39 protein-coding genes and 1 tRNA gene are annotated in these 41,671 nt (G+C 66.7%); 20 read left to right on the top strand and 20 right to left on the bottom strand.

The window, feature by feature from the left end; all coding sequences use genetic code 11:
- Nucleotides 1–9 precede the first annotated feature (9 nt).
- The 3 genes from ACP690_RS16965 to ACP690_RS16955 form a co-directional block, all read right to left on the bottom strand.
- Complete coding sequence (locus ACP690_RS16965; RefSeq protein WP_426261736.1) at nucleotides 10–522, bottom strand: DUF6538 domain-containing protein; 513 nt, start codon at nucleotides 520–522, stop codon at nucleotides 10–12.
- 70 nt (nucleotides 523–592) lie between these two features.
- Nucleotides 593–668 (bottom strand) — tRNA-Glu (locus ACP690_RS16960).
- An 83-nt stretch (nucleotides 669–751) separates the two neighbouring features.
- A complete protein-coding gene (locus ACP690_RS16955) occupies nucleotides 752–2,125 on the bottom strand; it encodes a class II 3-deoxy-7-phosphoheptulonate synthase (RefSeq protein WP_295563640.1) in 1,374 nt (457 codons plus the stop codon).
- 131 nt (nucleotides 2,126–2,256) lie between these two features.
- Between ACP690_RS16955 and ACP690_RS16950 the strand changes: the two genes are divergently transcribed.
- Nucleotides 2,257–3,300: a hypothetical protein gene (locus tag ACP690_RS16950; RefSeq protein ID WP_426261737.1), complete on the top strand. Its 1,044-nt coding sequence runs from the start codon at nucleotides 2,257–2,259 to the stop codon at nucleotides 3,298–3,300.
- A gap of 72 nt (nucleotides 3,301–3,372) precedes the next feature.
- Entirely contained in the window at nucleotides 3,373–4,362 is a 990-nt protein-coding gene (locus ACP690_RS16945) for a M48 family metalloprotease (protein WP_426261738.1), read from the top strand.
- Here the strand turns inward: ACP690_RS16945 and ACP690_RS16940 are convergent.
- The 3 genes from ACP690_RS16940 to ACP690_RS16930 are packed head-to-tail and all read right to left on the bottom strand — an operon-like array spanning nucleotide 4,356 to nucleotide 8,258.
- A complete protein-coding gene (locus tag ACP690_RS16940) occupies nucleotides 4,356–5,294 on the bottom strand; it encodes a D-2-hydroxyacid dehydrogenase (RefSeq protein ID WP_426261739.1) in 939 nt (312 codons plus the stop codon). The two genes, ACP690_RS16945 and ACP690_RS16940, sit on opposite strands and share 7 nt — an antisense overlap.
- A complete protein-coding gene (gene cysS, locus ACP690_RS16935; protein ID WP_426261740.1) occupies nucleotides 5,291–6,718 on the bottom strand; it encodes a cysteine--tRNA ligase in 1,428 nt (475 codons plus the stop codon). The genes ACP690_RS16940 and cysS overlap by 4 nt, the downstream gene beginning before the upstream one ends.
- 55 nt (nucleotides 6,719–6,773) lie before the next feature.
- Nucleotides 6,774–8,258 carry a hypothetical protein gene (locus ACP690_RS16930; protein ID WP_426261741.1) on the bottom strand — a complete coding sequence of 495 codons (1,485 nt, stop codon included), beginning with the start codon at nucleotides 8,256–8,258 and terminating at the stop codon, nucleotides 6,774–6,776.
- Between the two features lie 155 nt (nucleotides 8,259–8,413).
- Here ACP690_RS16930 and ACP690_RS16925 point away from each other — a divergent pair, with 155 nt between their 5' ends.
- From ACP690_RS16925 to ACP690_RS16905, 5 genes are all read left to right on the top strand, one after another.
- Nucleotides 8,414–9,346: a glycosyltransferase family 2 protein gene (locus ACP690_RS16925; protein ID WP_426261742.1), complete on the top strand. Its 933-nt coding sequence runs from the start codon at nucleotides 8,414–8,416 to the stop codon at nucleotides 9,344–9,346.
- Nucleotides 9,306–10,124 (top strand): ChbG/HpnK family deacetylase, encoded by an 819-nt coding sequence (locus ACP690_RS16920; protein ID WP_426261743.1) that lies wholly within the window; start codon nucleotides 9,306–9,308, stop codon nucleotides 10,122–10,124. The genes ACP690_RS16925 and ACP690_RS16920 overlap by 41 nt, the downstream gene beginning before the upstream one ends.
- Nucleotides 10,125–10,205: 81 nt before the next feature.
- Nucleotides 10,206–10,697 (top strand): RNA polymerase sigma factor, encoded by a 492-nt coding sequence (locus ACP690_RS16915; protein ID WP_426261758.1) that lies wholly within the window; start codon nucleotides 10,206–10,208, stop codon nucleotides 10,695–10,697.
- An 8-nt stretch (nucleotides 10,698–10,705) separates the two neighbouring features.
- Nucleotides 10,706–11,653, top strand: coding sequence for a FecR family protein (locus ACP690_RS16910; RefSeq protein WP_426261744.1), 948 nt, complete (start codon nucleotides 10,706–10,708; stop codon nucleotides 11,651–11,653).
- 112 nt (nucleotides 11,654–11,765) lie between these two features.
- Nucleotides 11,766–14,027, top strand: a complete 2,262-nt coding sequence (locus ACP690_RS16905) for a TonB-dependent receptor domain-containing protein (protein WP_426261745.1) — start codon at nucleotides 11,766–11,768, stop codon at nucleotides 14,025–14,027.
- Between the two features lies 1 nt (nucleotide 14,028).
- On the opposite strand, the gene ACP690_RS16900 is transcribed toward ACP690_RS16905, so the two are convergent.
- From ACP690_RS16900 to ACP690_RS16890, 3 genes are all read right to left on the bottom strand, one after another.
- Nucleotides 14,029–15,207 (bottom strand): vWA domain-containing protein, encoded by a 1,179-nt coding sequence (locus ACP690_RS16900; RefSeq protein WP_043059576.1) that lies wholly within the window; start codon nucleotides 15,205–15,207, stop codon nucleotides 14,029–14,031.
- Between the two features lie 199 nt (nucleotides 15,208–15,406).
- Nucleotides 15,407–15,967 carry a CHAP domain-containing protein gene (locus ACP690_RS16895; RefSeq protein WP_043059575.1) on the bottom strand — a complete coding sequence of 187 codons (561 nt, stop codon included), beginning with the start codon at nucleotides 15,965–15,967 and terminating at the stop codon, nucleotides 15,407–15,409.
- A 563-nt stretch (nucleotides 15,968–16,530) separates the two neighbouring features.
- A complete protein-coding gene (locus ACP690_RS16890) occupies nucleotides 16,531–17,379 on the bottom strand; it encodes an AAA family ATPase (protein ID WP_426261746.1) in 849 nt (282 codons plus the stop codon).
- Nucleotides 17,380–17,526: 147 nt separating this feature from the next.
- On the opposite strand from ACP690_RS16890, the gene ACP690_RS16885 reads away from it, so the two are divergent.
- Entirely contained in the window at nucleotides 17,527–17,892 is a 366-nt protein-coding gene (locus tag ACP690_RS16885; RefSeq protein ID WP_063688821.1) for a hypothetical protein, read from the top strand.
- 5 nt (nucleotides 17,893–17,897) lie between these two features.
- Here ACP690_RS16885 and ACP690_RS16880 read toward each other — a convergent pair whose 3' ends face one another.
- A complete protein-coding gene (locus tag ACP690_RS16880; protein ID WP_145957868.1) occupies nucleotides 17,898–18,512 on the bottom strand; it encodes a DUF6975 family protein in 615 nt (204 codons plus the stop codon).
- Between the two features lie 228 nt (nucleotides 18,513–18,740).
- On the opposite strand from ACP690_RS16880, the gene ACP690_RS16875 reads away from it, so the two are divergent.
- The 5 genes from ACP690_RS16875 to ACP690_RS16855 all read left to right on the top strand — a co-directional run bounded on the left by ACP690_RS16875 (nucleotide 18,741) and on the right by ACP690_RS16855 (nucleotide 23,673).
- Nucleotides 18,741–20,987 (top strand): S9 family peptidase, encoded by a 2,247-nt coding sequence (locus ACP690_RS16875; protein WP_426261747.1) that lies wholly within the window; start codon nucleotides 18,741–18,743, stop codon nucleotides 20,985–20,987.
- A 196-nt stretch (nucleotides 20,988–21,183) separates the two neighbouring features.
- A complete protein-coding gene (locus ACP690_RS16870; RefSeq protein ID WP_017978599.1) occupies nucleotides 21,184–21,900 on the top strand; it encodes an MgtC/SapB family protein in 717 nt (238 codons plus the stop codon).
- Between the two features lie 62 nt (nucleotides 21,901–21,962).
- Nucleotides 21,963–22,991, top strand: coding sequence for an aspartate-semialdehyde dehydrogenase (locus ACP690_RS16865; protein ID WP_063688823.1), 1,029 nt, complete (start codon nucleotides 21,963–21,965; stop codon nucleotides 22,989–22,991).
- A 32-nt stretch (nucleotides 22,992–23,023) separates the two neighbouring features.
- A complete protein-coding gene (locus ACP690_RS16860) occupies nucleotides 23,024–23,269 on the top strand; it encodes a FitA-like ribbon-helix-helix domain-containing protein (RefSeq protein WP_426254818.1) in 246 nt (81 codons plus the stop codon).
- Nucleotides 23,266–23,673 (top strand): type II toxin-antitoxin system VapC family toxin, encoded by a 408-nt coding sequence (locus ACP690_RS16855; RefSeq protein WP_426254817.1) that lies wholly within the window; start codon nucleotides 23,266–23,268, stop codon nucleotides 23,671–23,673. The genes ACP690_RS16860 and ACP690_RS16855 overlap by 4 nt, the downstream gene beginning before the upstream one ends.
- A 14-nt stretch (nucleotides 23,674–23,687) precedes the next feature.
- On the opposite strand, the gene ACP690_RS16850 is transcribed toward ACP690_RS16855, so the two are convergent.
- Nucleotides 23,688–23,948, bottom strand: a complete 261-nt coding sequence (locus tag ACP690_RS16850) for a hypothetical protein (protein WP_426261748.1) — start codon at nucleotides 23,946–23,948, stop codon at nucleotides 23,688–23,690.
- Nucleotides 23,949–24,253: 305 nt separating this feature from the next.
- Here ACP690_RS16850 and ACP690_RS16845 point away from each other — a divergent pair, with 305 nt between their 5' ends.
- Both ACP690_RS16845 and ACP690_RS16840 read left to right on the top strand, forming a co-directional pair.
- Nucleotides 24,254–25,015, top strand: coding sequence for an alpha/beta fold hydrolase (locus ACP690_RS16845; RefSeq protein WP_043059570.1), 762 nt, complete (start codon nucleotides 24,254–24,256; stop codon nucleotides 25,013–25,015).
- 77 nt (nucleotides 25,016–25,092) lie between these two features.
- The gene (locus ACP690_RS16840; RefSeq protein ID WP_043059569.1) at nucleotides 25,093–26,925 is read left to right on the top strand and encodes a M2 family metallopeptidase; all 1,833 of its coding nucleotides are present in this window, start codon (nucleotides 25,093–25,095) and stop codon (nucleotides 26,923–26,925) included.
- Nucleotides 26,926–27,110: 185 nt separating this feature from the next.
- On the opposite strand, the gene ACP690_RS16835 is transcribed toward ACP690_RS16840, so the two are convergent.
- A complete protein-coding gene (locus ACP690_RS16835) occupies nucleotides 27,111–27,590 on the bottom strand; it encodes a peroxiredoxin (RefSeq protein WP_043059590.1) in 480 nt (159 codons plus the stop codon).
- A 102-nt stretch (nucleotides 27,591–27,692) separates the two neighbouring features.
- On the opposite strand from ACP690_RS16835, the gene ACP690_RS16830 reads away from it, so the two are divergent.
- Complete coding sequence (locus ACP690_RS16830) at nucleotides 27,693–28,253, top strand: YqgE/AlgH family protein (RefSeq protein WP_426261749.1); 561 nt, start codon at nucleotides 27,693–27,695, stop codon at nucleotides 28,251–28,253.
- Between the two features lie 88 nt (nucleotides 28,254–28,341).
- Nucleotides 28,342–29,769 carry an adenosylhomocysteinase gene (ahcY, locus tag ACP690_RS16825; protein WP_017978608.1) on the top strand — a complete coding sequence of 476 codons (1,428 nt, stop codon included), beginning with the start codon at nucleotides 28,342–28,344 and terminating at the stop codon, nucleotides 29,767–29,769.
- 422 nt (nucleotides 29,770–30,191) lie between these two features.
- Here the strand turns inward: ahcY and ACP690_RS16820 are convergent, their stop codons facing one another.
- From ACP690_RS16820 to yaaA, 6 genes are all read right to left on the bottom strand, one after another.
- Complete coding sequence (locus tag ACP690_RS16820) at nucleotides 30,192–30,776, bottom strand: hypothetical protein (RefSeq protein WP_426261750.1); 585 nt, start codon at nucleotides 30,774–30,776, stop codon at nucleotides 30,192–30,194.
- A 96-nt stretch (nucleotides 30,777–30,872) separates the two neighbouring features.
- Nucleotides 30,873–31,226: a DUF952 domain-containing protein gene (locus ACP690_RS16815; protein WP_426261751.1), complete on the bottom strand. Its 354-nt coding sequence runs from the start codon at nucleotides 31,224–31,226 to the stop codon at nucleotides 30,873–30,875.
- Nucleotides 31,223–34,045 carry a DNA gyrase subunit A gene (gene gyrA / locus ACP690_RS16810; protein WP_426261752.1) on the bottom strand — a complete coding sequence of 941 codons (2,823 nt, stop codon included), beginning with the start codon at nucleotides 34,043–34,045 and terminating at the stop codon, nucleotides 31,223–31,225. Before gyrA ends, ACP690_RS16815 begins: the two co-directional genes overlap by 4 nt.
- A gap of 109 nt (nucleotides 34,046–34,154) precedes the next feature.
- On the bottom strand, nucleotides 34,155–34,454 hold the full coding sequence (locus tag ACP690_RS16805; protein ID WP_147036171.1) for a hypothetical protein: 300 nt from the start codon (nucleotides 34,452–34,454) through the stop codon (nucleotides 34,155–34,157).
- Nucleotides 34,455–34,694: 240 nt separating this feature from the next.
- Complete coding sequence (locus tag ACP690_RS16800; protein ID WP_426261753.1) at nucleotides 34,695–35,396, bottom strand: SDR family NAD(P)-dependent oxidoreductase; 702 nt, start codon at nucleotides 35,394–35,396, stop codon at nucleotides 34,695–34,697.
- Nucleotides 35,393–36,133, bottom strand: a complete 741-nt coding sequence (gene yaaA, locus ACP690_RS16795; protein ID WP_426261754.1) for a peroxide stress protein YaaA — start codon at nucleotides 36,131–36,133, stop codon at nucleotides 35,393–35,395. Before yaaA ends, ACP690_RS16800 begins: the two co-directional genes overlap by 4 nt.
- A 165-nt stretch (nucleotides 36,134–36,298) precedes the next feature.
- On the opposite strand from yaaA, the gene ACP690_RS16790 reads away from it, so the two are divergent.
- Nucleotides 36,299–37,603 (top strand): tetratricopeptide repeat family protein, encoded by a 1,305-nt coding sequence (locus ACP690_RS16790; RefSeq protein ID WP_043059562.1) that lies wholly within the window; start codon nucleotides 36,299–36,301, stop codon nucleotides 37,601–37,603.
- Between the two features lie 236 nt (nucleotides 37,604–37,839).
- Here the strand turns inward: ACP690_RS16790 and ACP690_RS16785 are convergent, their stop codons facing one another.
- On the bottom strand, nucleotides 37,840–38,307 hold the full coding sequence (locus ACP690_RS16785; protein WP_017978616.1) for an Lrp/AsnC family transcriptional regulator: 468 nt from the start codon (nucleotides 38,305–38,307) through the stop codon (nucleotides 37,840–37,842).
- 196 nt (nucleotides 38,308–38,503) lie between these two features.
- Here ACP690_RS16785 and ACP690_RS16780 point away from each other — a divergent pair, with 196 nt between their 5' ends.
- Both ACP690_RS16780 and ACP690_RS16775 read left to right on the top strand, forming a co-directional pair.
- Nucleotides 38,504–40,273, top strand: coding sequence for a histidine kinase dimerization/phospho-acceptor domain-containing protein (locus ACP690_RS16780; protein WP_426261755.1), 1,770 nt, complete (start codon nucleotides 38,504–38,506; stop codon nucleotides 40,271–40,273).
- A 3-nt stretch (nucleotides 40,274–40,276) separates the two neighbouring features.
- Nucleotides 40,277–41,287 (top strand): polysaccharide deacetylase family protein, encoded by a 1,011-nt coding sequence (locus tag ACP690_RS16775; RefSeq protein WP_426261756.1) that lies wholly within the window; start codon nucleotides 40,277–40,279, stop codon nucleotides 41,285–41,287.
- 172 nt (nucleotides 41,288–41,459) lie between these two features.
- Here ACP690_RS16775 and ACP690_RS16770 read toward each other — a convergent pair.
- Nucleotides 41,460–41,671 (bottom strand): hypothetical protein (locus ACP690_RS16770; RefSeq protein ID WP_426261757.1); only part of this gene is annotated, 212 nt, incomplete at its 5' end.

The following is a 41,671-nucleotide window of genomic DNA, read 5'->3' as shown; positions in this document are numbered from 1 at the left end:
ACGCCCGCCCTACGCCGCAACCAGCACGAACAGTGCGCCCGTCATACCCGTTACGCTGCTCGACGAAGGGGGTCCCTTTTGCACGCCGATAGGGGGTCCTTTTTGGACGCCGATTGACATCATGCAGTGGGGCAGGGGAGCTGCATCCGGTCGGGGTTGCGTTCCACAGCCCCCGATCGAGTTCCAGCCTGGCCAGTAGCAGCCGCTCTTCACCATCAGTCCGCCAGTCTTGAATTCGGGCCCCTGGAAATAGGCGAATACCATTTCGTCGGCACGGTCGCGCGCGGAAGGGCAGGGGCTGCCCGTCGCTTTCAGCCGGGTCCGCGCCTCTTCAAACCGTTGTTCGAGGGCGGCGTTGGCCTGGAGGAAGAGCACCGTTGCGTCGCTGCCATTCTTGGTGCCCAGCGATACCTTCCACAGCGCCTTGCCGTCGAATGCGGGGCGCAGCTTCTCGGGAATCTGTCGGCGCAGGTAATAAACGCCGGTCGAAGGGTGTTTCCAGGGTGTCGCCATGAGGGCCATTCAGTGCTCGCTGTACCTGCGAGCGGCAAAGAATGGCGTAATCGCGCGATTCTGCGCTCTTGAGCGCAGATGGTGACCCCTACGGGACTCGAACCCGTGTTTTCGCCGTGAGAGGGCGACGTCCTAGACCGCTAGACGAAGGGGCCGTGTGCGGTGGAGGGGCGCGTCTAGGCTTGGGGGCGGGGGGCGTCAAGCGGGTTTGTTGACGCCTCCCCGCACAAACCCTCGTTCAGGCGGCGGCCTTGCGGCGTTCGGCCATTTCCGTGTTCAGCATTTCGGCGAGCAGGAAGGCGAGTTCCAGGCTCTGGCCGGCGTTGAGGCGCGGGTCGCAGTGGGTGTGGTAGCGATCCGCCAGGCTCTGTTCGGTCACGTCGATCGCGCCGCCGGTGCATTCGGTGACGTTCTGGCCGGTCATCTCCGCATGGATGCCGCCGGCATGCGTGCCTTCGGCGCGGTGAACGTCGAAGAAGCCGCGCACCTCCGCCAGGATGCGGTCGAAGGGGCGGGTCTTGTAGCCGGTCGCGGCCTTCACCGTATTGCCGTGCATCGGGTCGCACGACCAGATGACGGGATGGCCTTCGCGCGTCACGGCGCGGACGAGTTTGGGCAGATGCGCCTCGATCTTGTCGTAACCATAGCGGGTGATGAGCGTCATGCGACCGGGCACACGACCCGGGTTGAGCGTGTCGAGCATGCGGAGCAGTGCGTCGGGATCGAGGCTGGGGCCGCACTTCACGCCGATCGGGTTGCCGATGCCGCGCAGGAACTCGACGTGCGCCGAATTTTCGAAGCGGGTGCGGTCGCCGATCCAGAGGAAGTGGGCGGATGTGTCGTACCAGTCGCCCGTCAGGGAATCCTGGCGTGTTAAGGCCTGTTCGAACGGCAACAGCAGCGCTTCGTGGCTGGTATAGAAATGTGTCTGCGACAGCTGCGGCACGGTTTCGGGATCGATGCCGCACGCCGCCATGAAGTCGAGCGCTTCGCCGATGCGGTCAGCGGTTTCGGCATATTTGCGGCTCCATGGGCTGCGACCCATGAAGTCGTGCGTCCAGCGATGCACCTGATGCAGATTGGCATAGCCGCCCTGCGCGAAGGCGCGCAGCAGGTTGAGGGTCGCGGCCGATTGCGAATAGGCGCGGATCATCCGCTGCGGATCGGGGATCCGGCTTTCGGGCGTGAAGGCGATGTCGTTGACGTTGTCGCCGCGGTAGCTGGGCAGTTCGACGCCGTCGATCACCTCGGTCGGCGCGGAGCGCGGCTTGGCGAACTGGCCGGCCATGCGGCCGAGCTTCACCACCGGCAGCTTCGAGGCGAAGGTGAGGACGACCGCCATCTGCAGGATCACGCGGAAGGTGTCGCGTATGTTGTTCGCGCTATGCTCGGCGAAGGATTCGGCGCAGTCGCCGCCCTGGAGCAGGAAGGCCTTGCCCTCCGCGACCTTGGCGAGCTCTGCGGTCAGGTTGCGCGCTTCGCCGGCGAAAACGAGCGGCGGAAAGCTCGCGAGCGCGTCCGTCGCGCGCGTGAGCGCCACGGCGTCGGGATAATCGGGAAGCTGGCGGGCTTCGGCGCGGGTCCAGCTGTCGGGGGCCCAGTTCGCGGCCATAATGTCGTCCTTCGGGGTGTAAACGTCGCGGCACATGCGCCCAAAACGGATTTTGCGCAATGAAGGAACGCTTGGGGGGCGTATCGATCGGCCGGTGGCGTGCTATGCAGGCGATACAGATGGAGGGGGCTATGATGCGGAAACGGCTGACGGCGGTGCTGATCGGAACGGCGATGGTGGCCGGCGCGATGGCGTCGGCCCGCGACCTACCGGTGCCGGCGGACAAGGGCTGGCGTCATGCCGAGACGGGCGTCGCCCTCATGGCGCAAAACGCGGGGCTGACGCGCACGGCGCTGACCGATGCGACGCGGGGCGAGTTCGATGTCGCCGCGCAATATTGGGCGCCGGACAAGAGCGTCACGGCGACCGTCTATATCTTTCGCCCCGCGATCGCCGACGTCGGCCTGTGGTTCGATCGGTCGCAGACGGCGCTGGAGACGCGTGCCGAGTTCCGCAATGCGGCGCCGGCAAGCGCCGATCCGCTTGCCTTCGCGCTGCCGGGTGCGACGGCGGGATCGGCGCTGCGCCAAACCTATGCCAATGCGAGTGGAGCCTATCGCAGCACGGCGCTGGCCGTCATGCCGCTGAACGGCTGGATCGTGGCGATCCGCATGAGCGCGACGACGCTGACGGCGGACAAACTTGACGCGGAGTTGCAGCAATTCATCGCGGGGGTTCGCTGGCCAAAGGTGACGGCGGCCGGCACGGCGGCGAGGCTGGTGAAGCCATGCGCGACGCCGCTGGTGTTCGGAAAGGCGAAGCAAGTGGCGGCGGGCGCGGGCGACCTGCTGATGTCCCTGATGCTGCCGGGCCTCGCTGCGAGCGAAAAGGCCAAGACGCCTGCCAAGGCCGATGACGCACCTTTATGGTGTCGGGACGGCGAAGGGCGCACCGAATATGGCGTCTATCGCAATATGCGAGCCGATCAGGGCTATACGATGGCTCTGTACGACGGCGGGCGCTCGGTGAGCGTGTTTCCCTCGATCATGGGGCAGATCGATAAGACAGGCACGTACAGCGTCTCGCTGACGGACGTCGACGGATCGACGTCGGTCCTGCCCTCGTTCAGCGCGATGCCGCAGCCCAAGCAGGTGTGGGCGGTGGTGTCGCAGGGCAAGGTGCAGGGAAAGGCGGTCGGCAAGACGATCACGCTCGATGCGAAGGCGTTGAAATAGTGCGGCGGCCGGTTCCGCTGCGTCGCGCGCTGCCGTAAGGAGCGGCGTCGAGTAAGCGTAAGGATGGTCGGCATGCGCTATGGGATTTCGTGGGCGGTCGCAGCGGCGTTGGCGGTGGCTGCTCCGGCGGTGGCGGCGGACCCGGACACCGCGGCGACGTTCGACGCGTTGCGGCAGGTCGATGGCCGGATGGCGGCGATCGCCTATCGGTTGACGACGGCCAATGCCCCGCTGTGTCGCTCGCTGGCGCCGACGCCGGGCTGGGCGATCCATAGCCTGGGGCAATATGATCCGGCCCTGCGTGACCAGGCGCGGGCGAGCTTCGGGTTCGAAACGCCGATCGCGGTCGAGGCGGTGGTGCCGGGGTCCGCGGCGGCCAAGGCGGGGGTTCGAGCCGGCGATTCGATCGAGTCGGTCGACGGTCGGCCGATCGATAGCGGCGCGCCGGGCAAGGACGCGAGCAGTGCCGCACGTGATGCGGCGGTGGAGCAGATCGCGGGGCTGCCGGCCGATCGGCCTTTGTCGGTCGAGCTGATGCGTGAGGGTCGCACCCGGACCGTGACGATCCCCGCCTCGCCGGGCTGCCGCAGCGCCTTCGAGGTGTTGCTGGGGCCGGGCATGACCGCGTCGGCCGATGGGCGGATCGTGCAGATCGGGGTCCGCTTCTTCGAACGCTATACTGATGACGAGGTGGCGGTCGTGGTCGCACATGAGCTGTCGCACAATATCCTGCGCCATGCCGCGCGGCTGGAGGCGGCAGGCGTCAAGCGCGGCCTGCTGTCCGAGGTTGGGCGCAATGGCCGGCTGTTCCGGCTGACCGAAGATCAGGCCGATCTGCTGGGCGCCTATCTGCTGCGCAACGCGGGATATGATCCGCAGATTGCGGTGCGGTTCTGGCGCGAGCATGGCGGGGATGTCGACGGCGGTCTGTTCCGCAGCCGGACGCATCCGTCATCCTCGGCGCGCGCGAAGGCGCTGGAGGCGGCGATCGCCACAATGCCGGCGGGCCATGGCTTTTACGCGCCCCCGCTGGCGGCGGAGGCGGATCGTCCGCTTCAGTAACCCGCGTCGAGGTCGGCGACGTTGCGCATCGGTTTGCCGGCGACGAAGGCCTGCACGTTTTCGAGGAAGAGCGCGGCGGCACGCTGGAACATCGTGTTCTGGCTGCGACCCGACAGATGCATCGAGATGAGGCAATTGGGCGCGCTCCACAGCGGGTGATCCGCGGGCAGCGGCTCCGGCGTGGTGGGATCGAGGAAGGCGCCGGCGATCGTCCCGGCGGTCAGCGCCGAGACCAGCGCATCCTGGTCGATCATGTCGCCGCGAGCGATGTTGATGAGCCAGGCGCTGCGCTTCATCGCCGCGAGTTGCTCCGCCCCGATCATCGTGCGGGTCGTATCGGTCGAGGGGGCGGCGAGGACGATCCAGTCGTATTCGCCGATCTGGGCCGCCCATTGGTCGGGGGCAAGCGTGCCGTCGCGGCCGGAGCGGGTAACGCCGGTGACGTCCACGCCGAAAGCGGCAAGACGCTCGCCGATCAGGCGGCCGATCGTGCCATAGCCGATGATGAGCGCGCGCGTGTCTGCCAATTCGATGCGGCCCGGCGACACCATCGGCCATTCGCGGCGATCCGCCATGCGAACGACCTCATCATAGCGCTTCGCGGCGGCGAGGATGCCGAGCAACGCATATTCGGCCACCGCAACCGCATTGATCCCGGCGCCGTTGGTGACGGTGACGCGGCGATCGCGCAGCAGGTCGAGCGGGAAGGCGTCGAGGCCCGCGTAGAGCGTCGAAACCCATTGCAGCTTCGGCCCCGCTGCGCGGATCGCCTGTTCGGTGAGGTGGGTCGGCTGCATGTCGACCCAGGCGATCGTGGCGTCGGCGATCATGCTTTCCGCTTCGGCCGGTGTGGTGAACCACATCGGCTCGACCTCGGCGGGGAGGTGCGGTTCGAGCAGGCCACGGGCGATGGCGGGCAGGACGGCCTTCACAGCGAGAGCCTCCAGTCCCAGCCCAGCGGATCACCATCCATCACCTCGACGCCGGCTGAGGCGAGTTCGTCGCGCAGCGCGTCGGAACGGGCGAAGTCCTTAGCGGCGCGGGCCTCACGGCGCTCAACGAGCGCGGCGGCGATGCCGGCTTCGTCGATCGTCGCACTGGCGGGGCGGACGCGGAGGTCTTCGCGGGAGAGGGTGAGGAGGTCGAGGCCGAGCACGGCGTCGAAGTCTTCGAGCGCGGCGAGGCGGTCGGCCGGACTGACGCGCTTGTCGGCGAGCAGTTCGTCGAGCACGGGCAAGGCCTTGGGCGTGTTGAGGTCGTCCGACAGCGCGGCGTCGAGGCGTTCGGCATAGGGTGCGGCCGAAGCGGCACCCTTGGCCTCGCCACGGGCGCGGAGGGCGGCGACGGTTTGGATCAGGCGCTTGAGGCGCGTCTGCGCGGCGGCGAGATTCTCCCACGAGAACTCCAGTTCGCTGCGATAATGCGCCTGCAGGCACATCAGGCGATAGGCGAGCGGGTGGAAGCCGCGGGCGACGAGGGCGGGCAGGGTGAGGAACTCGCCAGAAGATTTCGACATCTTTCCCGTACGATCGACGAGGAAGTTGTTATGCATCCAGAGCGTCGCACCGGTATCCGCGGTGCCGCTGATCGCCTGGTTCTGCGCGATCTCATTGGGGTGGTGGATCTCGCGATGATCGATGCCGCCGGTGTGGATATCGAAATGATCACCCAGATACTGCCGGCTCATCACCGAGCATTCGAGGTGCCAGCCCGGCGCCCCGCGACCCCAGGGGCTGTCCCACTCCATCTGGCGGTTCTCGCCCGGCGCGCTGGTGCGCCAGATCGCGAAGTCGGCGGGGTGGCGCTTGCCCTCGACGCTGTCGATGCGGCCCTCCACCGGGCCCTCATCGCGCGTGCCGGCGAGGCGGCCGTAATCGGGGACGGTGGTGGTGTCGAAATAAAGGCCGTCGGGCAGGCGGTAGCAATGTTTGTCGGCGATCGCCTGTCCGAAGGCGATCATGCCGTCGATATGGTCGGTTGCCAGCGGGAAGCGGGCGGGATCGCGGACGTTGAGGTCCTTCAGATTGGCTTTGAACGCCTGCGTGTAATGGTCTGCGATCGCCCAGATATCTTGGCCGCTCTTCTTCGCGGCGGCTTCCATCTTGTCGTCGCCGGCATCGGCGTCGCTGGTCAGATGGCCGACGTCGGTGATGTTGATGATGTGGGTGAGGCCATAGCCCTTCCACGTCAGCGTCCGGCCGAGTGTGTCGGTAAAGAGGTACGCGCGCAGGTTGCCGATATGGGCGTAGTGATAGACCGTCGGCCCGCACGAATAGATGCGGACGTTGGCGGGGTCGGCGGGCTGGAACGGCTCCGCGGCTCGGGTCAGGCTGTTGTACAGCGTCATCGGCGTCATGCGCGGGGCCATAGCGCGGGCCGAGCGATGCCGCCAAGCCTCCAGCGGTACGGCTTTATCGACGAAGGGGCAGATCGCGGCGGAGATAGACGAGCAGGTGGGCGTCCTCGCGCGGGACGCTGAGGACCTGCCGATAGGAACGCGCGAGCGTGGCGGTCATGATGTTGTGGGTCGCGGGATTCCAAGGCGCCATCGGTTCGTCCATCGTCACGATCACCGGCGGACGGGTGGCGAGGATGCGGTCCAGCTCGGCGACCTCGTCAGCCCCCGACGCGCCGCGCTCGGCGTCGTACGCGAGCGTCGAGGGGAAGGCGTAGCGCGTGGGGATGCAGGCGTCGGCGAGCAGGTACAGCACCGAATCGCCCGCGAAGACATAGGGGCAGCCGCCGCGATCGTTGGCTTTCATCACCTGGGCGACCGCGCGGGCGGAACTGGCATCGGTCGGCGGCAGCAGCACACGGGCGACGAACAGGATCAGGCCATAGCCGATCAGCGCGACCGGCGCGGCGCGGTGGCGGTCCAGCACCGGCGCGGCGATCATGGCGAGCGGCAGCATCAGCGGCAGCGCGTAATGATCGAAGAAGGCCCCGATCATCGCGAAGGCGACCAGGGCGGCGGCAAGCCAGCCGAAGGCGATCCGCCGCTCGGGCGCCATCGGGCGCTGACGAAGGGCGATCACCGTACAGACGATGAAGGGAAGCAACTGCGCGCCCGTGCCGGCGAGCCGCGCGGCGATCTTGGCGGCGGGATAGCCCTTGCGCAGCGAGACGGAGGCGAAATTGGAGAACCAGAAGGCGTCGAAAACCGCCGGGCCGCGGCGCCAATACTCCGCGACGATCAGCCCCGTCGGCAGGATACCGAGCAGCATCCATAGCAGCGCCGCGCCGACGCAGAGCCGGAGCGTGGCGCCTGCGCGGTGCAGATACCAGAGGTGGGCCGCGCCGAAGAACGCGCCTTCGACGACGGGCGTGTATTTGGTCTGGATCGCGAGGCCGGCGAGCAGGCAGGCGGCCGCGCCGTTGAGGACGATTGCGCGCGTCGCACGAGCCTCGGCCAGCACGGGCAGGCGCAGCGTCAGTACCGCGGCGCCGGCGGTGAAGAGGTTGTAGAAGACCGGCGACTGCCCCCCGCGACCGCTGAGCAGCGACAGCCACAGGATGTACGCCGCGCCCGCCATCAGGGCCGCCGCAGGCCGCGCGCCCAGCATCCGCCCGCCACGAGCCACCAGCCACGCCGCGGCGGCGGCGAACAGCGTCGCGACCAGCTGGTAGGCGAGGATGCCATCGCCGGGCAGCAGTCGGATCGCAGCGAAGATCAGGAACAGGCCGACGGGCTTGCGGTCCCACAGATCGACATAGGGCACGGCGCCGTGCAGCATCCGGTCGCCGACGAGCAGATAATATTGCTCGTCGACATGGATGATCGGGTTGCCGAAATCATGCGCACGCAGGGCGATTGCCCAGAGCAGCAGCAGCGCGAACGCCACCCATCCGGTCGACGACAGCCGTGTGTCAGGGGCGGACGATGCGCTGTGGGCCATGGCGCGCGCTCATAGCAGCGCCGCCCGCGGCGTCATGCTCGAAATTAATTTCGCCGCCGCGGTGCGGGTCAGGACGATCGGCGTCGTCCTGTCAGCAAGGAGCGGGCGTGCGTGTCGCATGGCCGGCTGAAGCGTGGCTCGTGGGGGGCGTTGGAATGTATCTTGTTGTCGACCAGGATCGGATGGAGACGGGCGGTTCGCCGCTGTCGGCCGCCATGTTCGGCCCGGAGCGGCGTGCGACGCCGCTGTGGACCGTGCTGATCCCATTCTTCAACGAAGCGGCGTTCCTTGGCCAGACGATCGCCAGCCTCGCCTCGCAGACGGTGCCGTTCCAGTTGCTGCTGGTCGACAACGGTTCGACCGACGACAGCGTTGCGATCGCTCGCGCGGCGATCGCTGCGCATGGACTGGATGCGACGATCATCAGCGAAACCGTGCCGGGCAAGGTCAGCGCGCTGCGCACCGGCCTGGGGCGCGTGCGGACCCGCTATGTCGCCACCTGCGATGCCGATACGCTGTACCCGCCGCATTATCTGGCCGAAGCGGAGGCGCTGCTTGCTCAGGACGGCTGCGTCGTTGCGGGCGCCTATTTCGTCGATCCGGGTGCAGACCAGAGCGCGCTCGACGCCGAAGCGCGCCGGATCCTGACCGCCGCACGCATGCTGCCACGTCAATGCCATGCGGGCGGGGCGGGCCAGTGCTTCGACGTCGCGGCGCTGCGGGCGGTCGGCGGCTTCGATGCGGCGCTGTGGGGCTATATCCTCGAGGACCACGAGGTGATCCACCGCACCATGTCGCAAGGCGACATGCGGTATTCGAAGGATCTGTGGTGCATGCCGTCGCCGCGCGAGCGGGATCGCGCTTCGATCCGGTGGACGCTGTTCGAACGGCTCGTCTACGCCGCGGCAGCGCCCTGGGCTGGCGACTGGTTCTTCTACCATTTCCTGGCCCGCCGGTTGCAGCGCCGGCGCCTGATGAGCGTGCAGATCCGCGAGCGCGCGTTCCAGACCGTCACCAGCTTTGCCCATTTACCCGTCCCGTCGAACCATGGAGGACCGATCCGTGCCGCGTCTCATCCTGTGCGCTGACGATTTCGCCTTTTCGCGCGATGTCAGCGAGACGATCGCTGGCCTGGCGCGCGAGGGGAAGCTCAACGCGACCAGTTGCATGACGCTGATGCCGGGCTGGGCGACCGATGCCGCGCTGCTGCGCGACCTGCCGCGCCATGTCGAGATCGGCCTGCACCTGACGCTGACCGGTGAGCGCCCGCTGACCGATATGCCGCAGTTCGCGCCCGAGGGCGTGATGCCGGAAATCGATCCGCTGACCCGTTCGGCGGCGCGTCGCGAGCTACCGCTCGACGAGATCGCCGGTGAAGTGGCCGCGCAGTTCGACGCTTTCGTCGCCGCGATGGGCCGGGCGCCGGACTTCGTCGACGGCCATCAGCACTCGCACGCGCTTCCCGGGATTCGCGACATCGTCTTGTTCGAAACCGCCCATCGCGCGCCGAACGCCTGGGTGCGCGACTGCGTCGACCGTGTCGGCGCGATGCTGCGGCGGCCGTTCGCGGGCAAAGCGATCGGCAGCGCCTTCCATTCGCGGGGCCTGAAACGGGACGCCGCGCGTTATGGCCTGCGTTGCAACGACAGTTTCGCGGGGCACTACGATTTCTCAACCGATTATCGGGGATTATTCCCACGGTTTCTACGCAAGGCGGCGAGCATGCATCTCGTGATGTGCCATCCCGGAGCGGGTAAACGACCCGGCGACGCGATCGCGGCAGCGCGTCCGCGTGAAGCCGATGCCTTGCGTACCTGGTCGATTGCCGACATGGCAGCGGCTGAGGGTCTGGCCTTTCCGGCCTGACATGAGGAGCTTGGGCGCAGATTGGCTGACGGGAGCACGGCGGATGGGGGGCTGCGTGCCGTCTTCCTTGCGCAGCGCGCGATGCTCCTGCGCCTGTTCGTCGCGCGCCTTGGCTCGCGGGAGGAAGCCGAAGACGCGCTCCACGATTTGTGGCTGCGGCTCGACCAACTCGGCACAACGCCCATCGCTCAGCCTGCTGCCTTCTTATACCGCGTCGCCAGCAATCTCGCGACCGATCGGCGCATCGCCGGCGCGCGGCGCGATGCACGCGACGGCGCGTGGCTCGCATCACAGCCCGCGGCCGATGATATGCCGGATGCCGAACGGGCGCTCGTCGCGCGCGATGCCCTGCGCGTCGTCGAGCAGGCGATCGATGCCATGCCCGAGCGGATGGGGCGAGCGCTCCGTCTGTTCCGTATCGAAGGGCGCAGTCAGCGCGCTATCGCCGATGAATTGGGCATCAGCGTGAGCGGCGTCGAAAAGCTTCTGCAGCGCGCCTATCGCATCCTGCACGCGCGCCTCGCCGAGGTGAATGGCGCGATGCCCGTGCTCGGCATGGAGCAGGATCAATGAGCGCGGCCATGGCAGCGATCGTCGATCAGGCCGCGCTGTGGCACGTTCGTCAGGCGGACATGTCGGCCGACGAATGGGAGCAATTCGTATTCTGGCTGGAAGCGGATGCCGAGCATGCGCGCGCCTATGACGCGATCGCCCTGCAGGATGCGCTGATTGCCGAAGCGCATTTTCCAGACGCGCCGGCAACGCCGGTGGCCGCAAACGACGACGAGCGCGTGTTCCGTCGTCGCTGGCCGCTTGCCGGCACCGCGGGGGCGGCAATCGCCGCCGCGCTGGCGCTATGGCTGGTGCCGGGCGTGTTGTTCAAACCGTCGCCCCAGGCTGGCATGAGCGAGGTAATCGCGACCCGTGACGGCGAACGGCGCGATATCCGGATGGCGGATGGGACGCAGATCGCGATGAACGGCGGGACGGTGCTGCGGTTCAATCCGGCTGATCCGCGGACGATCGCTATGGATCGCGGTGAGGTGGCGCTGCACGTCGTCCATGATTCCGCGCATCCGTTTACATTGCACGCCGGCGATCAAGTCATCCGCGACATGGGGACGACCTTCGACGTCACGCGTGACGGCGGCGATCTGTCGGTCGCGGTCGGCGAGGGATCGGTGATGTTCGAGCCGGACGGCGCCGCGGTGACACTGCGGGCCGGCGACGCTCTCACCCGCGACGGGGCGACCGGCCGGATCGTGCGCAGCACGATTCCCGCGGACAGCGTGGGTGGCTGGCGCCAAGGTGTGCTGAGTTTCGATGCGGCATCGGTCGCCGAGGTTGCGGCCAGCCTGCGGCGATTACACGGGTTTCGCCTGCGGATCGCGAGCGGCTTGTCCACGCGTCCGTTCACCGGCATAATCCACCTCACGGGGGAAGCCGATCGCGACATTCCGCATCTGGCCGATCTGATCGGGGCAACTTGGCGGCGTGACGGGGCGGATTGGGTGTTGGCGGAACGGTAAGCGGCGATCCCGACGGGGTGCCCGCTGGTTTCTCGCCGCCTGTTCGCTGAGCCTGCCCGCCACCGCATCGGCCAGTCCGCCGCAGCGGCGCGTCGCCCTCGCCATCGCGCCCATGACACTTGACCGTGCGGTGATCGCGCTCGCGCGCGCCGCTGGGGTCGATATCGTCAGTACGGAGCGCGGATTGCACGCTGTGCGGACGGCGGAGCTGCGCGGCACCCTGACGGTAAAGCAGGCGCTCGATCGCCTGCTGGCGGGCAGCGGCTTTCGTGCCGTGGCGAGCGGTCCCGGCAGCTATCGCATCGTCGTCGCGCCCCCGGCGCCACCGCCGCGGCCGGTCGCCCGCCCGGCAGCGCCTCCACCTCCCGAACCGGCGCCCGCCGATATCGTGGTGACCGCTAGTAAGCAGCGGGTGCCGCTGCTCCGCTATCCAGGGAGCCTGACGCTGGTAAGCGGCGTGCCGCGGCGTGCGAATGGGGCGACGGCAGACCTCAGCCAGATCGCGGGACAACTCCCGATCCTGCAAAGCACGCAACTGGGGCTTGGCCGCAACAAGGTGTTCATTCGCGGGATCGCGGACAGCAGCTTCAATGGCACAACCCAGTCGACCGCGAGCGTCTATTTGGACGACGTGCAGCTCAACGCCTCCGGCCCCGATCCGGCGTTGCGGCTGTACGATATGCAGGCGGTCGAGATCCTGGAAGGGCCGCAGGGTACGCTTTACGGGGCCGGCGCGATCGGTGGGTTGTTGCGGCTGACGACGCGCGCACCGGTGCTGGACGGTCTCGCCGGTAGCGCGAGTGCAGGCACCACGCTGACGCAGGGCGGCGCGCCGGGGTACGACGTGGCGCTGATGGCGAACGTGCCGCTCGTTGCGGGGAAGGCGGCGCTGCGGGGTGTTGCCTATCAGGTGCGCGACGGCGGGTATATCGACGCCGCACGGCGGCGTGTGGTCGACGCCAACCATAGCGACACGACGGGGGCGCGGCTGGCGTTGCGTGTCGATCCGGGGAGCGGCTGGCAGATCGATGCGAGCGGGGCGGCACAGCGGGTCGAATCGGCGGACGGCCAATATGGCGATGTGAGGCGATCGCCCTTTGCACAGCGCAATTATATCGCGCAGCCGTTCTTCGGGCGCTTGCTGTTCGGGCGGGTGACGATCGCCAAGGATTGGGAGAGCGGACTGCGGCTGGTGTCCGCGACGGGCGTCGCCGATTACCGGACGGTCGAGACGTTCGATGCGACGGGATTTGCCGCGCCGGTGTCGCGAGGGGCGGCGCGGTACGACCTCGACAACGACAAGCTGCTGGTGTCGCAGGAATTGCGGCTGTCGCGGTCGCTGGAAGGTGGGCGGTCGTGGCTTGCAGGCGTGAGCCTGTTGAGCGATCGGTCGATCCTGACGCGATCGGTGGGGCTGGGCGGTGCGGCGATCGATATCGTCGGTGTCACCAACGTCACGCGGTCGGCGTCCGGTTTTGGCGAGGTGACGGCGCGGCTGTGGCGTGATCTGTCGGTGACGTTGGGCGGCCGCGTCACGACGGCGCGGGTCGATGGCGAACCGTCGAGTACGCGGCGGCCGGGCAATTACATCAAGGGGCGATCGACGCAGCGGTTCGATCCGACGATCGCGCTGTCCTATCGCATCGCACCGGAGCTGGCGGCGTTCGCCCGCTATCAGACGGGCTTTCGCACCGGTGGTCTGGCGGTGGCGCAGGGCATCGGGCGGGTCGCCAATTACGATCCCGATTCGATCCGCTTTGCCGAGATCGGGCTGCGGCGGCTGCGCAGCGGGGTGCGGGGCGTCAGCTTTGCGATCAGCGGATCGACCGCGGCGTGGAGCAATATCCAGGCGGACCTGATCAACCGGCGCGGCCAGCCCTATACGACCAATCTGGGCGATGCCCGAATCCAGACGGTGGAGGCGTCGTTCGACTGGACGCCGACGACGCGGCTGACGATCGACGGGTCGGCGCTGTACACCCACAATATCGTCTACGGCGCTATCGCCGACCAGTCACGGCTGAACAACCGGCGCCTGCCGCAGACGCCGCCGTTCGCGGCGCATGGCGGGATCGGCTATCGCTGGCCGGAGGGACGGGTGACGCCGCGGATCGCGGCGAGCGCCGATTATGTCGGTCGGTCGGTGCTGGGGACCGGGGACCTTCTGGACGTGAGCCAGGGCAAGTATCTGACAATCGGCCTGACCGCCGGACTGCGCTGGCGGGGGATAGACCTGGGGTTGGGCGTCGAGAACCTGACCAATACCGCGTCCAACCGGTTTGCCTTCGGCAATCCGTTCGGCCTGCCGGGGCGGAACGAGACGACGCCGCTGCGCCCCCGCAATGTGCGGATCGGGGTATCAACCGCTTGGTAAGTCAGCGTTTTCTGGTCAGCTCGCGCATCGCGTCATCCAGACCGGCGAGGGTGAGCGGGTACATGCGGTCGGCCATCAATTCGCGCAGGATGCGGATCGACTGGCTGTAGCCCCATTGGTCCTTGGGCATCGGGTTGAGCCAGACCGCGGCGGGGTAGGTCGTCGTCAGGCGCTGCATCCAGACCGCGCCCGCTTCCTCGTTGAAATGTTCGACCGAGCCACCGGGATGGGTGATCTCATAGGGGCTCATCGACGCATCGCCGACCAGTACAAGCTTGTAATCATGGCCGAATTTATGGAGTACGTCCCACAAAGGCGTGCGCTCGGCGAAGCGGCGGCGGTTATCCTTCCACACGCCTTCGTACGGGCAATTGTGGAAGTAGAAGAATTCGAGGTTCTTGAATTCGGACGTCGCGGCGCTGAACAGCTCTTCGCACAGCTTGATCCACGGGTCCATCGACCCGCCGACGTCGAGAAACAGTAGCAATTTCACGGCATTGCGTCGTTCTGGCCGCATGCGCACGTCGAGCCAGCCCGCCCTTGCGGTGCTGTCGATCGTGCCGTCGATATCGAGTTCGTCGGCGGCGCCTTCACGCGCGAAACGGCGCAGGCGGCGTAGCGCGACCTTGATGTTGCGCGTGCCGAGTTCGCGGGTGTTGTCGAGGTTCTTGAATTCGCGCTGGTCCCAGACCTTGAGCGCGCGACCGTGCTTGCTCTCCCCGCCGATCCGCACGCCTTCTGGATTATAGCCCGAATTGCCGTAGGGGCTGGTGCCGCCGGTGCCGATCCATTTGTTGCCGCCCTGGTGACGCCCTTCCTGTTCGGCGAGGCGCTGTTTCAGCGTCTCCATGATCTCGTCCCACGATCCTAGGGACTTGATCTGCTCCATTTCCTCGGGCGTCAGATATTTCTCGGCAACGGCCTTCAGCCAATCGGCGGGAATCTCGGTCGGCTGGGTGCCGTAGGTCGTCGCGATCCCGCGAAAGACCTTGGCGAACACCTGGTCGAACCGGTCGAGCAGCCCCTCGTCTTTCACGTAGGTGGCGCGGGCGAGATAGTAGAATGCTTCCGGCGTGCGGTCGATCACTTCGGCGTCGAGCGCCTCCAGAAGCACCAGATGCTCCTTCAGGCTGGCCGGAATGCCGGCGAGTCGCAGTTCGTCGAGGAAGGTCAGGAACATGGTCGACTTCCGCCATTTCGAGCGTGGAAGTGGACGAAGTGGACGGTACGTACCGTCCCGAATGCGGCGGCGTGCAGGAGCGTCGGCAGGGCGGGGAACAGCGTCGGGGCGAACGGATCGGTCATGGCCTGGGACCGACGCTAGGAGCATTCGGCCGTGTAGGACAGCCCCTTTTTGAAGATCGGGTTTCGGCCGGGGGTCAGCGTGCGGCGTAGGCGTCGATCAGCGCGCCGACGTAATCCGGGTTGCGGGTAGTGATCTGCGGCGAGGGGCGGCCGCCGTAGATGAAGCCCTTCACCGGATAGATGCTGCTGCCCAGCCCCTCGGAATCGCGGAACCAGACCTTCACCTCGCTCCAGTCGTTGTCGGGCGACACGTCGTAGAGGGTGACGTCGCGTTCGGCATGGCCGCGTTCGCCGTTGAAGCGCGACCAATTGGCGTGGGTGAGCATCAGCACGCGGCGTTCGACGACCCGGCTGACGACGGCGACATGGCCGAGCGGCAGGCGGCCGCTCTTGGCGAAGACGATGACCGAGCCGACGCGGGGATCGTGGCCGCGATCGTAATGGCCGTCTGCCTTCGACCACCAGGTCCAGGCGTCGCCGTAGATCTGGATGCCCGATGCCTCGCGCGCGAAGGGGACGCACTGGCCGACGTAATCGAGCAGATTGCCGCCCGCTGCGTTTGCCGGGGCGGCAAGCTGCGTTGCCGCTCCGATTGCCGCGGCGATCATGCCGCACTTGCGAAGAATGCCCTGCATCCGATGAGTTTTAGGGAAGGGGCGGTGACCGTTTGGTTGGGATTCGTGGTTAAGAAACGGTAATGCGGCAAAATATTGCCGGTCGTTTCGTTGCTGAAATGAGTGATTTTGTTCCGGTTGGGTGGTGATTTTTTTGTGGCTGGGGCCGGCATGCCGGTGGGTCTCAGGTACGCGTGGTGCAACCTAGCCGTCACCCCGGACTTGATCCGGGGTCCCGCTTTCCGCCGCCGCGAAAGAAGAAGCGGGATCCCGGCTCAAGGCCGGGATGACGATGGAGGTGGGGTGAGGGGCGGTGGGGGATTGCTGCTGTTATGTTTTGGGTGCAGCCGTTTGTGGTCTGCGTGGGGGGATCGGTTTGTTTGGAGAGAGGGCATTGCTGACCTCCCCCTCCGTCACCGCTGCGCGGTGCCACCTCCCCCTGGCGGGGGAGGACTTTGCCGGATCGGGCGCTGGGCACGGTGCCCTTCTCCGTCATCCCGGCCTTGAGTCGGGATCCCGCTTCTTCTTTGCCGCTGTGGGAAAAGCGGTCCGCGGATCACGTCCGGGGTGACGGTGGGGGGCTCTTAACGGCCCTGGCGTTTCGCCATGAAGGCCAAGCGTTCGAACAGCATGATGTCCTGTTCGTTCTTCAGCAGCGCGCCGTGGAGCGGGGGGATCGCCTTGGTGGGATCGCGGTTCTGGAGGACGTCGAGCGGCATGTCTTCGTGCAGCAGCAGTTTCAGCCAGTCGAGCAGTTCGCTGGTGCTGGGTTTCTTCTTGAGGCCGGGGACCTCGCGGACGTCGTAGAAGATGTCCATCGCCTTGCTGACCAGGATCTTCTGGATGCCGGGGAAGTGGACGTCGACGATCGCCTGCATCGTGTCGCGATCGGGGAATTTGATATAGTGGAAGAAGCAGCGGCGCAGGAAGGCGTCGGGCAGTTCCTTTTCGTTGTTGCTGGTGATGACGACGATCGGGCGTTCGCTGGCGCGCACGGTTTCCTTCGTCTCGTAGACGTGGAATTCCATGCGATCGAGTTCCTGCAACAGGTCGTTGGGAAATTCGATATCGGCCTTGTCGATCTCGTCGATCAGCAGGACGGGCGGCGTGGGCCGGGTGAAGGCTTCCCATAATTTGCCGCGACGGATGTAATTGGCGATGTCGTGGACGCGTTCGTCGCCCAATTGGCCGTCGCGCAGGCGGGCGACGGCGTCATATTCGTACAGGCCCTGCTGCGCCTTGGTGGTCGATTTGACGTTCCATTCGATCAGCTCGGCGCCGGTCGCCTTGGCGATCTCATGCGCCAGTACCGTCTTGCCGGTGCCGGGTTCGCCCTTCACCAGCAGCGGACGGCGCAGCGTGACCGCGGCGTTGACCGCGACCTTCAGGTCGTCGGTCGCGACGTAATTCTGCGTGCCTTCGAAGCGCTTCATGGCCGGATCCCGGATATTGAATATCGGGTACGTCGTTGCCGGATCGCGGGGCGGAGCGCAAGCGGGGGTGGTGGGGTGTGCGCGCAACCGATTGCTGTCCCTGCCGGCCTGATCCATGATCGACGAGGTGCCAGGGGAGACAATGTGATGATCGCGTTTCGTGCGCTGCTGATCGCTGCCTGGACTGCGCTGGCGATCTACACGGGGGTTGTGATCGCCAGGCATGGCATGGATCTGCTCCCGATCTTTTTCGGGGATATCGCACGCATGACGTGGTCCGGCCAGTTCAATGCAGACTTCTCATGCTTCCTGCTGTTGTCCGCACTGTGGACCGCTTGGCGTCATCACTTCACCCCCGTCGGCCTCGGTCTCGCGATCTTGGCGTTCTTCGGCGGCGCCGGATTTCTGCTGCCGTATCTTTTGCTACTCAGCATCCAGACGCGAGGTGACATGACGGCCCTGCTGACGGGCGGTCGTCACGCGGCAACGGGTGGCCGCGGCACAGTCCAATAGCCGCCTCACCCCTCCCGCGCGCTGGCCCTTGCCTCCAGCAAATCCCAGATCGCGCGGTGCTGGGCGAACAATTGCTGGGCGCCGAAGCCGATGGCGCGTTCGGTCGCGGGGGTGCCGCCGAGCGCGTCGATGCTGGCGCCCGTTTCCAGATGCGGCGGGAAGGCGCGAGGGGCCGGCTCCACGCCGAAGCGGAGCGCGGCGGCGTCGAGCAGGCGGCGGATCATGCCCCAGTCGTGGACCAAAGCGGCGACCGCGCCGGTCGCGCAGCCGCGGCGTTCGGAGGCGCCAAGCGTTTCGAGCGTGTGGCGGCTGGTGGTGAGCGCGGTCTCGCTATCCGCTTGGCCGGGGGTGGAGGGCAGCGGGCCGGCGGCGGCGGCGAGATGGGCGATATAGGCGCGCTCGACGGCAAAGGCATCGGCGATCCGGTCGAGCCAGTCGCAGGCGTCGGGCTGCGCGCACTGGCTGCGTGCGGCGGCGGCGAGTCCGGGGTGGACGCCATGGACCGCACAGAGCGCATGCACGGCATCGGACACGTCGCGCGCCGAGGCGCGTGGCGAGACGAGGCGGGCAAAATGCGGATGCGCCGCGCTGCCGTCGACGGCCCCCAATCGGGCAACCATGTCCCATGCGCTTGGCGACCAGGCCGTCTGTACGGTGTTCAACATATCACTCCGGGACATTTACTGATGCCGCCCGCCGATCCGGTGCGACACGCCACCCTTGTCGCCCCGTACCTATACCGAACCACGTAAAGACACGGTTGATGCGCCGGTAACCCTGCCGCAATCCCGCTTTACGTCGGCGGATCGTGCCCTAAGAACGGCGATACGTTGGAGTTGGAGTAGGTGATGCGGACATGGTGGTTGGGGCTGGCGCTGGCATCGGTGGGCGCGATGGCGATAGGCGCTGAGGCGGGCGCGCAGACGGCCGCGGCGCCGCAAGCGGACAAGCTGACGCTGGCGCGCGTCTTCGGCAGCCCCGATTTGTCGGGATCGCAGCCGCGCGGCGTACGCCTGTCGCCGGACGGCACGCTGCTCACCTTCCTGCGCCCGCGCGCCGACGAGAAGGAGCGCACCGATTTGTGGGCGCGCGACACGCGCACCGGTGCGGAGCGGATGCTGGTCGACAGCAAGAAGGTGGGCACCGGCGCCGAATTGACCGAGGCGGAGAAGATGCAGCGCGAGCGCGCGCGCATCGGCGGGTCGAAGGGTATCGTCGCCTATGACTTTGCGCCCGATGGCCGCTCGATCCTGGTGCCGCTGGACGGCGATCTGTATCTTGCGACACTGGACGGCAAGGTCCGCCGGCTGACCGCGACGCCGGGTGGTGAGCTCAACCCGATCATCTCGCCCAAGGGCAATTACGTCAGCTTCGTGCGCGACCAGAATCTGTTCGCGCAGCCGCTGAGCGGGGGTGAGGCGCGCGCGCTGACCACCGGTGGCGGCGGTACGGTGCATTTCGGTGAGGCGGAATTCGTCGCGCAGGAGGAAATGGATCGGCGCACCGGCTATTGGTGGTCGCCGGACGAGCGCTATGTTGCGGTCGAGCGGTTCGACGAGGCGCCGGTGCGCGTTTTCACCCGTGCGTCGATCGGCGCGGCGGGGACCAAGACCTACGAACAGCGCTATCCCGCGGCGGGCACGCCCAACGTGCTGGTCGACCTGTATGTGATGCGGCCGGACGGGTCGGGGCAGGTGAAGGTCGATCTGGGCAGCGACCCGGACATCTATCTGGCGCGCGTCGACTGGACGCCCGACGGCAAGACGCTGCTGGTGCAGCGCGAGAGCCGCGACCAGAAGACGCTCGACATGCTCGCCGTCGATCCCACGACGGGCAAGGCGAAGGTGTTATTCACCGAGAAGTCGGGCGCGCGGAGCTGGATCAACCTCAGCGACGATTATCGCGTGCTGAAGGATGGCAGCCTGATCTGGCGGTCGGAGCGGGACGGCTATGGCCACCTGTATCTGCGCAGCCTGGCGGGCAAGTGGACGCAGCTGACCAAGGGGCCGTGGGTCGTGACCGGCCTGGTCGGTGTGGATGAGGCGAAGGGGCGCATCTACCTCACCGGCACGAAGGACGATGTGCTCGAGCAACATCTGTATTCGGTCGATATCGGGCGGCCGGACGTGCTGACCCGGCTGACCGAGCGAGGGTGGACCAACATCGCGTCGATGGACGGCGCGGCGAGCCGCTTCATCATCTCGCGCTCCAATGCGGGGCAGCCGACGCAGGTCTATCTGGCGGACACGAACGGCAAGCGGCTGGAGTGGATCAACGAGAATGCGATCCGGCCGGGGCACCCCTATTACCCCTATCTCGCCAGCCACCAGCCGACCAAGTTCGGGACGATCAAGGCGAAGGACGGCAGCACGCTGTATTGGGAAATGATCACCCCGCCGCTGGTGCCGGGCAAGAAGTATCCCGTGTTCTTCGAACATTATGGCGGTCCGGGCACTGGCCAGCAGGTGACGCGTGGCTGGCAGGGGGCGCTGCCGCAATATCTGGTCAGCCAAGGCTGGGTGTATTTCAAGATCGACAATCGCGGGTCGTACAACCGCGGCAAGGCGTTCGAGGACCAGATCTATCACGCCATGGGCACGGTGGAGGTCGAGGACCAGCTGGCCGGTGCTAACTATCTCAAGTCGCTGCCGTTCGTGGATGGCAACAAAATCGCGACCTATGGTTGGTCGTATGGCGGATACATGTCGCTGAAGATGCTGGAGAAGACGCCGGGCGTCTATGCGGCGGCGGTGTCCGGCGCGCCGGTGACCGACTGGCAGCTGTATGACACGCATTATACCGAACGCTATCTGGGCGATCCGGCGAAGGACCCCAAGAGCTATGCGACGTCGCAGGCGGTGGAGGATTCGCCGAAGATCAAGGACCCGCTGCTGCTGATCCACGGCATGGCGGACGACAACGTCTTCCTCGACAATTCGACCAAGGTCGCCGCGAAGATGCAGGCGACGGCGACGCCGTTCGAGATGATGTTCTACCCGGGCTACACACACCGGGTGGGTGGTCCGATGGTGAGCCAGCATCTGTGGGGGACGATCCTGGAGTTCCTCGACCGGAATGTGAAGAATAAGAAGTAAGGCCGCCAATTCCTCCCTCGCTTCAGCGGGGGAGGGGGACCGTTCGCGTAGCGAATGGTGGAGGGGGCGTTTCCGCGAACGCGAGGGCTCCGTATCCTCCTCCTCCGTCACCGCTTCGCGGTGCCACCTCCCCCTGGCGGGGGAGGACTTCCAGTTATCGTGATTTCGTCATGCGGTGCCGCTAAGGCGCCACCCCATGCACTTCGTCGCCGCCTTTCACCTGTGGCCGTTCCTCGACACGGTCGTCAGCTATCTCACCGCCTTCGTGCTCGGCACCGCGATCGGCGCGGAGCGGCAGTATCGGCAGCGGACCGCGGGGCTGCGGACCAACGCGCTCGTCGCGATCGGGGCGGCGGCGTTCGTTGATCTGGGGCAGCGGCTGGGCGGCGACGTCGAGTCGATCCGGGTGATCGCCTATGTCGTGTCGGGGATCGGCTTCCTCGGCGCGGGCGTGATCATGAAGGAGGGGATGAACGTCCGCGGGCTCAACACCGCGGCGACCTTGTGGTGTTCGGCGGCGGTGGGATCGATCGCGGGGTCGGACATGATCGCCGAGGCGACGCTGCTGACGGGCGTCGTGTTGTTCGCCAACACCGCGCTGCGACCGCTGGTCGATGCGATCAACCGCATTCCGATCGCCGGCGGCACGGTGGAGGCGACGTATAGCGTGACGATCACCGTGCCGGTCGCCGCGGCGGGGCCGATGGGGGATGTGCTGGTGGGGCATCTCGAGGAGGCGGGATTGCCCGTCGCCGACCTCGACACGCAGGTGCGCGACGACGAGCATGTCGCGCTGGTCGCGACGCTGGTGGGCAGCGGCGTGGTGGATGCGGAGCTCGACGCGTTGGTCGAGCATCTGGGCCGCGTGCATGGGATCGACCACGCGACGTGGCAGCTGAGCACGCACGATTAGGAAAGTCGGTGGACGTTTCCGCGCAACCGTATTAGGCGGCGCACACTGAATTGGAGGACGTGATGGGTTATCGGGTGGTGGTCGCGGGCGCGACGGGCAATGTCGGGCGCGAGATGGTCAACATCCTCGCCGAACGCGACTTCCCCGCGGACGAGATCGCGGTGCTGGCGTCGAGCCGCAGCCAGGGCGACGAGATCGAGTATGGTGACACCGGTCGCATGCTCAAGGTCCAGAATATCGAATATTTCGATCCGACCGGCTGGGACATGGCACTGTTCGCGATCGGCAGCGAGGCGACCAAGGTCTATGCGCCCAAGTTCGCCGCCGCCGGCTGCACCGTGATCGACAATTCGTCGCTGTACCGGATGGACCCGGACGTGCCGCTGATCGTGCCGGAAGTGAACGCCGACGCCATCGACGGCTACAAGGCGAAGAACATCATCGCCAACCCCAATTGCTCGACCGCGCAGATGGTCGTCGCGCTGAAGCCACTGCATGACGCGGCGAAGATCACGCGCGTCGTTGTGGCCACGTACCAGTCGGTATCCGGCGCGGGCAAGGTCGGCATGGACGAGCTGTTCGAACAAAGCCGCAATATCTTCGTCGGCGATCCCGCCGAGCCGAAGAAGTTCACCAAGCAGATCGCGTTCAACGTGATCCCGCACATCGACAGCTTCCTGGACGACGGATCGACCAAGGAAGAGTGGAAGATGGTGGTCGAGACGAAGAAGATCCTCGATCCTAAGATCAAGGTGACCGCGACCTGCGTGCGCGTGCCCGTATTCGTCGGCCATTCCGAGGCGCTGAACATCGAGTTCGAAAACGAGATTTCCGCCGAGGACGCCAAGCGCATCCTGCGCGAGGCGCCGGGCATCATGCTGATCGACAAGCATGAGGACGGTGGATACGCCACGCCGATCGAGGCGGCGGGCGATGACGCGACCTATGTCAGTCGCGTGCGTGAGGATCCGACCGTGGAGAACGGGCTGGCGCTGTGGTGCGTCAGCGACAATTTGCGCAAGGGTGCGGCGCTGAACGCGGTGCAAATCGCGGAACTGCTGGGCCGGCGGCACCTGCAGAAGGGCGGTTGAGCGGCTGATAGCGGAGTGATAGCATCTGTCCCATGGGACAGGTGCTGATCCGCAATCTCGACGACGCGCTGATCGCCGACTTCCGGCGCGTCGCCAAGGCCAATGGTCGATCTTTGGAAGCCGAGTTGCGCGAAGCGCTCGCACAGGCTCGGCCTAAGGTGCGGTTGGATGGCGATGCACTCCGAACGCTGGTCCACAGTCTGTGGGCGATGACTCCACCCGAGACGGCAGCGGTCGATAGCACCCCGTATATTCGCGAGGCCCGGGACGCGGGATGATCGTTCTCGACGCGAGCGTCGCGATCAAGTTGGTTACGCGCGAACCGGGTGCAGAGGCCGTATTGATCCGGGTAGTCGGGGAGGTGGAGCGGATCGCACCCGACTGGTTCCACGTCGAAGTAGCGAACGCGCTGGCCAAAAAAGTGCGGAATGATGGCCTGTCCGAAGCCGCAGCGGCGGCGGGTCTGACCGCTGCGCCCGACCTGCTGACCGATACGGTCGCTACGCTATCGTTACTCGACGAGGCCTTCGCATTGTCTATGCAGTCAGGTCATGCGGTGTATGACTGCCTGTACCTTGTGCTGGCTGTCAGAACTGATGCGATCGTTTTGACGGCCGATGCCGGCATGGCCCGGGCGGCAAAACGAGTGGGATTAGCCGGGTACGTTGAACTGATCGGTTGACGTCGATCCCCCCCTCACACCCGCCGGTGTTTGCCGCCGTAATGCTGGCCGACATATTGCCCGATGCGGGCCATTTCGGTGGCGGCGGCGCGGGTGGCTTCGGCGCAGCAGGGCAGGGGATCGCGTTCGGCCTGGGCGGCGCGCATCGCGACGCGTTCGGTCAATTCCTTGATATCGGCGCGGCTGAGCACGTTCTTTTCGCGCAGCAGGCACAACAGGCTTTGCAGGATCACGAGGCTCTCGTCGCCCGTGCCGGTCCGATGCAGCTCCATCATCGCTCTCCTTGCTTGTTTTGAAGGGAGAGTATGCCCTTTTGAGGAGGTTGGGAAGGGGCAGGCGGAGGTTTGGGGATGGGCTTGAATCGCCGATGTAAATGCCTGGCTGGGCTAGCCTCGTTCCGTTACCCCGGACTTGATCCGGGGTCCCGCTTTAGGGCGGGCGGGGAATAGCGGGACCCCGGATCAAGTCCGGGGTGACGGTGGGGTGGGGTCGGCCGCAACCGCGGTCGACGATCGGTGCTGGACAGGCGCGGGATCACGACCCACGTGGGGTGGCGCTCGCAACCTATGGATGACAACCCTTGGCCCTTTCCCCTTCCGATCCGCAGTATTTCGCCAGCTTCGACGGCACTCGCATCGCCTATCGCGAGCTGGGCGAGGGGCGGCCCGTCGTGCTGATCCACGGCTATTTCTCCACGGCGGAGGTCAATTGGATCAAATATGGCCATGCCGCCGCGATTGCGGCCAAGGGCTTTCGCGTCATCATGCCGGACCTGCGGGGCCATGGGGCCTCGGACAAGCCGCATGACCTTGCCGCCTATCCGGCGGATGCGCTGATGCGCGACGGGATGGCGCTGATCGCGCATCTGGGGCTGACCGATTACGATCTCGGCGGTTATTCGCTGGGGGGGCGGACGACGATGCGGATGCTCGCCAACGGGGCGAGGCCGCGCCGCGCGGTCATTGCGGGCATGGGGCTGACCGGGATCGTCAGCACGGCGGGGCGGGGCGGCTATTTCCGGCACGTGCTGACCAACCTCGGCAGCTTCGAACGCGGGTCGGGTGAGTGGATGACCGAGGCGTTCCTGAAGACGACCGGGGGCGATCCTGTGGCGCTGCTCAACGTGCTCGAGACGTTCGTCGATACGCCGATCGAGGCGGTCGAGGCGATCGACGTGCCGACGCTGATCGTCGCGGGGATCGACGACGACGACAACGGATCGGGCGCGGCGCTGGCCGACGCGCTGCCGCAGGCGATCTTCCGCGAGATTCCCGGCAATCATATGAGCGCGGTCACCAAGCCGGAGCTGGGCCAGACGATCGCAGACTTCCTGAGCGCCTGACCGCAGGCGCTTGACCAAAAGGGGCGCCCCCGCGCATCGTGTCGGCAACGACAAGAAGTCAGTAGGGGATTGTTTTCATGCGTCTCGTTTCCACCGCCGCGCTCGCCGCGGCGCTGTTTGCCGCGCCCGTCGCGGCGCAGACCGCGCCGGCCGGGCAGGCCGCGCCAGCGAAGCCGACCGCGGCCGAGGCCGACGCTTATGTCGCTGCGGTCGAAAAGGAGGCCGCCGATCTGTCGGTGCCCGCGCAGCAGGTCGCCTGGGTCAATGCGACCTATATCACCGACGATACCGATGCACTGGCGGCGAAATCGGGCGCGGAGCTGACCGAAAAGGCGGTGCAATGGGCGAAGGGCGCGGCGCGCTTCAACGGCGTGACGGGCCTGTCCTATGACACCAAGCGCAAGCTCGACCTGCTGAAGAATGGCGTCGGCCTGCCTGCGCCGACCACGCCGGGTGCGGCGACCGAACTCGCGACGCTGACGACGCGCATGTCGTCGCGCTACGGCAAGGGAAAGGGCACGCTGGACGGCAAGCCGATCAACGGATCGGACATCGAGGCGGCGATGGGGACGACGCGCGATCCCGCCAAGCTGAAGGAGATGTGGGTCAGCTGGAACGACAATGTCGGCGCGCCGATGCGGGCGGATTACACGCGGATGACCGCGATCTCGAACGCAGGTGCGAAGGAGCTGGGGTTCGCCGATGTCGGTGCGATGTGGCGGTCCGGCTATGACATGACGCCGCAGCAGTTCGAGGCGCTGACCGACCAGATCTGGAAGGAGGTGGAGCCGCTCTACCTCTCGCTGCACACCTATGTCCGGTGGAAGCTGAACGAGAAATATGGCGATGCCGTCCAGGCGAAGACCGGGCCGATCCGCAGCGACCTGCTCGGGAATATGTGGGCGCAGGAATGGGGCAATATCTACGATCTCGTCGCGCCCAAGGGGGCGGGCGATCTGGGCTATGACACTGGCGATCTGCTGAAGGCCAAGGGCTATGATCCCGTTCGCATGGTGAAGCAGGGCGAGGCCTTTTATTCGTCGCTCGGCTTCGCGCCGTTGCCCGAGACATTCTGGCAGCGTTCGCAGATCGTGAAGCCGGCCGATCGCGAGGTGATCTGCCATGCGTCGGCATGGGATATCGACAATATGGACGATATCCGCATCAAGATGTGTACCAAGGTGAACGGCGACGACTTCGTCACGATCCACCATGAGCTGGGCCACAATTACTACCAGCGTGCGTACAAGAACCAGCCGTATCTGTACAAAAACGGCGCCAATGACGGGTTCCACGAGGCGATCGGCGATACGGTCGCGCTGTCGATCACGCCGGATTATCTGGTGAAGATCGGGCTGTTGCAGCCGGCGCAGGTGCCGGCCGCGGACAAGGACATCGGCCTGCTGCTGCGCCAGGCGATGGACAAGGTGGCGTTCCTGCCGTTCGGTCTGCTGGTCGACAAATGGCGTTGGGACGTCTTTTCGGGCAAGATCGCGCCGGGCCAGTATCAGCAGGGCTGGGATGCGCTGCGCCTGAAGTATCAGGGGATCGTGCCGCCGGTGGCGCGCGACGAAACCAAGTTCGACGCGGGCGCGAAATACCATATTCCGGGGACGGTGCCCTATGCGCGCTATTTCCTGGCGCGGGTGCTGCAGTTCCAGTTCTACAAGGCGGCGTGCGAGCAGGCGGGCTGGAAGGGGCCTCTGCATCGCTGCTCGTTCTACGGCAACAAGGCGGTCGGCGAGAAGCTGAACGCGATGCTGAGCATGGGTCAGTCGAAGCCGTGGCCGGATGCGCTGCAGGTGATGACCGGCACGCGGCAGATGTCGGGCAAGGCGCTGGTGGAGTATTTCGCGCCGCTGAAGACGTGGCTGGACCAGCAGAACAAGGGCAAGCCGCAGGGTTGGTGATGGGGTGAGGTGTTCGGGGCTGTTGCTCCGAATGCCGCGTCACGCCGGACTTGGTCCGGGGTCTAAGCCGCGGGGGCGAGGCAGGAGGCTCTGGCCGTCCCCCTCGTCGTGAAGTGGACCCCGGACCAAGTCCGGGGTGACGGAGTGGGTGGGGTGAGCGGAGCGCGTCGCCCACCCCCTTCGCATCAGAGCGCGTCGAGCAGGTGTTCGGCGCTGCTGACCTTGAATTCGCCGGGGGCTTCGACGTGGAGTTGCTTCACGACGCCGTCTTCGACCAGCATCGCGTAGCGCTGGCTGCGCAGGCCCATGCCGAACTTGCTGCCGTCCATCGTCAGGCCGACCGCCTTGGCGAAATCGCCGTTGCCGTCGGCGAGCATCGTGATGCCCTCGGCCTCCTGCGACTTGGCCCAGGCGCCCATGACGAAGGCGTCGTTGACCGAGGTGCAGGCGATTTCGTCGACGCCCTTGGCGGCGAGCGCGTCGCGCTTCTCGACGAAGCCAGGGAGGTGCCGGGCGGAGCAGGTCGGCGTGAAGGCGCCGGGCACCGCGAACAGCGCGACGGTGCGACCGCGGAAGAAATCATCGGTGGAGACCTGATCGGGGCCGTCTGGCGTGACCTTGGTCAGGGTGGCGCTGGGGATCGTATCGCCGACGGTGATCGTCATCATGGGTCTCCGGGTAGAAAGGTTGCGCGCGGGACCGTCGGCCACATCGCCGCCGATTTCAAGCATGGCGCCTGCCGGCGGGACGGTTATGGTGGCAAGGTTATGGAAGGTCCCGTTTATCTGTCCGGCCAGTTCCTGCTCGCGATGCCGGGCATGGCCGATCCCAGTTTCGACCATGCGGTGATCGCAATGTGTGCGCATGACGCGGGCGGCGCGCTGGGCGTGGGGCTCGGCGCGACGATCGATGGGCTGACGCTGCACGACCTGCTCGACCAGTTCGAGATTGCCCACGGCGCCGCACCGCCCGCCCCGGTACACTTCGGTGGGCCGGTGGAGCCGCGCCGCGGGTTCGTGCTGCATACGCTGGACTGGGCGGGACAGGACACGGTGGAGGTGGCCGGGCGATGGGCGCTGTCGGGCACGATCGACGTGCTGCGCGCGATCGCTGACGGGACGGGGCCGTCGCGCTACGTCGCCGCGCTGGGCTATGCCGGCTGGTCGGCCGGGCAGCTCGACGCGGAGCTGTCGCAGCCGGGGTGGTTTCATGTCGCGGGTGACGATGCGCTGCTGTTCGACACGCCCGCGCCGCAGCGGTGGAGCAGCGCCTTCGCCAAGGCGGGGATCGACCCGCGGCTGCTGGTGGTGGGCACGGGAACCGCCTGACGCGAGATATAAAGATATCTTTATATTTGATCTGTAAGGGCGGAGCGGCTAGGGGCAACCCATCCATACCTCTTCAGGAGCATGCCACGTGGCTACTGCGCTCGCGCCCAACGGCACGAACACCGATTACGTCATCAAGGACATCGGCCTCGCCGATTTCGGCCGCGCCGAGATCAAGATCGCCGAAACCGAGATGCCCGGCCTGATGGCGCTGCGCGACGAATTCGGCGCGGCCCAGCCGCTGAAGGGCGCGCGCATCACCGGCTCGCTGCACATGACGATCCAGACCGCCGTGCTGATCGAGACGCTGACCGCGCTCGGCGCCGACGTCCGCTGGGCGACCTGCAACATCTTCTCGACGCAGGACCATGCCGCCGCCGCGATCGCCGCGACGGGCGTGCCGGTGTTCGCGGTGAAGGGCGAAAGCCTGGCCGAATATTGGGATTATGTCGGCGACATCTTCACCTGGGACGGCGACGTCGAGGGTCAGACCGCCAACATCATCCTGGACGACGGCGGCGACGCGACCATGTTCGCGCTGTGGGGTGCGAAGCTCGAAGCCGGCCAGACCTTCGGCGAGCCGGAGAATGAGGAAGAGGTCGAGTTCCAGCGTTCGGTGAAGGCGTTCATCGCCAAGAAGCCGGGCTATCTGACCCAGACCGTCAAGAACCTGAAGGGCGTGTCGGAAGAGACGACCACCGGCGTTCACCGCTTGTACGAGATCGCCAAGAAGGGCGAGCTGCCTTTCCCGGCGATCAACGTCAACGACTCGGTCACCAAGTCGAAGTTCGACAATCTGTACGGCTGCAAGGAATCGCTGGTCGACGCGATCCGTCGCGCCACCGACGTCATGCTGGCGGGCAAGGTTGCTGCGGTCGCCGGCTTCGGCGACGTCGGCAAGGGCTCGGCCCAGTCGCTTCGCAATGGCGGCGCGCGCGTGCTCGTGACCGAGATCGACCCGATCTGCGCGCTGCAAGCGGCGATGGAAGGCTTCGAGGTCGTGACCATGGATGAGGCCGTGAAGCGCGCCGACATCTTCGTCACCGCGACCGGCAACGCCGACGTCATCACCGCCGATCACATGAAGGCGATGAAGCCCATGTCGATCGTCTGCAACATCGGCCACTTCGACAGCGAGATCCAGATTGCGGCGCTGTCGAACTACAAGTGGACCGAAGTGAAGCCCGGCACCGACCTGGTCGAGTTCCCGGACGGCAAGCAGATCATCGTGCTGGCCAAGGGCCGCCTGGTGAACCTGGGCTGTGCGACCGGCCACCCCAGCTTCGTGATGTCGGCCTCGTTCACCAACCAGACGCTCGCCCAGATCGAGCTGTGGACCAAGGGCGAGAACTACAAGAACGAAGTCTACGTCCTGCCGAAGCACCTCGACGAGAAGGTCGCCGCGCTCCACCTCGAAAAGCTGGGCGTCCAGCTGTCGAAGCTGAGTGAGAAGCAGGCGGCGTACATCGGCGTGCCGGTGGAAGGCCCGTTCAAGCCGGATCATTACCGCTACTGATCCGGACGGCGCCCGGTCTCGGGTGCTGCGGATACGAAGAGGGGCGACACCGCGAGGTGCCGCCCCTTTTTTGTTGGTCTGGTATGTCCCCGCCGTCACCCGTGTGTAGGCTGGCGCTTGCAGCGGCTCGTGCAATGCCCCTTAACGGGGAGATCCCGACCTTCGCTGGGAATACGCGTAATTCCTCCCCCGCCAGGGGGAGGTGGCGCCGCCGGAGGCGGTGACGGAGGGGGCGGACACGGGAGGGTTTCGAAACAGGACGCTACCCTGACCTCCCCCTCCGTCATGCCTGCGGCATGCCACCTCCCCCTTGCGGGGGAGGATTTTTCTTATCACGCTGAATGTCCATCGGCCTGCGGGGCCTACGAATAGTCCGCGGGGTTGCGTCGGACCGATGGGGGCGGTGGCCCGCCCCCAAGGCCTTACTTCGGCGCGGCGCTGCTGGTGGCGGCGCCGGTTGCCGAGGCCGCGGTTGCGGCGGCGAGCTGGGCGGCGGTGATGCCGACGATCACCTTGCCGCTGGCGTCGGCGCTGAAGCCGTTGATCGGCAGCTTCACCTCACCCTTGGCGGTATTGAGCGTCACGAATTCGGCGTCGGCCGACTTGATCGTGCCGAGTGCCGCGCCGCCGAGACCAGTGACGGCGGTGCCGGGGACCAGCTTCGCCTTCACCGCGGCCTGGGCCTGCGCCTGCGAGCTGGCGATCGCCGCGTCGAGCTGCGCCTTGGTCATCGCCATGGCGAAGCCCTTCTCGGTCTTGCCGATCGAAGCCGGCGGCACGGGCACCTGCGCGGTGCCGGTGTTGAGGACGATCGCCTGCGGCGTGACGCTGGCGACAGTGCCCAGCGAGACGCCCGCGCTGTCATAGATCGTGGCGCCGACCGTAGGGGTGGTCGCGGTCGCGCTGGCACCGGCCTGCGCGCTCGCGCCGGCGGCCGGAGCCTGTTGTGCCACAGCCGCGGCGGGCATCAGCATCAGGGTGCCGATCGTCAGGGCCAAGGTACGCATCGAGTGTCTCCATTGTTGCTCGTTGTGACAAAGTAACGATGGGATTTCGGATGCGGTTCCGCCCGTTTTTGGCGGCGAGGCGAGTGTCCTTTCAGATCAACCGGTTATGGGCAGACGAACCGTCCCGTCTTCGGCACGCTTCAGCGGACCGTAGCCCAAGACGGCCTCCAGCGGCAGCGGGCCGTAGAGGTGCGGGAACAGCTGGCCACCGCGGGATTCCTCCCACTTCAGCGATGCGCCGAAGCTGCCGAGGTCGACCGCGGCAACGTGCAGGTCGGTCTGCTCGGCGAAATGCTTGTCGACCGTCTCCGTCAGCTGCTCTGCGGTCGACATGTGGATGTAGCCATCCGCCAGATCGACCGGCGCGCCGGCGAAACTGCCGTCGCGTTCCAGCGCGGCCATCTGCTCCGCGGTCAGCACCTTATAGGCGACGAGGGGGAGGGCGCTCATGCGTCCTCCTCGCCATCGTCACTCTCATCGACGCGTTCGTCCATCGTCGCCGGGCCGGTGCCGTCGTCGACGACCAAGGCGTCATCGGTAGGGGCTGCGGGGGCATCGCCGATCTCGTCGGCGACGATCGCCTCCGCCTCGTTCTCGGGCTCTTCCTCCTCGTCGATCCGGGCGGCGGAGACGACATGCTCGTCCTTCGCCACGCTGAACAGCGTCACACCCTGCGTGTTGCGGCCCGTGACGCGGACGTCGCCGACCGACATGCGAATGAGCTTTGCCTGATCGGTGACCAGCATCAGCTGCTCGCCCGAATGCGCGGGGAAGCTGGCGACGACGGGGCCGTTGCGGCCCGCCGACACGATGTTGGTGATGCCCTGGCCGCCACGGTTGGTGCGGCGATATTCGAAGGCGGACGTGCGCTTGCCATAGCCGTTCTGGGTGACGGTGAGGATGAACTCTTCCGCCGCTTCGAATTCGGCCATGCGTTCGGGGCTGAGCGACATTTCGCGCTCGCCTTCCTTCCACGGGGCGGCCTTCAGATAGGCCTCGCGCTCCTCGGTCGTCGCCGCGAAGCCGCGGAGGATCGACAGGCTGATGACCGCATCGCCCTCGGCGAGGCTGACGCCGCGGACGCCGGTGGAGGTGCGGCTCTGGAATTCGCGCACGTCGGTGGCGGCGAAGCGGATCGCCTTGCCCGCCTTGGTGGCGAGCAGGACGTCGTCGCTTTCGGTCAGGACGGCGACGCCGATCAGCCGGTCCTCGCTGCCCTCATCGAAGCGCATGGCGAGCTTGCCGTTCGAGGGGATGTTGGCGAAGGCGTCCATCGCGTTGCGGCGGACGGTGCCGTTGGCGGTTGCGAACATGACGTGCAGGTCGCCCCAGCGGCCTTCGTCTTCGGGCAGCGGCAGCACGGTGGAGATCGTCTCACCCGGCGCCAGCGGCAGCAGGTTGATCATCGGGCGGCCGCGGGTCGCCGGACCGCCTTCGGGCAGCCGCCACACCTTCATGCGGTACACCTTGCCGGCGGTCGAGAAGAACAGCACCGGCGTGTGCGTGCTCGTCACGAACAGGTTAGTGATCGCGTCCTCGTCCTTGGTCGCCATGCCGGCGCGGCCCTTGCCGCCGCGCTTCTGCGCACGGAAGGCGTCGAGGGGGGTGCGCTTGATATAACCCTGCACGGTGACGGTGACGACCATCTCCTCGCGCTCGATCAGGTCCTCGTCGTCGATGCCGTCGGCGGCCGCGGCGATCTCGGTGCGGCGCGGAGTCGCGAAGATCGAGCGGACGTCGACCAGCTCCTCGCGCATCACCTCGTACAGGCGGGCGCGGTTGCCGAGGATTTCGAGCAGCGCGGCGATCGATTCGGCGAGGCCCTTCAGCTCGTCGCCGATTTCGTCGCGGCCGAGTGCGGTCAGGCGGTGGAGGCGCAGGTCGAGGATCGCGCGGACCTGCGTATCGCTGAGCTTGTAGCCGTCGCCGACCTGTTCGCCTTCGACCGCCTCGACGAGGCTGAGGTAGGGCGCGATCTCGGCGATCGGCCATTCGCGCGCGAGCAAGGCGGCGCGCGCCTCGGCGGGGCTGGACGAGCCGCGGATGATGCGGACGACCTCATCGAGGTTGGTGACCGCGATGACGAGGCCGAGCAGGATATGGGCGCGGTCGCGCGCCTTGTTCAGCTCGAACTTCGAGCGGCGGGTGATGACCTGTTCGCGGAACTGGACAAACGCCTGGATGATGTCCTTGAGGTTCAGCGTCTCCGGCCGGCCGCCGCGGATCGCGAGCATGTTGGCGGGGAAGCTGCCCTGCGCAGGCGTATGGCGCCACAGCTGGTTGAGGACGACCTCGGGGGTCGCATCGCGCTTCAGGTCGATGACGATGCGCACGCCTTCGCGGTTCGATTCGTCGCGAATGTCGCTGACGCCCTCGATCCGCTTGTCCTTCGCCGCCTCGGCGATCTTTTCGACGAGCGCGTTCTTGCCCTGCTGGAACGGGATGGCGGTGAGGACTATCGAGCGCCGGTCGCCGCGACCTTCCTCAATCACGTGGCGCGATCGGACGATGATCGAGCCGCGACCGGTGTGATAGGCCGAACGTGCGCCCGCCTTGCCGAGGATGATCGCGCCGGTGGGGAAGTCGGGGCCGGGGACGATCTCGATCAGCTCGTCGATGCTGATCGATTCGCCGGCCATGGTCTTGTCGATATAGGCGAGGCAAGCATCGACGACTTCGCCGAGGTTGTGCGGCGGGATGTTGGTCGCCATGCCGACCGCGATGCCACCGGCGCCGTTGACCAGTAGGTTGGGGAAGCGCGCTGGCAGGACCTGCGGCTCGCGCTCGCTGGCGTCGTAGTTCGGCTGGAAATCGACGGTATCTTTGTCGAGATCCTCCATCAAGTAATTGGCGGCGCGGGCGAGGCGCGCTTCGGTGTAGCGCATCGCGGCGGGCGGATCGGGGTCCATCGAGCCGAAGTTGCCCTGGCCGTCGATCAGCGGCAGTCGCATCGACCAGTCCTGCGTCATGCGCGCCAAGGCGTCGTAGATCGCGGTGTCGCCGTGCGGGTGATATTTACCGATCACGTCACCGACGATGCGGGCGGATTTGCGGTAGGGCCGGTTGAAGAAGAAGCCGCTTTCCTGCGCGGAAAAGAGGATGCGGCGGTGGACCGGCTTCAGGCCGTCGCGCACGTCGGGCAGCGCGCGGGCGACGATGACGCTCATCGCATAGTCGAGGTAGCTCGACTTCATCTCGTCGACGATCGAGATCGTCGAAATGCCCTCGGGATGGGCGGGGGGTTCGGCGAGGGTGGTCTCGTCGGCCAAGGTGTGACGCTTTCGGATTGTTACAGATGTATGGCCCCGGTTTAGGGGCATCCGTACCGAAAGTCACGCGCGCGTACGCACACGCGTACGCGCGCGGGCCTACAGAGCGTTACTTCTTGCAGGCGGCCTTGTTGGCGTTACCGGCCTTGCTGCAATTGTAGGTGATCGTCTTGCCGGTGCTGGTCTTGGTGGTGACCATGCGGCCGTTGGCGGCGACGGCGGTCTTGGTCGTCGTCCGGGTGGTGGCGGTGGGCTTGCCGACCGCAGGCTTGGTGGTGGTGGTCGTCTTGCTGGTGGCGACCGTCTTGGCCTGGGTCTTGGCCTGCATCTGCGCGCCGGTGGCCATCGCCGCGGAGCCGCAGCAGAGCGAGGCGGTCGCAAGCAGGACGAAGGGCAGGGACGTCTTCATGGGGTTCCTCTCCACCTTGAACGGACGCAACGGGATGGCGTCGTGATGCAGGCGATGCGCTCCGTGGAATAACAACGGGATGGCCGGATCATGACGTTTTCGTCATGTTGGGTGGGCACTTCGCGGCTCGTCACCCCGGACTTGATCCGGGGTCCCGCTTTTGTTGGGCGTAGTAGAAGAAGAAGCGGGACCCCGGATCAAGTCCGGGGTGACGGAGGGGGGGGATGGGGCGACTCCCCGCTAGGGCGCGATTTCCTTGCCTTCGAAGTCGAACAGGCGGCCGGTGTCGGGCGCCTTCAGGCCGTCGATCACGTCGAGCAGTTGTGAGGCGGCGCGGTCGGGGGTGAAGAGCGTGCCGGGGCGGACGTTGGCCTGGAAGGGCTTGGACAAAGCGGTGTCGACCGTGCCGGGGTGGAGGCCGACGATGATGCTGCGATCGTTGCGGCGCTTGTCCTCGATACTGAGCGTGCGGACGAGCTGGTTCGCCGCCGCCTTGGCCATGCGATAGCCATACCAGCCGCCGAGACGGTTGTCGGAGATACTGCCGATTCGCGCCGACAGGATCGCGAAGACGCTGCGGCCCTGTTTGGGCATGATCGGCAGGATGTGCTTGGCGATCAGCGCCGGGCCGATGGCGTTGATGCGCAGGTTGGCGGCAAGCCAGTCGGGATCGAGCTCGCGATAGCTCTTTTCGGGCAGGCGATCGCCCTGGTGCAGCATGCCGGTGGCGACGATCACCAGCACCGGCGCGGGGCCGGTGGTGATGCGCGCGGCGGCGGCGGCGATGCTGGCTTCGTCCTCGATATCGATCGGATCGCTGCCGGAGCGCGAGAGCGCGTGGACGACGTCATACGTTCCCTCGTCGCGCAAGGCCTCGACTAGCGCGGCGCCGATGCCGCCGCTGGCGCCGATGACGACGGCGCTGGTGCCCTTCGTAGTCATCGGACGAAGCGCCACTGGTCGTCGGTGCTGGCCGCCGCATCGAAGGCATAGCCGTCGCTGTCGAAGCCGCGCATCGCGTCGATATCGGTGACGCGATGTTCGATCATCCAGCGCGCCATCAGCCCGCGCGCCTTCTTGGCGTGGAAGCTGACGAAGCGGTCGCCCTCGCGGAAATCGACCGCGACGACGCGGATGCCGGCGGGCAGGCGCCCGGCGACCGCCGCCCAATATTCCTGGCTGGCGAGGTTGAGGACGACGCCCGTCTCTTCCGCTGCCACGTCCTCGGCCAGCGCCTGGGCGATGCGGTCCCCCCACCAGTCGGTCAGCTTGGGCTTCCGTGGCGCCCAGCGGGTGCCCATTTCCAGCCGGTAGGGGCGCATCGCATCAAGCGGGCGCAGCAGGCCGTACAGGCCCGACAGCAGGCGCAGATGGTCTTGCGCGAACGTCACCGCTTCCGGCTCCAGCGTCTGCGCGTCGAGGCCGGTGTAGACGTCGCCGGCGAAGGCGAACATCGCCGGCCGCTCGGGCGCCTCGGGAAAATCGCGAAAACGGTCGGCATTGAGCTTCGCCAGCGCGGGCGAAATCTTCATCAGGTCCGACAGGCGTTTCTGCGTCAGGTGCGACGCCGCGGCGGCGAGCGTGGCCGCTTCGGAATCAAAGCGGGGCCGCGTGGAACCCAAATCGGGCAGCGGCGTCTCGTAATCGAGGGTCTTGGCGGGGGAGAGGACGGCGATCATGCCGGTCCGGTACTGCGCCTTCGGCCACCGTTCAATTCCCGTTCACGGGCTTCAAGCCACTGCGGGATCAGTCCCCAGCGTCGCTTGTACCCGCTGCGGCGGCCGGTTACAGGCCGCGCGTACGTTAGCGGCAGCGATGCCCCAATTGTCGGAGAGAGAGTTAGCATGAAGACCCTTTCGAAGCTCGCGCTGGCCGCGGTGCTCGCTACCGGTGTGAGTGGCCTCGCGTTCGTCGCCCCGGCGATGGCCAAGAAGGAAGAGCAGCAGGCGCCGGGCTTCAAGCTCAGCAAGCCGGTGCAGGCGATCGCCTACAATGCGCAGCAGGCCGTGAAGGCGAAGGACGTCGCGACGGCCGAGCCGCTGGTCGCGCAGATCGAGGCGGCCGCCACCACCGACGACGATAAGTATGTGGCGGCAGCGCTGCGCTACGACCTCGAAAACACCAAGCTGGTGCTGGCACAGCAGGCGAACCCGAATGCGCCGCTGAACGAGACCGCGCTGGCCAAGCCGCTCGACGCGCTGATCGCCGCCGCCAATACGCCGGCGGCCGATCGCGGCAAGTATCTATTCCGCCGTGGGCAGCTCGCGTTCAACGGTGGCCAGTATGCGGTCGCGTCGCAATATTTCACCAAGGCGAAGGAAGCGGGCTTTAACAGCCCCGATTTCGATCTGCAGCTCGCCAAGGTGAAGGTGCAGGCGGGTGACGTCGCGGGCGGTCTCGCCGACCTCGACCGCTATATCACCGCGCAGAAGGCGGCGGGTCAGGCCGTGCCGGAATCCTATTACCGCTTCGCGATCGCGACTGCGAACAACAAGAAGATGGCGCCCGAGACGCTGGCGTGGATGCAGAAGTACGCCGCCGCCTTCCCGAATGCGAAGACGTGGCGCGACGTGATCCTGCAATATGCCTTCGCGCAGAACAGCATCGCGACGCCCGACAAGGCGCAGACGCTGGATCTGTACCGCCTGCTGCGCGCGGCCGGCGCGATGCCGGACCAGTCGAGCTATGAGGATTATGCCCGCATGGTCAGCGACCGCGGCAATCCGTACGAAGCGGCTGCCGTGCTGAAGGAAGGCCTGGCGTCGGGCAAGATTCCGGCGAGCAGCACCTATGCCAAGAGCCAGCTGGCCGCGGCGAACACCGCGATCCAGCGCGACGGTTCGCTGGCGTCGAGCGAGAAGACCGCGCTGGCATCGAAGGACGGCAAGATCGCCTCGGCGACCGCCGATGCCTATCTGGGCCAGAACAACTACGCCAAGGCCGCCGAACTGTATCGTGCGGCGCTGTCGAAGGGCGGCGTCGATGCGAACGAGGTGAACACGCGCCTCGGCATCGCGCTCGCCAAGTCGGGCGACAAGGCTGGCGCGCAGGCGGCGTTCGGTGCGGTGACGGGCCAGCCCCGCGCGGGCATCGCGGCGCTGTGGAACACCTGGACGCAGGTCGGTTCGGCGCCCGCTCCGGCGGCGTGATCGCGGCGACGATGGAATGAGAAGGGGCGGTCCGGCGACGGGCCGCCTTTTTTCGTTGCGGGTGGTGGTGACGGTGAACGTCGACCAAACGACGTCATCCCAGCGGAGCCTGGGATCTTGTGGTAACGGGCGACGTGTTGGCCGCAAAAGACCCCAGCCTTCGCTGGGGTGACGTAATTCGACAATCGGGCGTCAACCGCAGATGTGCGGCGTATCGGGTGGTGTGCCGGGTGGCCTTAATCGACCGAGACGGGAATGCCGGAGGTCGATTTGGCGGTGCGGATCGTGAGCGAGGTCTTGACGCTGGCGACATTGGGGGCCGGCGTCAGGTGGGTGGTCAGGATTTCCTGGAAGCTCTTGAGATCGCTGGCGACGATCTTCAGGATGAAGTCGATTTCGCCGTTGAGCATATGGCATTCGCGCACTTCGGGAATGTCGGCGACATGCGTTTCGAAGGCGGCGAGGTCGTGCTCCGCTTGGCTGCGCAGCGACACCATCGCAAAGACGGTAATCGGGAAGCCGAGGCTGGCGGGATCGAGATCGGCGTGATAGCCGCGGATCACACCCGCTTCCTCCAGCGCGCGCACGCGGCGCAGGCAGGGCGGCGCGGTGAGGCCGACGCGTTCGGCGAGCTCGACGTTGGTCATGCGCCCATCCTGTTGCAGATGAGCGAGGATTTGACGATCGATCCGATCGAACGACATTGCGTGAGCCACTCCTAAGACGCGCCGAACGATATCGGCGATTTCCTCTAAGCATAAGAAAATTGCGGCGCAACGCAATTGTCCCACTTTGCGACGGCCTGCGGACAGTCGGAAAATCACCTGTTTCCCCTGCGACTCCGGCTCGTTAAGGAATCGGTGTTGCGCCCCGCTGGCGTAACGCCTTCCGGGAGTGAGCGTGCGCTTCGACGACAGCCTCAAGACGGTGCTTTCCGCCGACATGGACAGCGGCTTCGGCGCGCAGTCGGCGTGGCGGCAACTCGTCGACCTGATGGGGCGCGGACGGATCGCGGCGGACGAGCCGGGCCTGGCGCGGCTGCGCCTGTTGCGGCAGGCGGTGCCGCTGGCGGTGCGCTCTGCCAGCGCGCGGGCGCTCGCCTTTGCGACGCCGCCGGCGCCGCTCGTCGGGCTGTTTGCGGAAGATGCCTTTGCCGTCGCGGCGCCGTTGCTGCGCACGGTGACGCTGGACGCGGATACGTGGATCGCGTTGCTGCCGCGCCTGTCGCCCCAGGGGCGGGCGTTGCTGCGCCACCGGCGCGACCTGCCCGCTGCGGTGGAGCGGGCGCTCGAGAGCTTCGGATCGGTCGATTTCGTTCTGCCCGATGTGGCGGCCGATGTCGCGCCGACGCGGGTCGCGTCGGATGTGGGGCCCGCTGAGGTAGAGCCGGCGGTCGGGCCGACGCCCGTGGTGGACGCGCCGGAGCCCGAGCCTGTCGTAACCGCCCCGGTCCCTGCGCCGGTCGAAGCCGAGCCGATCGTTGTCGCCCCCCGTGTAGTCGCGATGCCGACGGTCGCCGTTGCGCCGCCGGAGCCGCGGCCGATCGCGGCGGGCGGGTTTCAGATTGCCGATGTCGTCGCGCGCATCGACGCCTTTCAGCGCCAGCGCGAACCGCTGGCGGCGCCCGCCGAGGCGGTGGAGCAGGCACCCGCCACCTGCTTCCGCTTCGATACCGACAGTGCCGGCGTGATCTGCGCGGTGGACGGCGTGACGCGCGGGCCGCTGATCGGCGTGTCGCTGGCGGTGGGCGCGCCGCAGGGCGTGGTTCGCATCGATGCCGGCATCAACGGCGCGTTCCGTCAGCGCCAGCGCTTCGCCGACGTGCGGCTCGACGTCGGAGGATCGTCCGATGCGGGCGGCGCATGGCGGGTGACGGGCGAGCCGCAATTCGATGCCGCGACGGGCCGCTTCACCGGCTATGCCGCGATCGCCCGCCGACCGCGCAGCGACGAGGAAGCGGGACGGCCAGCGCAGGGTAGCGGAGCGTCCGATTCGCTGCGCCAGCTGGTGCACGAGCTGCGGACGCCGACCAACGCGATTTCGGGCTTTGCCGAGCTGATCGAGGCGCAGCTGCTGGGGCCGGTATCGCCCGTGTATCGCGATCATGCCGCGACGATCCGCCGCCACGCCGACGGCCTGATCGCGGCGATCGAGGATTTGGATACCGCAGCGCGGATCGAAGGCCGTGCGCTGGAGCTGCGCCCGCGGGCCGTCGCGATCGAGCCGCTGCTGGAACGGATCGCGGCCGATTTGGCGCCGCTGGCGGCGTTGCGCGGGACCGCGCTCGACATCCATCCGATGGGAGATCATGCCGCGCTGGCCGACGATCGGGCGATGGAGCGGCTGCTGTCGCGCCTGCTCGCCACCTTGACCTCCGCTGCCGTTGCCGGGGAACGGATCGATATCGCCGAAGCGCCCGCGCCGGCGGGGCAGGTGGCCCTGTGCTTCGCGCGCCCGCAGGCGCTGGGCACCGGCGGTGAAGACGCCTTGCTCAGTATCGATGCCGATGCCGGTGACGAAGGCGCGCCGCTGCTGGGCGCGGGCTTCGCGCTGCGGCTGGCGCGCAACCTGGCGAGCGAGATGGGCGGCGCATTAATCTTCGGCGACCATCTGTTGACACTGCGCCTGCCTGCCGCCGTACAAGAGGGGATGGAGCAGGCGGCCAACTGACTCGTGCGACGAGGCACCATCCCGCCGTACCGGCCGCCCGCGCCTGCACCGGATACGCTGATTCGCTGGCCGGAGAGCTTCGGCACCCGGTTCCTCGTGTTCGTCGACGTCGAGGAGGAGTTCGATTGGTCCGCTCCGCTGGAGGCGCGGCATCGGTCGGTGACCGCCATGCGGGCGCTGCCGGCGGCGCATGCGCGCTTTGCGGATCAAGGCGTCGGGCTGGTCTGCCTTGTCGATCATCCGGTGGCGAGCGATGCCGAGGCGGTGGCGATCCTGCGGGACGTCGTGGCGGACGGGCGATCGACGATCGGGGCGCAGCTGCACTCCTGGGTCACGCCGCCTTATGGTGCGTCAACGCCGGGGGATAGCTATCCGGGCAACCTGCCGCGCGCCGCACAGGCGGCGAAGCTGGATGTATTGACCGACGTGCTGGGCGCGGCGTTCGGCGCGGCGCCGATTGTCTATCGTGCGGGTCGGTACGGCATCGGCCCGGATACGGCGGCGCTATTGGTGGAGCGGGGTTATCGCGTCGAAACTTCGATTCGTGCGCGCTACGACTATTCGGCCGATGGCGGGCCGGATTTCAGCCGGATCGGTAGCGAGGCCTATCGATTGGGATCGTTGATCGAGGTGCCGTTGACCAGCGTGTTCACCGGCGCGCTGCGCGCTCGCGGGCCCAGGCTTTATCCGGCGCTGGGGCGGGTGCCGCACGGTCGCGGTATCGCGGCGCGAAGCGGACTGTTGCAGCGAATCGCGTTGACGCCGGAGGACATGCCGATCGAGCAGGCCTTGGCCGCCGTGCGGATCGCGGTGCGCGACGAGGGGCAGCGGCTGCTCACCTTCTCCTTTCATTCGCCGTCGCTGGAACCGGGGCATACGCCCTATGTGCGCAATGCGGGCGATCTCGACCGATTCTGGCACTGGTGGGACCGGATGTTCGCCGAACTGGATGCGCTCGGCGTGAGACCGACGACGCTGGACGCGTTGTTGGCGGCTGCCGACGGACAGGTATGACGCGCCGCAGGGGGCGTATTGCAGGCGGATTTGCGGTGACAAGGGCAAAACCGAAGATTGGGTACGCCCGATATTGACGCCGATAAACGTCCGGTGCGGCTTGTTCGGCCAGATGTGCGCACATGCAAATAGGACGATGCGATGTCATCACCCGTCGGGATAACGCGGGCCGTCACGAGACAGTAACACTAGAGTAGGCGCTGCCGATTTGCTTGGTACATTTGCAACACTGGCGCCTGCCTTTTGGGCGATGTGGCGATTTTACCCCCACATTCCCCAAGTAAATCGCTGATTTTGCTGTCAGGATCTCAATATTTCCGATATAAATCATGGTGTTGATGGCCGTGAGGGGCGCGTTTGATGGATCACCCAGAGGGTGCGGGT

The sequence above is a fragment of the Sphingomonas sp. DC4900 genome, from assembly GCF_049896485.1.
In the GTDB taxonomy this organism is placed as follows: Bacteria; Pseudomonadota; Alphaproteobacteria; order Sphingomonadales; family Sphingomonadaceae; genus Sphingomonas; species Sphingomonas aquatilis.
The sequence above is the reverse complement of the archived record's forward strand: the minus strand, read 5'-3'. Positions and strand labels throughout refer to the sequence as shown.

Bases quoted from the DNA above. Each gene is read 5' to 3' on its own strand.
- ACP690_RS16930 (WP_426261741.1), bottom strand. From the start codon at position 8,258: ATGGCCCACAGCGCATCGTCCGCCCCTGACACACGGCTGTCGTCGACC.
- ACP690_RS16890 (WP_426261746.1), bottom strand. From the start codon at position 17,379: ATGAAGCGCTTCGAAGGCACGCAGAATTACGTCGCGACCGACGACCTG.
- ACP690_RS16865 (WP_063688823.1), top strand. From the start codon at position 21,963: ATGGGTTATCGGGTGGTGGTCGCGGGCGCGACGGGCAATGTCGGGCGC.
- ACP690_RS16875 (WP_426261747.1), top strand. From the start codon at position 18,741: ATGCGGACATGGTGGTTGGGGCTGGCGCTGGCATCGGTGGGCGCGATG.
- ACP690_RS16955 (WP_295563640.1), bottom strand. From the start codon at position 2,125: ATGGCCGCGAACTGGGCCCCCGACAGCTGGACCCGCGCCGAAGCCCGC.
- ACP690_RS16945 (WP_426261738.1), top strand. From the start codon at position 3,373: ATGCGCTATGGGATTTCGTGGGCGGTCGCAGCGGCGTTGGCGGTGGCT.
- ACP690_RS16915 (WP_426261758.1), top strand. From the start codon at position 10,206: ATGCTCCTGCGCCTGTTCGTCGCGCGCCTTGGCTCGCGGGAGGAAGCC.
- ACP690_RS16900 (WP_043059576.1), bottom strand. From the start codon at position 15,207: ATGTTCCTGACCTTCCTCGACGAACTGCGACTCGCCGGCATTCCGGCC.
- ACP690_RS16830 (WP_426261749.1), top strand. From the start codon at position 27,693: ATGGAAGGTCCCGTTTATCTGTCCGGCCAGTTCCTGCTCGCGATGCCG.
- ACP690_RS16860 (WP_426254818.1), top strand. From the start codon at position 23,024: ATGGGACAGGTGCTGATCCGCAATCTCGACGACGCGCTGATCGCCGAC.
- ACP690_RS16950 (WP_426261737.1), top strand. From the start codon at position 2,257: ATGATGCGGAAACGGCTGACGGCGGTGCTGATCGGAACGGCGATGGTG.
- ACP690_RS16965 (WP_426261736.1), bottom strand. From the start codon at position 522: ATGGCCCTCATGGCGACACCCTGGAAACACCCTTCGACCGGCGTTTAT.
- ACP690_RS16785 (WP_017978616.1), bottom strand. From the start codon at position 38,307: ATGTCGTTCGATCGGATCGATCGTCAAATCCTCGCTCATCTGCAACAG.
- ACP690_RS16790 (WP_043059562.1), top strand. From the start codon at position 36,299: ATGAAGACCCTTTCGAAGCTCGCGCTGGCCGCGGTGCTCGCTACCGGT.
- ACP690_RS16910 (WP_426261744.1), top strand. From the start codon at position 10,706: ATGGCAGCGATCGTCGATCAGGCCGCGCTGTGGCACGTTCGTCAGGCG.
- yaaA (WP_426261754.1), bottom strand. From the start codon at position 36,133: ATGATCGCCGTCCTCTCCCCCGCCAAGACCCTCGATTACGAGACGCCG.
- cysS (WP_426261740.1), bottom strand. From the start codon at position 6,718: ATGACGCCGATGACGCTGTACAACAGCCTGACCCGAGCCGCGGAGCCG.
- ACP690_RS16870 (WP_017978599.1), top strand. From the start codon at position 21,184: ATGCACTTCGTCGCCGCCTTTCACCTGTGGCCGTTCCTCGACACGGTC.
- ACP690_RS16855 (WP_426254817.1), top strand. From the start codon at position 23,266: ATGATCGTTCTCGACGCGAGCGTCGCGATCAAGTTGGTTACGCGCGAA.
- ACP690_RS16835 (WP_043059590.1), bottom strand. From the start codon at position 27,590: ATGACGATCACCGTCGGCGATACGATCCCCAGCGCCACCCTGACCAAG.
- ACP690_RS16850 (WP_426261748.1), bottom strand. From the start codon at position 23,948: ATGATGGAGCTGCATCGGACCGGCACGGGCGACGAGAGCCTCGTGATC.
- ACP690_RS16805 (WP_147036171.1), bottom strand. From the start codon at position 34,454: ATGAAGACGTCCCTGCCCTTCGTCCTGCTTGCGACCGCCTCGCTCTGC.
- ACP690_RS16800 (WP_426261753.1), bottom strand. From the start codon at position 35,396: ATGACTACGAAGGGCACCAGCGCCGTCGTCATCGGCGCCAGCGGCGGC.
- ACP690_RS16885 (WP_063688821.1), top strand. From the start codon at position 17,527: ATGATCGCGTTTCGTGCGCTGCTGATCGCTGCCTGGACTGCGCTGGCG.
- ACP690_RS16920 (WP_426261743.1), top strand. From the start codon at position 9,306: ATGGAGGACCGATCCGTGCCGCGTCTCATCCTGTGCGCTGACGATTTC.
- ACP690_RS16880 (WP_145957868.1), bottom strand. From the start codon at position 18,512: ATGGTTGCCCGATTGGGGGCCGTCGACGGCAGCGCGGCGCATCCGCAT.
- ACP690_RS16820 (WP_426261750.1), bottom strand. From the start codon at position 30,776: ATGCGTACCTTGGCCCTGACGATCGGCACCCTGATGCTGATGCCCGCC.
- ACP690_RS16840 (WP_043059569.1), top strand. From the start codon at position 25,093: ATGCGTCTCGTTTCCACCGCCGCGCTCGCCGCGGCGCTGTTTGCCGCG.
- ACP690_RS16905 (WP_426261745.1), top strand. From the start codon at position 11,766: ATGACACTTGACCGTGCGGTGATCGCGCTCGCGCGCGCCGCTGGGGTC.
- ACP690_RS16925 (WP_426261742.1), top strand. From the start codon at position 8,414: ATGTATCTTGTTGTCGACCAGGATCGGATGGAGACGGGCGGTTCGCCG.
- ACP690_RS16895 (WP_043059575.1), bottom strand. From the start codon at position 15,967: ATGCAGGGCATTCTTCGCAAGTGCGGCATGATCGCCGCGGCAATCGGA.
- ACP690_RS16815 (WP_426261751.1), bottom strand. From the start codon at position 31,226: ATGAGCGCCCTCCCCCTCGTCGCCTATAAGGTGCTGACCGCGGAGCAG.